This window comes from Salinisphaera sp. G21_0 (assembly GCF_017744115.1).
In the GTDB taxonomy this organism is placed as follows: Bacteria; Pseudomonadota; Gammaproteobacteria; order Pseudomonadales; family Endozoicomonadaceae; genus Endozoicomonas.
In genome coordinates, this window is the sequence record NZ_JAGHQW010000043.1 from 1 (window position 1) to 53,177 (window position 53,177).

Genomic DNA, 53,177 nt, shown 5'->3' on the forward strand with positions numbered 1-53,177 from the left:
GGCTGGAGACTATGCGCTGGAAGAATCGTTTTCGCCGCGCAGTCGGCAAGCTGGCTTCACTGAAGGCTTATGCAGAAAGCACCGGAAAATGCTGGGTTCATGGGATGTCTGTGAGCGGTGTTCTCTACCCTGCCTGATCAACGTATTTTCATTTACTTTAATGTGGCCAGAATTTTCTGAATTCTCTTTCTTATATTGCCTTGACAATGTCTTCTATCTAGCTGTTGCTGAGTGCTTTTTATACGCTTCCTGTTTGGTATGAATGAGAAATTCTTACAATGATCAATACTATCATTTAAAAAATGAATAAATGACGTACTCTCTTCACTTTTTAAAAAGTGGGTGTCCTTTTTATTCCATCCTTTTTATTCCAATTCCCGAAAGTGGGTGTCCTTTTTATTTTTTTTTTATTCCATTCCGCGTTCCACAGGTCTGAATTTTTTCCATCGCCTGGCACAGGCACTCCTTTTGATACAGCATTTTTTCGCCAAGTGTACAGAGTCACATCAGAGATACCAGTCTCAAGTACCAGCTGTGAAACAGGCACATTATTGGGTGGCATCATCTTCTGAATGATGGACTCTTTGAACTCTTCTGAATAGCGGGCCATTGATCATTCATTGGCCGCCCCCTTGTTCAGGTTTCTAAATTCGGGCGAGGCGACAACTATGCTGACACAGGGGGCTTTGGGAACTCTAAAGTCGAGTAACGGAGAAACTTTAATAAAAAAGAGTGGTCTTAAGCTATAATTCAATATTTCAATAGTTCAATAGCTCAATGAATAGACTTAACTTAGAATCAAAGTTCATTTCTGTTGATTCCTGTCTACAGGATTCTGCAGAGACACCTTTTATACCACCTTGTTGCGCTACCAGTTTACAGCCAAGGATGGTCGGCTATTCTACGCAGATACTGGGTCCATTCAATCACGGATATTTAAATGAGTTAGTAATAAGTCAGAACACACCATCTTCTCCACGTTCGATTAATGATTTTTCAATTTCTCAATTACCATCCACTGAAAACGAATTAGTGCCTCCTGAATTATCATCAGAAGACCTTGATGAAATTTTACGTTGTGATTCAGCCAGTGAATCTGTTGATAATGATTTTGCATCCACAGATTTAACCTCAACAAACTCTCAACAAATAGCTCAGCAATTACCCCAGGAAAATTCGTTAGCTGATTTTTCTCAGCGATCATCACGTCCAATGGCTGTTGTTGGTCCGTTGAATAAAGACACACAAAAGAAAGCTATAACAAAAATTATTGAGTTTAAAGCACCTGAATTGTCCGGTTCTGGTGAACCCCTACACCCCACGCCCGTAGCAGCCCACGATCAGTCCAAGAAAGGGAAGGCTTCAGAACAGTCAGAGCAACGGAAGGCTTACCAGAAGATTTACCAGAAAGCTTACCGTAAGTCCGAGAAAGGGAAAGCTTCCAGTCGAGCTTACGAACAGTCCGGGAAAGGGAAAGCTCGCAGACGAGCTTACGAACAGTCCGAGAAAGGGAAGGCTTCCCGGAAGGCTTACGGACAGTCCAAGAAGGGGAAGGCTGCCAAACGAGCTTGGGCACAGTCCGAGATAGGAAAGGCTTACCAGAATGCTTACCAAAAGGCTTTCAAAAGTTCCAGTGATGGAGAACAAGCAAAAGTCGCTGGTAAGCAAGCTGCAACCTTTATAATAGAATCAAATAAAGCAAAAAAATAAAATTTGGTTTCAACTTGAATTCAAGTCCATTTAGAAATCTCTTACTTACTTTTTTGCATTTTTATGATTTGCATAATGAGCACCTAATCGTGATAGGGCAGAGCCTCACAACTCTGCTCCTCCCACATCACGAACCATACGGATCACGTGGCATCGCTCATAGTTTTTCATCGATAACCGGGAAGATGTGTACATAGCGATTATTGGCGGCAGGAGTGTCAGCTTAAAGCTCAGGCTAACCCAGGACTCAATAATTGAACAATTCAGTACATAGACCTACTGCTACTTTGTCTGCTCAATCAAATACAGTTTCTCATAACTTTCGATTTGAAGGTGGTCGTTAAAGGTGAATGAATGCCGCCAACAAAGTAACCATTTGAAAGGCGACGGGTATAGACTGGCTCTACACCAACCGACACCAGGATGGAAGCGGAGGGCGTTTGGCGGTCACATATTTTTTATTTTTTCCCAGCAGGTTTTTCCAATATGGTACATCAGCCTTCAGCCAATTGCCTTCTTCATGGGAAGGGGCTCTTAGCTCAATGCCCACTGCGGCCATCGTATCAAGCTTCATGTGCCAGAGTTCGGGGTAGTGTCTTGCGGGTGCACAGATACCGGCCCATGGATCAATAATTACGGCTTGGTCATTCCAATCGTTAAAATTATCGGGGAACACCCCCTCTACACTGGGCTTCTGGTCCATTACCACAAAGCAATGACTATTCGGCCAGAGGGAAACACGGTAGTAAATCAGTGGCCCGGGTTGTTGTGAAAGAAAATAACAAACAAGATTGCTTTTTTCGCCACAGTTACCCGCCTTAACTTTTTTAACTTCTGAGATATATTCTTCGAAGTTGTATTTTTTTCTTTTCTGTCGTGATGCATGGATGATGTCATTGACCTCATCTGCATCAGGTAGGCTGGGTGTCCAGGGTTTTATAGCACTTAAATGACCAACCCCAATATTACCAGAGCCTAAAGATGTATGGACATTGGCAAAACGCAAAGCGGCTTGCGCAATGCTTGGTTGTTTGGGAGCTGCTCTGCTGGCCAACTCATGAACGTACCCGGATTGTACGAGGTTTTGGAGAGAAGCGGAACGCTGTAAGGGCATGGAAACGACTCCTGCTGGTTTTAGGACATCTGCAAGAAACAGGGGTGAAAAGCCATTCTCTAAACACAATCGGACTTTCAAGCAGTAAGAATACTACCTATCACTGTTAACCTTAGTTTTTTTGACTTGGTTTTCCCTCCTCACAGGACACAGTGCTAAGGGAAGCCGCATGGCAAAAGTGCCGGTTGCTTTAATCCGTTGTCATTCCGTACAGGGACTGTACGGTACCCATGTGGCAGGGTTAGGAGGCTGATCCACCTCCCTGAGAGATGGGTCCTGTATGCTGGGTACTGGCCATTCGGTTTACTCGGTGATGCCGATCATTGGCGATATCGCCCTGAAGAACAAAATCCGACCTGAACGACCAATGGCTGCTGCATCTATTGCTTCTCAGCTGGCCATTACCGCCAGCCCGCTCTCCGCTGCTGTTGTTTACTATCTGACACAACTGAGTGGGATTGATGCCTATATCACCCTGGCATCGATTCTTGGTGTTTCTATTCCGTCTGGGAACCATTATTCTCTCCCTCTACAGTTATGCGCCGGGGTGTCGAGCTGGAAGACGACCCTGAATTCAAGCGTCGTATGGCTGATCCGATTACTCGCAGGCAAATTGAAGAAACCACAGCCACCAGCCTGGACGAAATTCTACCCCCATCGGCGCGTCACTCGGTCTATCTCTATTGCCGCGATCGCCACCATTGTTCTGGTGGCCATGATGCCGGTAATCCGCACCATCGGTGAAAAAGCCATTAAAATGGATGCCATCATCCAAATGATAAAGCGGCCTCTTGGGTATTTCAGGTTCCAGAGTTCCTGTGCGACGGTATCCCTCCGTGCCGGTTTTCGTTTTTTGGGCGGCACGCCATCCAATCAAATGGCGGTCAAGATAAGAATCATTGTCATTTGTACCAACTTCAATAATTCGATGACTCAATGAATCACTTTAACAAATCAAATCATCTCAATCAGAAACTACTCTCAAGTGGTTTGATGATACATGCACAATTAGTACAATACCTTTCCGGTTAACTGTTAACCACCTTACTCAGTGATAAGTAGCCATTTTTATGCCAGAGCGAGATGACGAGCAAAGCTTTCAGGAAGCCATGAGGGATGTACGACCATTGGTTGGCAGAAAAGGCAACAAGACGCATTCTGGCATCCATCGCAAAACGAATTCAGATATTCCGGAAAGCACTCTAAGGGCTCGCCGCAAAGCTGCCGAGCTGGACAAGCCATCCTCTGGTGCTGCACTCTCTGACGCCTGGATTGAGCCTGTCGATCCTGAACAGTTTATTGAATACTCTCAGCCCGGAATCCAGACCACAAGGCTCAGGCAACTGCGTCAGGGGATGATCCCGGTTCAGTTTCAAGTGGACCTGCATGGCTATAAGATTGATGAAGCCAGAGATCTTATCCATGAGTTCATTCAGGTTTCCCGCTACCGTGGGCTCACCTGTGTGCGCATCATTCATGGTAAGTCTCACCGCAGCAAAGAACGACAATCGACGTTAAAGAGCCATACCAATCACTGGTTAAAACAGATACCGGATGTTCTGGCATTTTGTTCTGCCCCGCCTTCCGAAGGTGGCACCGGTTCTGTTCTGGTCCTGCTGAAGAGGAAATAAACCCTACCTGGCCACAGCAGAGAATCGGCAAAAATGCAGTATACCGTCCGATCACAGGCGTGATATTATGGTTGTCATCAGGTCAAAAATCTTCGTCCAAAATGCGTTGTATTTCACCTGGTCTTTACACAGCAACCTGCCACTATTCGACCGAGCGTTACTGGCGCACTGGTCTCTAGGAGGCTGACCGAGAATAGTCTGCCCTACTGCGGTGGCAGAAAATTGGTCTAAAAAGTCGGAAATTTTTAGCAAATAGAACCACTATTCACTAAAAATTTCCGACTTTTTATCCTCAATTTTCTGCCATCCTCGCTACGGGCGCTATTCTCGGACAGCCTCCTAGTCCCCCCCTGTCTTTTTTGCTGAAAAATAAACCACCATTCTGAGTGTTATTTAATTTGATCTCTTGATCGGGGGCATCCCTATGTATTACTGGTTTATGCTGTTTCTGGCCATTATTACCGAGGTGGCCAGTACCTCCTTTATGAAAATCGCTTCAGGAAGCAACCCTGTTATGGGCTATACATTGATGGCTATCCTGATTTCCATTTCCTATTTTTTCCTGTCACAGGCAGTTCGAAAAATCCCCCTGGCCATTGCCTATACCATGTGGGAAGGACTCGGTCTCCTTCTGATCAGCATGATGTCCTGGTATTTCTTTAACGAAACGTTCTCAGCCAATAAACTCATTGCCATGGCCTCTCTGCTGACCGGCATGGTGCTGATGAACCTGGGAGAGAAACTGGCGGAAAGACGGGAAAATAAAGAGCCACTGATTAACCAGAAGGAGCTGCAGCCATGTCAGACCATCTGCAACTGATTGCTATTTTCTGGGTCGTTGCCGCTTCCAGCTGCGATATTATTGGCAATGTACTGACCAAGCTCTCCAACGGCTTCACAAGGAAGCGGTTTGCCGTGATGGTGATGGTCGTTCAGATTGCGGCCTTTGTTTTCCTGTCCTTTGCACTGGAAAGCATTGACCTTAGTGTTGCCTATGCACTGTGGGGAGCCCTGGGTATCATTGCCACTTCAATTATTGGCAGAATGATGTTTGGGGAAAGTCTCCACCCGGTCAAAGTGCTGGGTATAGCGGTAACATTGGTTGCCATTGTTTTTCTTAAACTGTCAATCTGAACCCGACTATTACTGGCTCGCCAGAAAGACGAGCCAGTATACCAGCAGCCGCTAACTTTCCCGGTGCAGATAGTCACCAAAATAGATGTCCGGTTTTTTCATTCTAAGCTCATTACGTTCCCGGGTTACATTTTCAAACTCTTTTGCCAACGGCATAAAATGGTAAAGGTTGCAGTCATCTTCCGAAGTACTCATCAGGGTCAGCCCGACGGGCATACCATGAACTTTATCATGGCCTACAGGCAGAGTAATGGCGGGCACATCAAGCAAGTTAGCCAGACTGGTGAGCTGACTCAACTGCAATGAACTCCGTAAGTCAGCCATACCGTATTGTTTTTCGCCCCTGATAATATCTCTGCTCACTTCAGGAATCGTGGGCATCAGAATCACATCAACGCCCCGATCTTTGAGTGATTTAAGGTGCTGTTTGAATTGCCCACGGTTTTCTCTGGCAACGCGCTTCATCCGATCAGTAAACGATTTGGCCAAATTCATATTCAGCTTGAGTTCCGGATCGGCCTGGCTCCGTTGATCATCGGATAACGCAGATGAATTAAAGGCTTGCAGTTCTTCAGAGCCAAACAGTACCACATGGGACAGAGCCAGTGACCTGGCATTCCCTGGAGAATTCTCAAGATCCATAAGATGGACTTCCTGCACATTTCTGGCCTTGCCATATTTACTCTGCCAGCAGCCAATGGCCTGTAGACATTTTTCTGCAACGGCCGGATTGGCAATGCCCATGGCATCCAGATCAATCGCCACACCCAGCTTCTGGTAATCCAGACAGCGTTTATCCGGCCTGACACTGCTGGCCGCCAGAAACGCCTTGGCAATATCGACCACCTTGAGTCCTAAAATTCCTGACTTAACCATTGACTCCGGGTTATCTTTATAGGCTCCCCCTGTCTGATCAAGAAACGATTCAGCACGAACCTTTGCCTTGCCACACATCCCCCCGCCAATGCCCGTTGCTCCCGCGGGAATACGGACAGAACCACCACCATCACTACCGATGGCTATGGGCACCAGACCACTGCTGACCGCGACGGCACCGCCAGAAGTGGAACCACCGGGAATTTTAGGTCGGCCATTTTTTCCCAGATAGGTATTCGCCAAAGGACCATCTTTGGGATTGATACCACTGGCACCGGCACCCAGTGCATGCTGGGTGTTGGTTTGCAGCAGGCAGAATTCATCAGAAGCACCAAGGATATCGAGAAACCTTGTGGTTACCGCTTGCTTAACGCCCTCCCCTTTCATTCCATGGGTTGCTGTCACCCACTTTAAGTGAAATTCAGCCTTGACCGAAACGGGTATTTTATTATGTTGGAAATCACTGGCTTGCAACGGCTGCTCAAAAATACCCTGTTCGCTGATACACCCTCTCTGTGACTCTGATAGTTGATCTGATTGGCAGGCTTTTTTAATAGCATCTGAGATATTCTCAACATTAACGCCACACCAGTCAGACAATGGCTTATCCAGATGGCTATCAGGCTCCCGGTCAGGCTTGATTTCCGATAAAAATTGCAGATATTCAGTGTCGGTTATTGTCTCTTCATCACCAGCGGCCCGAGACGTAACAGCATTATCCGAACTCACCTGGTTTATCCCCTGATCATTGAAAGTCACTCTTTCGGGCATTGAATTCGATAATCCGGAAATAAACCGCATACCCGGTGTAGCGAATTCAAGACGAGACAGCGGTTCAAGAACATATTTCAGAAAAGGGCCTTTGTTTCTGTGGCCCGAAGGAACCAGATTCTCAGCCCGGCATTGAGGGTATTGTTTTATTGTGCGGTGGCAGAAGAACCCGGAGTCATTATCCTTTGATTGTGAACAGAACTCACATTCAAGAGCTGATAATTTTGACGCTGATAGTGCAGTTGACGCATCCATTTTGACCCTTTGCCCCTTGCTCTGTATGTTTATGTGTGTGCCAGTCGAATTTTCTCGCAAAGGCTTGAACAGTGAGTTTAGACAGTAAACAGTAACATTAGTTCATTGACAATATCCCCCTGAATTTGCCCTGTGAACTTTGAAAAAACATCATTGTCCAAGCGCGGGCTTTATCAAACTTATCGTCATACGACTATTTAAAAACAAGTACCAGCTAACTAACCACTTTTGTCTTCATATGATTTTTATATTAAGCAATTACACCTTTTAACCACTGCTGATTTTCATTCGGGTACATACAATGGATATCCCCATCGGGCAAAGTGGCTACCACCATAACAGTACAGTAACGCTTGCAGGCCAATCGGATGCAAATCTTTCGTATTCGGGTGAACAGCGGGATAATCAGAAAAAAGGTACTCCTGTCTGCCAGGCTGTACCAGTAACTCCGATGGTAGCGGCAAGCGACAATGCATTAATAAAGCAAAACAAGTCACTGAGTGAGTATATTGCGCAACATTGTCACTCATTACGAAATCTGATTGCAGTGACAACACCGCAAACAGAGGTATCCCTATTACCGGAAAATCTGCTGTACACGTCAGAACAGAGGCTGTTGTCAATAGCCGAGCTTGATGAGATGCAACGGCATATCAGCCTGCAAACGGACATCACGATTAATGGTAAACGCTATAAGCTGGAAACACTGCCCGATGATACACCGCTGTTTTACCAGTTTTATTGCCGGGATCAAAAGGCAAGCATTGATGATGAGTCCATTCGCATTTTCCAGAATAATTGCCTTATTGAACAGTCCCGTGCTGCCATCATTCTCATCAATAACGATCTGATCAATAAAACAGTGGCCGCTCAGGTCAGGCAGTTGGAACAGACAGTTAAAAATGTACGTGTCGTTGATGTGGCAAAGTTGCTTCCTGAGGGCGACGTGGCCGGTATAAAAGTCACCCAGAACATGGAAGACCAATTTTATCTGGAACTGGATGCCCGGGTTTGCACACTGAAACAACATTATTTTACCGATGGCCGCATAAGAACTTACTCGAGCTTTCATGACATCATGGACATTCTCCAATTCGTAGCAATGTACCATTGTGATAAGGTCTGTGAATTAGCAGGAATTAAAACCAACAGTCGGGGATGCATAAAAATCGACTGGGATATGGAGTTAATAGCGCCCATTGGTACTGTTAAATGCCCGGATGGTATTAGTACTTTTGTTATGGACAGGATTCAAAGGACAGATGACGCCGGAAATAATGAGTTAATACATACTCTGCGATCGGAGAACAGCCTGGTAGCAGTAACCAGACCACAGCACCCCATCATGGCTGAGTCAGTTTGCCCTTACCCTGCAAGTATATTCTGTCAATTCTCTGGTGCTATCAATCAATCATTCAGTCAGTCACTCCACTCTCCAGACTATGATGTCAAACAATTCACCATAAAGGGGGATGGTGAGATCAATTCCCTGAAGATGTTATGTCGTTTGAAAGACCGGGAAAAGATTGCCGGTAATATTGACCCTGCTCAGCAACTAAGCCTCAGCTATAACCCACGGGACAGCTGGAAGCAGAAAATTGCTTTTCCATTAACGGGCATCAAAGCAGATCAAAGTCGGGTCCGGGGTATCAGCTCATGGCAGAAAAAGACACCAGAACCATAACCTGCTAGGCCCTGCGAAGATAAAAATATTCGTCACCCGGGCCATCTCTATGACCTGATTCCAAACAGGCTGAGCAGTGGCTCTTTTCAGCAAAAAAGCCCCTGTTCGATGAAGTTAGCTACTTGCTATCCCGCCTGCTTCAATTTTCTGAATATGGGCTTTCACTTCCTCTGGAATACTGGTCTTGCGATTGGTCAAGAAGTTAAACATAACGCCCGTTGCGGTACCGGTTGTGGTCACTCTGTTCAGGCTTTTACTGAAAATCGCATACTCCATGGTAAAACGGTCTTCCTGCACATCACGAACTCTTGAGCCCACCAGCAAGGTGTCTGGATAGGTAACCGGAACCTTATAAAAGCATTGGGTATGACTGATCACCGGGCCAATGCCACTGCCTTTCGCTTTTTCCATCATCTGCATTTTGCCGAAATAATCGATCCGGGCTGATTCAAAATAACGGAAATACACGACATTATTGACATGCTGAAGGGCATCCATATCCCCCCAGGCTACGGGTATCTCAGTGATGACGGGATAGTCTTCCAGCAGGTGCTCCACAGTAATGACTCCTTTTTTTTCTATTATTGTGTGCATTTAACAGAAATGCGCGTGCAACCATAAAGGGAATTCAGGCAATTAACAACAGGTTCCATCCTAAGGTAATTTCCGCAATCAGCTTCGGTTTATCATTGACTGACTTCGAATAACCGTTCTGTTAGCATGAATATCCGGCTATCAGGCCCTCAACCTGTTTCTTTATTGGAGGACCAATGTCGGAATATTCCCAGGATTACGCTCACGCTCCCGTTTCAGCTGCAGCCCGTAAAGGCTTCTTCCCCATTTTGGTGGTCATGGTTGGTTTTACCTTCTTCTCAGCCAGCATGTGGTCCGGCGGAACCCTGGGACAAGGTCTGGACTTTTCCAGCTTTCTGATCACAGTGATGATCGGCAACCTTCTGCTCGGTGCCTACACGTCAGGTCTCGCCTGGATGGGCAGTAAAACCGGCCTTTCTACTCACCTTCTCTCTGAATACGCTTTTGGTAAAATCGGCGGTAAGCTGACCTCCCTGGTGCTGGCCGCTACCCAGGTGGGCTGGTTCGGTGTGGGCGTGGCCATGTTTGCCCTGCCGGTGAACAAGGCCACCGGAATTAACACGGAGATTCTGGTCTTAATCTCAGGATTCCTGATGACCGTAACCGCTTTTTTCGGTTTCAAGGCTCTGACCATTCTCAGTTTTATCGCAGTTCCCGCCATTGCCCTGCTGGGTGGTTTCTCGGTCAGGGAAGCCGTGGCGAGCGCCGGTGGCCTGTCGGCATTGATGGCGATTGAACCGGCCTCCACTATTACCTTTGCCAGCGCCATCAGTATCTGTATCGGATCGTTTATCAGTGGTGGTTCCCTAACCGCGGATTTTACCCGTTTTGCCCGCACACCGAAAATTGCGGTCAGTGCGACACTGATTGCCTTCTTCCTTGGCAACAGCCTGATGTTCACCTTTGGTGCCATCGGTTCCATGGTGACCGGTCAGGCGGATATCGCCGAGGTAATGTTTCTGCAGGGTTTGATTTTGCCAGCTGTGATCACACTGGGCCTGAATATCTGGACCACCAACGATAATGCCCTGTACGTTTCCGGCCTGGGCTTTGCCAGTATTACCGGCAAGAGCAAAAACCTGATCGTGATGATCAACGGTGCCCTGGGAACCTTGTTTGCCCTGTGGCTCTACAACCACTTTGTCGGATGGCTGGGCCTGTTGAGTTCTGCACTGCCACCCGTCGGTGCCATTCTGCTGGCTGATTACTTTCTGGTAAGAAAAGGCCATTACCCGGACTATCAACAAGCATCTTTTGCGACTATCAACCCGTCAGCACTGATCGCCTGGGTTGCCGGCATTGCCGCCGCAAGCCTGTTGCCGGGTATTGCCCCCATCAATGGTGTTGTGGTGGCGTCCATCAGCCATGTCCTGCTCCAGAAAGCGCCCATTTTTCAGGGCCGCATGGCTCACACTGAGACTTCGATATGAGACTTGAAAACGTCCGCCTGCACCAGCAAGAAGGCCTGTTTGATATTGACATGGATCATGGCACGTTCACTGCCATCACACCTGCTGCCACGGTCCGAAATACTGCCCGGAACGAAGGAGTCGAGGTCATCGACGGTCATGGACGGCTGGTCCTGCCGCCATTTATCGACCCACATGTACATCTGGACACCGCTCTGACCGCCGGAGAGCCGGTGTGGAACCGCAGCGGCACCTTGTTCGAAGGCATTCACAACTGGTCTGAGCGGAAAAAAACGCTGACCCGGGACGATGTTAAAAACCGGGCCGCAAAAGCCCTGGAGTGGTATATCGCCCAAGGGGTTCAGCACGTTCGCAGCCATGTGGATACCACTGACCCATCGCTCACCGCTTTGCAGGCTCTGCTGGAACTGAGAGAAGAGATGCGGGAGCTGATTGATATTCAGCTGGTCGCCTTTCCCCAGGAAGGCATCCCCTCCTTCCCCAAAGGGGCTGAATTGCTGGAAGAGGCCCTGAAGCTCGGGGCAGAAGCCGTTGGCGGCATCCCTCACTTTGAATACACCCGTGAATACGGCATTGAGTCCCTGAAAACGGTGTTTGATCTGGCTGAGAAATACGATCGCCTGATCGACATCCACTGTGATGAGATTGATGATGACCAGTCACGCTTTGTAGAAACAGTCGCCACCCTGGCCCTGGAACGTGCCATGGGGCAACGGGTCACCGCCAGCCATACCACGGCCATGCACTCGTACAATAATGCCTATGTTGTTAAATTGATGCGCCTGCTGAAGAACTCCGGCATTCACTTTGTTGCCAACCCGGTCACCAACCTGAATTTACAGGGGCGCATGGACACCTATCCAAAGCGCCGGGGGATTACGCGCATCCCTGAGTTGCTGGAAGCCGGGGTTAACGCCTGTTTTGGTCAGGACGACATTGTCGATCAGTGGTTCCCCATGCAGGGCGGCAATATGCTGCTGGTGCTGTTCACCGGTCTGGTCGGCTGCCAGCTTACCGGCTTTGACCAGATTAACCGGGGCATCGACCTGATTACCCACAACAGCGCCCGCTGCCTGAATATTCACGACCAGTACGGTATTGCGGTTGGTAAACCGGCAAACCTTATTATGCTGGACTCCGAGAGCGTATTTGATGCGGTACGCCGCCAGACTTCGGTCACCCACTCTATCCGCCGGGGTAAGTTGATTGCCAGCACCGAGCCAGCCCGAACCAGGCTCTATCACTCTGGCCAGTCCAGGGATATTGACCTGAGCTGGTCGATTTAACCGGTCCCCTGCTCACCATATTTCGGGGAGCAGTCACTTTCTCCGCGCCATTTGCAACCCTTTCCCCATTTATCTGTCTATATTGTCTGAGGCTTCATGAAACGCTGGATTCACTGAGGAAGTACAGATGGCAATAACAAGATGGCTGATTTTCACTCTCCTTTGCGGGATAACCGGACTCGCCGCCGCTTATCCTGAAGCTGACCAACAGGGCGCTGTATATAAAGGGCTGCAGGATGTCCATACCATCGCAGAGATGCAGGGAATCAACCCCCGGGATACAACAGTGCGATGGGAAATCGGCGACAATAATCTGCAGGAGTGGCTGCTCGCTCCCTGGAACAAACAGAAAGTGGACGAAGCCCTTGCCACTTACCAACAGCAGTACGGCTCCATCACCCAGACGGCTGCCAAAGTGGTCATTGGCGCTATCAGCAATAATTTTGATGCCTCTGGCCATCTGATTACCGAAGCTGAACGCCAGCAGCTGTTTGACCGGGTTCAGCAGACTCAATACCTTCAGAGGTTTCATCCCAGCGCCCGGGCCATAACCATCGCTGATGCTGATGCACAGTTTTTCCCCAGTGATGTATTTTTTACCAATAATCTGGCTCAGGCTTCCAATGTTGCCGCTAACCAGAAATCATCCAGTACGCTTATTCTGAGAAACACCCCGGTCTTTGTGCTTGGTCAGTTAACGACTATTGACTCAGTCGGCCTGGAGTCAGCCGAAGATAGCTGGGTAGCCCTGTGGCGTCCGGAGTTTGGCCTTAAATTCACCAAGGCAAGGCATATCGCCTTTGTCGATGACTCTCTGGCGGGTGAACTTCCCGTTTCATCCCGGGATCCTGATCACCAACTGAAACTGACCGTCACCAGCCGGGTCAGAAGTCAGGACCTGAACCAGCGGTTGCCTTTAGGCACCCCGGTATACAGCCTGAGTGGCAGGTACTTTTTCGCTGCGCGAAACCATCAACCTCCAGCATCCCGGCAGATAGAATCGTCAGAGTTACGGCTTTATTCTGCCCAACTGTCCCCTGTGGAATTATCGGTTGATCCTGCGGGAAAACTGGATAACCAGGTTTTAAAAGTACCACTTCCCCTGAGTTACCAGAACTATCTGAACCAGCTAAGTAATACCCTGTTAAAATACCCGTCAGAATATGTTGCGCCGGAACACAACGAGAACCGTTACTTTGCCTTTGGCGAAGGAACCATTGGCCCTGACGGCGAAAGGGGCATGGACGCTTCCACTTTCGTCCTGAAGCTCATTCAGCCCTTTGGTAAATGGCTTCCCAGGTATTCCGTTCACCAGGTTGAAGAAGGCATCAAAAACCGTCTGATCAAGACCACTCAAAATGCATCCCCGGAGGAAAACTATCAGGCCATGCTCAATCACTGTCAGGTGGGTCATTTTGTCTCGGTGGGGCGCGGCAGTAATATGGCCTGTCTGGGCAGTATTACCCTGGATCAGCTGGGACAGCTCAGTGATCAAGCCTATGCAGATGCGGTAACTACCGGAGGGATGACAGATCAGGACCGTATTCCACTGCTGGCACTCAGTACCGTCGGACTGACAACCATAGAGGATGTTATGATCAATAAACCGGCAGGCTCTATGGAATTCCAGGCAACCGGTGAAACGCTGCCGCTGTATCTGGCGGTAAAAACGTCAATGGCCGTCTGGTATATCACTGGCAAGGCGGCGGTCTATCCCGTCTTTAAATCGGGCTATCTGAGCAGCTTTATCCGCGATGGCAGATCACTGACATTTTACCGTTATTTTGAGCCTGTAGGAGCGCCCCCCGGTGATTGAGCTTCAGGGCACAAACTTTATGCAGAGAACCGATAGGAAGGCGCATTCCTGCCTTCCTGTTGTCTCATTCGGCTGATACATGACATTCCAATGAGTTTGATGAATACTATCTCCGTTCACCCTGAGCGGAGTCTGGACTTCATTGATAGAAGGAAACCATCATGGAACCTAATAATTATTTTGAGGTCAAATTCTGGAATTTCCATTCCATGCGTGAAAGGTTTCATTCTGAGAGCAACAGCACCACCTTTCTACCCTTCGGGATCAGTTGATCGACGAGCTGGTTCAAGCGGGACTCCTCACCGCTCCCGAAGTGCATTTAACGGTAAACGAGTATCAAACCATCAGTCTCAGAGAAGTACGGCACCTCTCCATGTCGATAGTAAATGCGTTGAAGATGCCTTTTGGGATAAACAACCATTACAGGGACGTCAAGTCACCACGGCTGTTGTGCTTAACGCCTATGGGAATGATGCAACGTCCCTTCGACCTGGCTTCTTCCTGCAAAAACTGTGCTTGCAGAATATTCTCCATGGCAATAGAAAAGTTACCCCGGATCAGGTTATTCAAGAATTCAACCGTAAGCCGGATCGAAATAATAAGTGCAAATTAGCCTTGGCGCGCTTTATGCAGCACTGTCTCCACAGGGGCATGCCGGTGAAGGGCCAGAACGTCACGCCGGATATGGTGGTTAAGTATTTCCCGGATAGTCCGGAAGGCAAACTGGGGTTAGCAAGGTTCAAAGAAGAATGTTGCCTGAATCGCCTGCCGTTAAATGGCCAGCAGATCACGACGGAAGCGGTGTTCAGGAATTATCAGGCCGCCGGGTCAACACTGGAGCTGGTACGCTTCAAATCGGAATGTTGCCTGAGGGAGTTGTCGTTGCATGGTCGGCGGATCACCCCGGAGGCAGTGGTTAGAGGTTGTCAGGCTGCCATGGCAACACTGGAGCTGGCGCGCTTTAAGGAACAATGTTGCCTGAGGGGTCTGCTGTTGAATGGCAAGCAAGTCACACCGGATGCCGTGGTTAAGGATTATCAGACCACCAACGCAACACTGGATCTGGCACGCTTCAAGCAAAAATGTTGCCTGAAGGGCCTGGCGCTGAATGGACAGCCGGTCACACCGGACGAGGTCGTTCAGAGTTACCCGGATAGTCCGGAAGGCAGGCTGGGGATAGCGCGCTTCATAGCGGAGTGTTGCCTGCAGAACCTGCCACTGAATGGTTGGGAAGTCACAACAGATATGGTGGCCAGGAATTATCATGCAGCCAATGCAACACTGGAGCTTGCTCACTTTAAGCAACACTGTTGCCTGATGCGGCTGCCGTTGAATGGTCAGCTGGTCATACCGGATGCGGTGGTTAAGGCTTTCCCGGACAGCCGGGAAGGCCAACTTGGCAAGGCGCGCTTTAAAGCAGAATGTTGCCTGAAGCGCCTGGTGTTGAATGGCCAGTTCGTCAACCCGGATGAGGTGTTAAGGGGGTTTCAGGCAGTCAATGCAACACTGGAGCAGGGACGCTTCAAAGCGGAATGTTGCCTGAAGGGCCTGAGGTTGAACGGCCAGCAGGTCTCACCGGATGCTGTGGTCAGGGATTATCAGGCAGCCAGGGCAACACTGGAGCTGGCACGCTTTACAGCGGAATGTTGCGTGAGGGGCCTGACATTGAATGGCCAGCCCGTCGCACCGGATGCAGTGGTTAAGAATTATCAGGCAGCCAGGGCTACACTGGAGCTGGCGCGCTTTAAGCAACAATGTTGCCTGAAGGGCCTGGCGTTAAATGGCCAGCCGGTCACCCCGGATGAGGTGGTCAGGGATTTCCCGGATAGTCCGGAAGGCAAACTGGGAATAGCGCGCTTTAAGCAATACTGTTACCTGAGGGGCATGGCATTGAATGGTCAGCAGGTTACATCGAATGAGGTGGTCAGGGGTTATCTGGCAGTCAGGGCAACACTGGAGCTGGCACGCTTTAAGGAACAATGCTGCCTGAAGGGGCTGCTATTAAATGGCCAGCAGGTTACCCCGAAAGAGGTGGTTAAGGGGTTTCAGGCAGCCAGAGCGACACTGGAGCTGGCGCGCTTTAAAGCGGAATGTTGCCTGAGAGGCCTGCCATTGGGCGGCCAACAGGTCTCAACGAAAGCGGTGGTCTCTGCTTATCAGGCAGTTTCAGCAGTACTGGAGCTGGCGCGCTTCAAAGAGGAATGTTGTCTGAGGGGCCTGACATTAAATGGCAAGCTGGTTACAACGGACGAAGTGGCCAGGGGGTTCCCGGACAGCCCCGAGGGCAAACTGAGATTAGTGCGCTTTAAGGAAGAATGTTGCCTGAGGGGCCTGACCTTGAATGGTCAGCAGGTCTCACCGGATGCGGTAGTTAAGGATTATCAGGCAACCGGGGCTGTGCTGGAGCTGGCGCGCTTCAAAGCGCAATGCTGCCTGAAGGGCGTGCTGTTGAATGGCCAGCCGGTCATACCAGATGCGGTGGTTAAGGCTTGTGAATGCGGCGGCTGGTTACTTCAAAAAGCCATTTTTTATGCTCAGCTGGCATTGAATGGCAGAGAATTGGACAGCGCCTGTCCGGATGACCAGGAAGTATTAACAGCGTTTAATGAAGTACCCGGTAATCATTCTTCAAGGCAAACCAGGTATCTGATGCTAAGGCTGCAACAATCTCAGCGGAACCATGAAACCGGTGAAGCCCGGGGTTTGCTGCAAGAGGCCTGGCAAATCCTGAACAGCGTATCGGTCAAAGGTGAAGAGGAACTACGACTGGAATGTGTATTGACATTCATGGCTATGTATTATGAGCTGCCAATCAATTACCAGAGAGTGTCAGCAGAGCAGGTATTGCAATCCATCAAAACCCTGAGAAGTTCAGTTCAGACTTTACGTCTGCATTTCTTCTTCATGGCACACTGCTGCATCACGAAACAACCTGTAGATGGACAGGAAATCCATGAGGAACAGGTTCTGGAGTGTCTGCAGAGTTTTTCTGAAGGCAGCAAGATGTCCCATGCTTTAGGCTGCTGGTTTCAGTCTGGCCCCGAAGCCAATGTCATGGATGAGTTACTGTTGCTTCGGGAAAATACCATAGCCCTCGACAGTGATTGGCAGCTGTGAGATGAGTTCTGATGCCAGGCTTTTTCAGGCTCTCAGGTAACTGGCTTGCTTTGAAGAATGATCCCCGGTTGTGATGATCAGGCGTTCTCCTTTAATACACGACGATATGCTGTGAACTGATGACCAAACGTGTCAATGCCTTCCTGGCGAAGTGCAGGAGCAAGGTGTGCCAGGTAGTGATCCAGCGCACCCTGCCCAGACACTCGATAGCGAATGGAAAAACCCGTTGAATAAGGTCTTGCTGTCAGCTGATCATCTACCGTCAGCTTCAGTATTTCCGCACTGTGAAACCCTTCGGCCTTCAGCACGGCATCAACATGTGGCGTTAGCCAGGCCCTGAATTCATCCACAATATCATTATCCACCAGACAATTGACTTCATAGATAATCATGAACGCCCCCTTTTTAAATACCCATTGGCCAGTAATGGATAATAGTGGATAAATGGCAGAAAGGCAGAAGGTCAGACTTTTCGCACAATATTTAAACCATGCCGGATGGGCAGCAGCACACTCTCAAGGTTTGGGTGCTGATAAATGTAACGATTCAGATCGGCAATCACCTGATCACGCTCCTCCTGAGGGTCAAGCACCTTCCCTTTCCAGAGGGCATCATCAATAACCACAAGCCCGTGAGGGTTCAGCATGGGCAGTACCAGTTCCAGATAATCGCGGTACTTCTTCTTGTCTGCATCAAGAAAGACCAGGTCCAGTTTTTCCGCTGTTAATTCCGGGATGGTATCCAGCGCCCTGCCAAAGAGCACTTTGACTTTATGTCCATGGGGAGAGCGGTCAAAAAACTCCTGTCCAATGGCGATGGACCGTGGGTTGGTTTCACAGGCATACACCACGCCATCATCGGGCAAACCTTCTGCCATGGATAGCGCTGCGTAGCCGGTAAACATACCAATTTCCAGCACAGTTTTACTGCGGCTGATCTTAACCAGCATTTTCAGGGTCTGCCCTACCAGCCGACCGGAGAGGTTAACGGGGTAACGGGTTCTGTCCACCGTGGCCTGAGCCAGCTCGGCCAGAAGCGGAGACTCACCGGACGTCATCGTCTGGCAATAGTTTTCAATTGCTGGATCAACCATCCAATCCATGCACTGTACCTTTCTTGATAAAAGAACCTTGATAAAAGAATCTTGATAAAAAGGGCACTCTCCATGAAGATGAGGCCACAACTTATAAAGCGTTGAAAAATCAGCGGCGAATTTTAAGCGAGGGAGCCATGACAGAAAAGCCCGTTATTGAGATAGAGTACTGCAGTCAATGCCAATGGCTGTTACGTTCTGCCTGGCTGGCACAGGAGCTGCTAAGTACCTTTAGTACTGATATAGGGGAAGTTCGGTTAAAGCCGGGAACAGGGGGCATCTTTATTATAAAGCTGAATGGCGAAGAGATCTGGGAACGGAAAAAGAATGGCGGTTTTCCTCAACCCAAGGAAATTAAACAGAAAGTCAGGGACGTGATTGCCCCTGAAAGAGATCTTGGCCACAACGACCGTTGAGGGAGGTCAGATTCATCTAACCTCACCTCTATAAACCCTAAACCCAGGCGCTCTCTTTCTTGCGGATTTTCAACATCGGCAGGAACAAACCAAGCAGAATACCCAGCAATATTGTGCCACCACCAAAGAGATACCAGCGCAGGCTGGTGTCTCTTAGCAGCTGACGATTTTCCGCCTGCAGCACCTGCAACTGGTTTTTCAGCCGTTCGTTTTCCTCAACCAGCTGCTGGTTACGACGATCTATCGCCAGGGGCTCAGCAGAAATATCCTGAAGTCGTTTCAGCTCCACCTGCTGGCGATCCAGTTTATTCTCCGCCTTGCTGAGTTCGGAGGTGACCTCTTGCAGCTGACCATCCCGTTCCATCAGGCGTATTTCCAGCGCTTTATTGTCAGCAGCCATTTTACTGGCCCGATCCAGGGCCGCGGGTAACTGGCGAAAAGCCGGTGGGTTGGTCATCAGATATTGTGTCGGTACATAACCTTCCTGATCACCGTGTTTCACTTTACTGAAGCCCTTGCCGGAATTTTCTTCCAGCAATACCAGTGAAGTACCGGTCTTCAGTCCACGGTGCAGAATCCGGTATTCATTACCGGGCCCGGTGCGCATGGGCACATAGGTAATATCAGTGATATATCGTGTCTCTGCACAGACCTGTCCGATCCATAACAACCCGAACAGAACAGCCAGCCAATGTTTTTGCATTTTCACAGGTATCAGCATCTCAAATCACGGCAGAACTTTTTTAAATGGCTTAACGATAACCTGTCGATAAACGCCAGCCTCAATATAGGGATCTGCATCTGCCCAGGCCTGGGCTTCGGTTAAACTGGCAAATTCGGCAACCACCAGACTGCCGGTAAAACCAGCCTCTCCCGGATCATTGCTGTCTATTGCAGGACAGGGACCAGCCAGCACCAGCTGCCCTTTGTCCTTTAATTGCTGAAGCCGCTCAAGGTGTGCGGGGCGCGCCTTCATTCGCAATGGCAGGCTATTATCGACATCTTCACTGAAAATAGCGTAGAGCATTTATTTCTCCTCAGTCTGAATATGTTTTGAAATCACCAGAAACTGACCAATCACAAACAGGAATGTTAAAATAAGGCTGCCGAACACTTTAAAGTCCACCCAGATATCGTGGAAGGTAAATGCCACAAAGAGGTTGGCCGCCCCCAGAAGAATAAAAAATATCACCCAGCTGATGTTCATCTTGAGCCAGATGTTGTCCGGCAGTGTCAGGGCGTGTCCCATCATCCGTTCCAGCAGGGTCTTTTCACCAATAAACTGACTGCCCAGAAAAGCAACCGCAAAGATCCAGTTGACGATTGGGGTTTTCCACTTCAAAAAAGCTTCATCGTGAAACGTCAGTGTCATGCCCCCAAACAGCATAACCGCCGCGAGAGTAACCACATGGCTTTTCTCCAGCGCACGGTTTTTCAGATACAGGCTGCCGTACACCAGAATGGAAGCAACCATCAACACCAGAGTTGCGCTGAACGGTCCACCCAGTTCAAAGTCATTTGCCCCCAGACTGACCGTTCTCGGGTCCATTTTATAGACGACAAAGAAAAGAATCAGAGGAATAAAGTCAATTATTTGCTTCATATTTGGCCAATCAGAGTAGAATAGGAGGCACCAACTTATCACCACGTTAGTGAATAACGGTCAGGGAGTTTGAGCCTGCTGGCAATAAGTAGTTAACTACATAATAAACTAATTGAATTTCAGGGTAAGAGGCAATTTTGATTTCCATTGATTTACACAGCCACACCACCGCTTCCGATGGAACTCTTGACCCAGTTGAACTCTACCTGCGGGCTCAGGAACGACAGGTCCATACTCTGGCCATTACCGATCATGACACTGTTGCTGCCCACTACTTCCTCAGAGACCACCAACCTGAAGGGGATGTTCGATTAATCACCGGCATTGAACTCTCCACTACCTGGTCCGGCGCAGAAATTCATATTGTCGGTTTGAATTTCTCCCTCGATCACCAGGATCTGGAGCTGATCATAAAAACCCAGGGCGAATCCCGCAGAAAACGCTCACATCATATAGCCGAACGGCTGGCCCGTCGTTTGCCAGAATGGAATGCCGATCAGATTTTCCGAAACGTCCTTGAGGTTGCGGTTGAACAACAGCAAAACAGCCATTATGGCTTTATGCTGAAACCGGACGACGTGCAGATTGGGCGGCCACACTTTGCCCGCTGGCTGATCAGTGAAGCACGATGCCATGATATGGATACTGCGTTTCGCAAGTACCTCGACAACAGCAAAATTGGCAACCTTAAAGCCTTCTGGCCTAAGATGAGTCAGGGCGTTGCCTGGATTCGGGCACTGGGAGGAACGGCCGTTCTTGCCCACCCCGGAAAATACCGGATGACCGCCACCAAACTCCGGGCTCTGATCAAAGACTTTACCCTGGCAGGCGGGCACGCCATGGAGGTTCAGGGCTCTAACCACCCACATAGTCAGGTAGAGCAAATGGCACGCTATTGCCGGGAGTTTAACCTGATGGCATCACAGGGCAGTGATTTTCATAACCCGGACTATCCATGGGTTGATATTGGTCGATTGCCTCCTTCTCTCCCTGAAAGTCTGACACCGGTCTGGGCCATCTGGCAATAGGGCCTGCTGCGCCAAATCATTGTTCATTGGAACCAACAGGTTGTGCTGTGGTCTACGGTATTTTAAGCACAATGAAATATGGTAATTATGGATAAAATCAACAATGCCGCTGTTGCAGAAAAAGCTGTTTACCCTCCCCCGGAACAGCCAACCGGAGAGGCTGGGGCTGCATTTGCAGGCCATGACGTCAATATTACGAATCGGTCCGCTCCACCCCCTTATTCAGTGGTCGACCCGGAACCACCGCCTGCTTATACTCCGGTTTGCGTTGACATTACTGAGCGCCTGTGCGCAACCTCAATCAACGACGCTCCTCCTGCGTCCCTGGAGGAGTGCCTCTTTGCCCTTGAGCAAGCCTACAACACTAATTTTGAATATCTGGCAAATACCCTGAGCCTTTGCAGGGACTACAGTAGTGCAAGTGTTATCAATCCATTCTGGTGTATCCTGAATGAAGTTATTAACAAAACTCTGCCGCCAAATAACAATAATAAAAACCTGAAGCTATTGGCTGAAAGGTTATGGACATTTGTCCTGGATGCCTATAATACGCTGTCAGGACACTCATATCGAAAACTCAGTCAGTTGACCGTCGTAGCCAGCATGTACTTCCTCGAAGAACATTTCAAGAGCCAGTATCCGATGCCAATCACCAGGGATGATAAGGTGAAACCGGAGAGCGTGGCAGGTGCTTCAAGCGACGATGAAAGCTTGTTGCCTGCCATGGTCAGAAGAGAGTTTTTCTGCAAGTTGTATTCAGCCATGCACAAGTGCAACAGGGCTGATGCCCTGGACTATTTAGACGAGTTTGTGGCAACAAACCCGTCAGGGTTAAAAAAGGATCTGGACCATCAGCAACCGGTTACCGTCAACCTGAAGTTTTCCGGACTACGGTACGAAGATATTCCTGGTACGACCCTATCGAAAAAATATACGCCCAAGCTTGAGGAGTTTAGTCGAGCATATAAGATCGATCTTGCCCGTTTAGTGGAGGTAATAGGTCAAACACGGCCAGCATGCTCCGCGAGCAAGGACATTTTGGGTGAATCCATGAAACAGGTTGCTCGTGAAACGCTTAACAAAAGTTTTCATCCAAAAAGCTTCTTCGCAGACCAGTCAGAACTCTTCCGGGATCGAAATTCGAGGTGTATTTTGACATTGATGGACTATTGTCAACGTCAGGTTTTCAATGCCGCCCGTAATTCAGCAAGACCTGAAGCACCTGAAATTGGCGAAAAATGTAATGTTGCACGTCGGCCCGCTCACGAATCATCCGCAAGCAGCCAGCGGGACATTCAGCAGGTGCTGGATAAACTCCTTGAACTGCTGGTAGTGGCCGAAAAAATAAAACTCTACCCCCATGAAAAGGATCCCGAAGTATTACAACATATAAAAACTTTTTTTGAAGCAGCAGCCGCAAACAATGGTTGGGGGTGAATACATAAGTTTAAGCGCCCATGAGCGGATTTCTGATGTTTCCCAGTAAATAAAAAACTATGTCATGGAGAAAAAAATCTTTTCCTCTGTGCCTGACATTATTACGGGGCAATTCCCAAGTACGACATGCTACGAGAACAGCAGTCTATTTTCGGACAACCTGTCGGGCACTTCTTTCCTATTGACCTGAGTGTTATGATGCGCCACCGCTTTTGCGCAACCACCACAGTGCTCTTTCGCTGAAGCATTACTCTTTAGGCTGAAGGCTATTTGCTTAACTAAAGGCTATTTCCTTTGCTAAAGGCTATTTCCTTAGCTAAAGGCTATTTCCTTAGCTAAAGGCTTCATTCCTTCATCACTCTGAGTTATGGCCGACAAACTTTTGTGTTTGTCACCCCAACACCCCGGGCCATAGGCAGAGTGAATAACCCTGATGCTGACGATTGCCATGAGCCAGTTCTTTCAGATTCACCCCGACAACCCGCAACTGCGCCTGGTCCGTCAGGCTGTCGATATTATTCGCGATGGTGGTGTGATCGCCTACCCTACCGACTCAGCCTATGCCCTGGGTTGTCACATTGGCGATAAAAAGGCCGTGGAGCGCATCCGGAAAATACGCAGGCTGGATGAAAAGCATAATTTTACCCTGGTCTGCAGAGACCTCTCCGAACTGGCGACCTATGCCCAGGTGAATAATACGCAATATCGAATGCTGAAAAATCACACACCGGGCCCCTATACCTTTATTCTGAAAGGGTCCAGGGAAGTACCCCGACGGTTGATGCACCCTAAGAGGAAGACCATCGGCATACGTGTGCCTGAGGGTGCCATTGTGCAGTCACTGCTCAGCGAGCTGGGATGCCCCATTATGAGTTCAACACTCCACTTGCCTGGTGACGAGTTCCCCATGATGGATCCTTACGATATCCGCATGACTCTGGAACCCCAGCTGGACCTGATTATTGATGGCGGATTCTGTGGCATGGAGCCGACGACGGTGGTCAGCCTGATGGAAGATGTCCCGGAACTTCTCAGGGTCGGCAAAGGTAATCCTGAGCCTTTTATGATTGATTAGTTTTTCTTGCGGTAAAGTAAGTATCAGCTGTTAGTTCACACAACTATCCATGACATGCCATGATATGGAATTGACAGCAAAAACTATGTTTCTACTATTCAGAAAAATCGTCTAGGATTGTTAGTCTGATTCAAAAGCCTGAATCCCATACTGCATCCAACAATCAAGAATTAATCAGTGAATAGCCGAAATCAATCAATTAACAAAGCATTTATCAAACCATGCCAATATCAGCAGTCAAAAAACCGGAAACCAAAAGATACCAAAATAAATTATTCATAATAATCTTTGGATTTCTTATACACCCTTTAGATATTCAGGCTGGTCTTGGTATAAAAAACACCTATCAAACATCACAGCAACACTTTTCTCAAGCCTACCCGGACTCTAATGAAAAAATTGAATCAAAAGAAGTTAAAGGTGAACTTCCTGATATTATTCTCACACCCGGAGAAAAAAGAAAAATCGTATTAAAATCACTCACCCAACACACCGTCGATCAGGCCAGTTCAACAAACAAAATTCTGACACATTACGCCGTTAAAGACCTGGATTTATTAAATGGATCAACGCAGTCACCCGACCACAGCATTCTGAAAAGCCTTGGAACCCCGATTACCGTATCCGGAGAAATCATGTTAGCCAATATGCTGATTACTCCAACAACCGATATCAACGTACTGAAAAAAAGACAATCCACCATACAATACCTGATCGATCATCCAATAATCATGGCCAGGCTGGAGAATCATTTACAACGGTTCTCCACCAATGAGGATGGCATCATTTCTCTGCTTGACCCCTCCGATACTGTCTATAAAGGACTTTTCCAGAGCCTGGATGCTACCACTCAGTTTGGTATGAACCCGAAAACCAGCAATGAAAAAGAAGCCTCCCGTCGTTTTATTGAAAGCCTGAATTTACTGGGTCTCGGGTTTATGCCTACCTACCTTTATTACAATTCATCACATCCATTGCATCTGGTCAGCGGCCTGACACTTTATGGCCTGACACTTTATCTGACACAACGAAGTGCCAAAAGAGAGAAAAATTATTACACCTACGTAATGGAACGTAGCAGACGCCCGGGTCTTGCCTTATTTGAAGCCAGAAAACTCTGGATGACACTTGAGAACCATCCACCGCTTCATGAAGTGTTGTTATCCTACCCGGAGCTTTCAAGGCTGGATTACTCGAAAGAATTCCGTGAAATACTCGCGCTATTGAAAGAGCCCCCTGAAAGCCCTGTCCGTTCCACCTGGCAATACTACACCTCTCATATGGGGTGCTACCACATGGCATTAGAACTTATGCAGAAGCACAAAAGTTCTATGTTATACATCCTCAAGGCAGTGGGTGAAGTGGATGCCTGGCTGACCATTGCCAAACTGGTAAGCCAGGGTCAGCAAAGAGAAAGCAACCCAATTACCTTGGCAAAATACATTCCGGAACACGCTTCACCCTACTTGAGACTCGACCGATTCTGGAATCCACATTTATCACCAGCAGTAGCCGTGCCAAACAGTATTGAAATAGGCGCGCAATTACCGTTGAACACCATCATTACAGGCCCTAATGCCGCCGGAAAATCAACCAATATGGAAGGCATTGCCATTGCCGTCCTGCTGGCACAGACCTTTGGAATTGCACCAGCGCACCATATTGAAATAACCCCGTTTTCACTGATCCATACCCATATGGATATCAGCTCAGAGGTTGCTGCCGGGCTGTCAACATTCAAGGCAGAATCGGTGAGAGCTATCGAACTGATGGAGCATATTGAAAACATGGCAGAGTATCAGTTCAGCCTGACACTGATGGATGAGATTTTCAGCAGTACCAATCCGATAGAAGGTGAGGCTGGCACTTATGGCTATCTGAAAATCATTTCCAACAACCGGAACTGCATTAATATCTGCACAACCCACTACCCCAGACCCACATTGCTGGCTGATGAATACCCCGGAATATTCCAGAACATGCATGTTCACGCAGACATCACCAGCGACGGCAGACTGGTTTATGACTACCTTTTAAAGTCCGGTTTTTCTGAACAGCATATTGCCATCAAGATTCTTGAAGATGAGGGCATTCAATCAGAATTTCTTGATATCGCCACTGACATCATCAAATATCCGGAACGATACCCTCTTCAGAACCGGAGGCACTAACCAAACGCTTTATCAATGTCTTGTTCAGGGGAGCATCCCGTCTTTTGAAACTGGCAAAAAGATCAATCATATTATTGGCCACTAAAGCCAGTAATGCGCGGCAGGTAATACTGTCTTGCCCCTCTTTCCCCTGGATTAAAACTATCGTACCCTGTCCTCTCAGGACTAATTTGGGAGAGCCCTTTGAGCGCTGTAGACCCTCAGTCGCGTGTTTTATCTGGCATGCGACCCACTGGCCGATTGCATCTTGGCCATTATCACGGTGTTTTAAAAAACTGGCTGGCACTGCAACACGAATACGACTGTTTTTTCTTTGTGGCAGACTGGCATGCATTGACCACTCACTATGAAGATACCCAGCACCTTCAGCAACACATGCTGGATATGGTCACTGACTGGCTCGCCGTTGGTGTAAACCCTGGCTCTTCCACCATTTTTATTCAGTCCCGGGTACCGGAGCATGCCGAACTTCACCTGCTGCTTTCCATGATGACACCGCTGTCATGGCTGGAACGGGTTCCAACGTACAAAGACCAGCAGGAAAAACTCAGGGAGAAAGACCTCTCTACCTATGGTTTTCTGGGATATCCCCTCCTGCAAAGTGCTGACATTCTGGCCTATCGGGCAGGCAGTGTGCCCGTGGGCGCGGATCAGGAAGCCCATGTGGAGATTACCCGGGAAATTGCCCGCCGTTTTAACCATCTCTATGGCCGTGAACCCGGTTTTGAACAAAATGCCGAAATGGCCATCCGGAAAATGGGCAGAAAGCAGGGTGAAATATACCGGAAGCTGCGCAAAACCTATCTGGAAAAAGGCGATGAACAAGCCCTGGAAACAGCCAGGGCTCTGCTGAAAGAACAGAACAATATTACCCTGGGTGACCAGGAACGCCTCTTCGGTTATCTGGAAGGCACCGGCAAGGTTATTCTGCCAGAGCCACAGGCATTGCTGACACCGCAAGCCAGAACGCCCGGGCTGGACGGACAGAAAATGTCCAAGTCCTGCAACAACACCATCAGTCTCAGAGAGAGTACTGACGAGGTGGACACCAAGATCCGGAAAATGCCCACAGATCCGGCCCGTATTCGCCGGAATGATCCGGGTGATCCCATAAAATGCCCGGTATGGCAATTTCACCGGCTCTATTCTGACCAGCAACGTCAGGACTGGGTACACAGTGGCTGTACCAGTGCCAGCATCGGTTGCCTGGACTGCAAAAAACCGGTTATAGAAGCGATCCAGGCCGAGCTGGAACCGATACGGATTGAAGCCCTGGAACTGGAAAATAATCAGGATGTGGTCAAGAGCATTATTACCGAAGGGTGTGAGAAAGCCCGCGATGAAGCCCAGGACACCCTGAAGGAAGTCCGGGATGCCATGGGACTGCATTATCGCTAGGAGGCTGACCGAGAATTGGTACAGTTCCTCTCTGGACAGACACCACCTCTGGCAGGCATGATGGAACTGATCAGCAAATAAGCCATCTAACCTCCCAGGAGGTACCGGCCCAGCAAGAGGTGAACTGCCCATGACCACGACGGAAGCCGTGGCCGAACAACCAGCACAGACGTCAGCCCCATCGGAAGCAGAATCCGTTGCACCTGAAGCTCCTCATATAAGAGCGGAAAAATCGCTGGCACTGGTAAAGGGTCAACCATTCACTAAACTGCCTGACGATCTCTACATTCCACCGGATGCTCTGGAAGTCTTTCTGGAAGCCTTTGAAGGCCCGCTGGATCTTCTGCTCTACCTGATCAAGCGCAATAACATGGATATCCTCGATATCCAGGTGGCCCAGATCACCCATCAGTACATGGAATACGTCAAGCTGATGGAAAGTTCCCAGTTTGAGCTGGCGGCAGAATATCTGGTGATGGCCGCAACGCTGGCGGAAATCAAATCCCGAATGCTGTTGCCACGAACCGCAGAGGCTGAAGAGGAAGAAGACGACCCCCGTGCTGAGCTGGTCAGGCGACTGCAGGAGTATGAGCGCTTTAAGAAAGCAGCCGAAGACCTGGATGACCTGCCCAGAATGGGCCGGGATAACTGGCCAGCCAAAGTTCAGCCTCCTGATTTTGAACGGGTTCAGATACATCCGGATGTTGATCTTCAGGATATTCTGTTAGCCCTGAGCGAAGTCATGCGCCGGGCTGATATGTTTGAGCACCACCATGTGGCGGAAGAAGCTCTGTCCGTTCGAGAACGGATGAGCGAGGTGCTTGCCATGCTCTCCCCTGAACGCTTCACCCCCTTTGTGGCACTCTATCGGGTCAGTGAAGGCCGGCTGGGCGTGGTGGTCACCTTTATGGCCATTATGGAACTGATCAAGGAATCCCTGATCGAGCTGGTACAAAGCGAACCCTTTGGACCAATTCATGTGAAGGCCCGGGTTGAATAACATGGAACATATCAATGAGCGAAAAGCCTGATCTCTCACTGATTCTGGAAGCAGCGATCATGGCCAGCAGTCGTCCACTGACGATTGAACAGCTGGCGGCCCTCTTTCCGGAAGACAGTCGCCCTGATGGCAATGAAATCCGTGAAGCCCTGGTCAAAGTATCTGACGCCTGCGAGGGCCGGGCCTTTGAACTGAAGCAGGTAGCGTCCGGCTTCCGCTTCCAGGTTCGTCAGGCCATGGCTCCCTGGATTGGCGGCCTGTGGGACGAAAAACCTCAGCGCTATACCCGTGCCCTTTTGGAAACCCTGGCCCTGATCGCCTATCGTCAGCCCATTACCCGGGGAGAAATTGAAGAGATTCGTGGCGTCAGTGTCAGCAGTAATATCATACGCACCCTGCAGGAGCGGGAGTGGGTTCGCGTTGTTGGCCACCGGGATGTTCCCGGCAGACCCGCCATGTTTGCCACCACCCGGCAATTCCTGGATTACTTCAACCTGCAGAACCTGAATGAACTGCCGCCATTGTCGGAAATCCGGGACCTGGAAGAAATCGCCAAGGCTCTGGAAATCCCGGAAGAGATTGCCGAAGCACTGGCAGCAGCAGGCGGTACATTAGAACAGCCGGAGCTGGCAGAACAGGAGGTCATCAAAGAGCGTTCGGCCCAGGAGCTGTTCGATGAACTGGATGCCATGGAAGCCGAATTGCCCACTGGCTTTAATGACTTGATCAAGAAGCAGAAAATACCGGCCCTGCAACTGGAAGAAGATACCGAACAACAGAGTTCTGAACTCACTGAAGATAATTTAACCACACCTTCAGAAAACCAGACGTCTGGTGAGCAATCCTCTGAAGAAGCCATTTCTTCTCAGTCTGAAGATTCCGATAAAACCTTTCATTAATCAACGACACTCTTGAAGTATTCCTCCAGAGTGTCTTCTGGAATAGCCCCACCAACCTCAACCAGCGCCTGAAATACCGGTTGAAAATAAGCATCCAATTCACGAGCAAGGTGGTTCCAGTCTTTATTTTTATCGCCATCAAGAAGGTAAGTGAAATCGGGTAATTCTTCGCCATCAAAAAGCAAATCCGGAGATTGTGAGTCTAATAGATTTTCCTGGTAAAATGAGAAGGAAAGTATTGGCTTATGGACTTCTTTGCTCATATCTGTGCAAAGGCGGTGGCGGTGGCGTAGCATCGTTACATCACACCCCCCCAGATAACTATCAATTTTATCAAGCCCTTCGCCAAGACCAGACATAACACCTGTATTAACCATACCGTTGATAAGATCATCGAACTTTATTGGAACCATTCCACGGGTATTGAGATCGGGTATGTAAGTGTCGAAGGGGTTAACTTTACATTTTTCAAGTAATCTGCAATTCGTTTTCTGCCACGACTCGAGTCTACAGGCAATTGTATGCAATTCTTCCAGTCTGGCTGTTGTGAAAGAGTCAGCTATCGTTTGACCAAGTTCTTTCCTGACACTTTCAACGGCCTTATCTTTACCGCCCTTCCCCGCAGAAAACAATGACGCCAGTTCATTCAAGCTTGATGTCAGAGACTCCTCCAGAATCAGCTCACCTCCACCATAAACGCAGCCCCCTACAGCACCTTCAGCGGAATCCGCCTCCTTTACCAGAAGCAGGCTCTCTAAAGTTTGCTCCAACCCCATGAGGCCGCCAGGTTCTGAACCAGGACCTGAACTGAGGGAGGATAAGGGTGAAGCATCGTCATCAGAACTCTCATCATCTGAGCCAATCGTAAATCTCACAGCCGATGGATTATCAGTTCCACTTCCACCCAATGGTGGATTCATATAATTATGGGCGGGCAAAACAGGACTTGCAGCTCGAGCACCAACGGCCAGACTGTGTTGAAGGTCTTCAGTGGCACGACTCCGAAAAATACCGCCCGCATGTTGAGCATTCGCTGGCAAGGCAGAATCATTCTGGTCATAGCTGTTGCTTTGTGGTCCGTTAACAGAGTATGCCAATCCGGTATTTGCATTTAGCGGAGTCATAAATAAACCTTCTAATGATAGATATTTACTCCCCATAGACCACTTGCTTTCTCAATAGGTTCACCAGTCACTGGAATAATCTGGAAACGGTGTACGCCTTGCCCGATCAAGGGGATTATGCCAATGCCCAGGACCAGAACGGTTCACTACTGCATTATGCGGTACGGGAAGGTCAGAGTAATATTGTCGAAGTCCAGACGAATCAGGGTGTATCATCGCAAGCAGTGATTTGACAAATTCCTTCTTCTTGATTTGGTAATCATTAACTGGCTGAAAGGCCGATAGCCAGCCATTTACTCTGCGTTCAAAACCCTTACGCCAAACATGGCTGAGCAATTTCATGTAAAGATTCTGAGTCAATGCATATAGGCGTTGCTGCTCTTCCTGCAGCTGGTAGGTCCGGTCGTCAGTTTTTTCGGGGTTTCCTTGCGAGTACAGTGCAATAAACTGCCTGGCTTTATTCAGGGTAAGCAAAGAGCGTATCAGCAAACCATAAATACGCTCACCGGTGTTTTGGGGGGTGTTAAAAAGAATGGTTCGAGGCAGGGCTAATGCCGCTCCTTTTTGCAACTGCTCAGTCAGCGAATCGAGGTTATCGGTGAAAAATTTCAGCGTATCGTTCAACAATCTGGTTTCTTCAGCAAACGACAAACACCACACCAACTTCTCTACGCCGGGAACATGAACGGCCAGTCGAGCCGCGTTTTGATGGCCTACTCTGTCGTCCACGCTGACCTGCAGCCCCATTGCCTTGGCACCCAGATCACCGTCTGTCAGATGAATATTGAAAGCTTTTGGCAGTTTAATCGCCGGACATCCCGGGACTGGCCCGATGATGACACTTTTGGGGATTTCTGAATCCCTGTCGACATTCAATGCCCGCAGCTGTCCAAACAGGGCTCTGGCAGGCTCTTCTGCCGTGCAGATAAGGTCTATGTCGTTGAATGATGAGCAGCGGTTTTGTAAGTAACGCGCATAGGAACCGGTAATCAGGATGGGGGGATAGGGATAAGCGTCATTGATTACCTGAATAATCTCCAGTGTTCTCAGCGTTAGCGCATTTAACTGCGGAACCTGATGATCCGGAAAACCCGCTCTGCCTGTAGTGAACGTATTTTCTGCTTTTTCTGTTTCACACCAGTATTCACGGGGCGGGTAAGGGAATGGATGTTCCCTGCCGGAATTGGCCACGGATGCTTCTACCGTTTTTTCTCTTCGACCAGGGTATTCTAAAATCGGGATCGCGTCGGGCAGTTGGCCTCTATAGCCATATCCGGCATTATTGACACAGTTAGCTGAATATCTGTTTTCATGACCAAAGCCAGACCGGAAGTTATCTGTGGTCTGTCTATACGACTCAGGTCTGTACGATACCGGGCACTCTCTACGAACGGCAACAGAAGCCGCATGCTGACTGGCAGAGGCTGCGTATCTGTACCGACTATCACAGGCAACAGCATTTTCCCGATTAAACAGAAACTTATCCACTGTACCTGTTTCGCGAAGGCACTGTTCAAGGCCGCGCCCTAAAGCATGGCGCAGTTTACTTCCTTCAGGAAAACCCTTAAGGCATTCCAACACCTGATGTCTTTGGATTCTTCGTCCATAAACAGGCTGTCCAGTGATATAGCAGTGTTTCAGGAAAAAGAAATAGATGCGCGAATTCTGAAATGAGGGCCTCAGTGTCTGGATGGATTGCAATACCTGTTCTGCGGACAATCTCTGATGATTAATGGTCAATCCATTCTGCATAGCCATGAATATCAATATACACCGCAATCGTTGTTGCTTATCTTTGATCAATATGCTGTCCAGAAGTTGCCAGGCCTTTTGGATGACATCCTGAGCATCATTGCTTTCATCGTATCGCTGAGGTTGTTGCAACCTGTGCATCAGGTATTCAACCTGCCTTGAGGCATGATTTCCGGGGGCTTCATTAAACGCTTCCAGTACTTTCAGGTTATCCAGATAGCGGCCATTCAATTCTCTGGCATTCAATGCCAACCGGGAATAAAAAATCGCTCTTTCGAGCAACCACCCTCCCCGTTCATAATCCTTAACCACGGCATCCGGTGTGACCTGCCGACCATTCAATCGCAGCCCCCTCAGGCAACATTCTGCTTTGAAGCGCCCTAGCTCCAGAGTTGCCCTGGCTGCCTTATAATCCCTGACCACGATGTCCGGTGTGACCTGCTGACCCTTAACTATCAGGTTCCTCAGGCAACATTCCGCTTTGAAACGTGCCAGCTCAAGCATTGCATTGGCTGACTGATAATCCTCAATCACCTCATCAGGGGTAACAAGTCGGCCATTCAACACCGTGCCCTTCAGGCAACACAGTTCCTTAAAGCGCGCTCTTCCGAGCTTGCCACCTGTATCATTATCCGGGAAACTCTTAAACACAGCATCCGGCCTGACCGGCTGGCCATTTAACGCCACCCCCCTCAGCCAACACTGCTCCATAAAGTGCGCCAGCCCCAGTGCTGATTTAGTGGCCCGGTAACCGTGAACCACCGTATCCGGTGAAACCTGCTGGCCATTCAACGGCAGCCCTATCAGGCAACATTCCTCTTTGAAGTGCGCAATTCCCCGTTTGCCTTCCGGACTACCCGGGTAATCCTCCACCACCTCTTCCGGCGTGACCCGCCGGCCATACAACAGCAGGTCCCTGAGGCAACATTCCGTTTTGAAGCGCGCCAGTTCCAATCTTGCCCCGACTGCCTGATAGCCCTTAACCACTTCCTCCGTTGTGATCTGTCGGCCATTCAATGGCAGGCGTTTCAGGCAACATTCCGCTTTGAAACGCGCGATCCCCAGCCGACCTTTCGGATTATCCGGGAAATCCTTCACCACCGCATCCGGTGAGACCGGCTGGCCATTCAACGCCAGCCCTCTCATGCAACACTCCTCTTTGAAGCGCGCTATCCCCAGTTTGCCTTCCGGGCTATCCGGGAAATCCTTCACTACCGCATCCGGTGTGACCGGCTGACCATTTAACATCAGGCCCTTCAGGCAGCATTCCGCCTTAAAGCGCGCTATCCCCAGTTTGCCTTGCTGACTATCCGGAAAATCGTTAACCACCATATCCGGTGTGACCGCCTGGCCAGCCAACGGCAGCCCCTTCAGGCAGCATTCCGACTTAAAACGTGCCAGCTCCAGTGTTGCTTTAATGTCCTGATAACCCTTAACTACCTCATCCGGTGTGACCTGCCGACCATTTAACGCCAGTCCATTCAGGCAGCATTCCGACTTAAAGCGCGCTATCGCTATTTGGCACTTGTTGTTTTGATCCGGTTTCCGGTTGAATTCCTGAATAACCTGATCCGGAGTCACTTTTTTATTGTCATACAGAATGTTCTGCAGACAAAGTTTGAGCAGGAAGAAGCCACTTCTAAGAGACGATCTATCATTTCCGTAGGCTGCAAGCACACCAGCCGGAGTGATTCGATGTCCATATAATGTTTTTCTCCCCCAGAAGTCATCCTCAGTACACTTGCCGTAATCCGGGGTGGCAGTGGCCATTCGATGAGAGTGATAGTTTGCGACCCTTTTACCGTTAAATGTATTTCCGGGGTGCTCTGGAATCCCGCTGAAACCGGCTCTCTGGTCAACCCGGACAGCAGACTGTGCATGGTAGTAGGTTGGTAATATTGTTTTCAGAATAAACCCCTGCTGGCTGAGGCTATAAACACCGCCGTTTGACCATAAAATGATCATCAGGTTCCATTCCTTTTCTTTTTTCACCTGTTTACTCTATTTCACTGCGGCTCAACCGGATTGTTTGTACCCGAACCTCCCGTTATACTGCGTGCCCTCTTGTTAAATTCCGGGCGGAGACCCCGCCGATATCCCATGACCACAGAAACTACACTCCCTCCGCAGGGCGAAAAATTGCAAAAGATCCTGGCGGGCGCAGGCCTTGGCTCACGCCGTGAGATGGAGCGCTGGATCACTGAAGGACGCATCAGTGTCAACGGTGTCAAAGCCAGCCTGGGCGACCGTGCAGGCCTGGCCGACGTTATTGCCGTGGACGGCCGGGTTATTAAGCTGGACGCTTACGCCTCTGGTATTCGCCGTGTCATCGCTTATAACAAACCTGAAGGCGAAATCTGCAGCCGTTCTGATAAAGAAGGCCGTCCAACGGTATTCGATAAACTCCCTAAACTGAAGGGCGAGCGCTGGATCTCCATCGGCCGCCTGGACCTCAATACCTCCGGTCTGCTGCTGTTTACCAACGATGGCGAACTGGCCAGCCGCCTGATGCACCCCTCTCATTCCATCGAGCGGGAGTACGCCGTGCGGGTCATGGGTGATATTACCCAGCAGAAAGTGAAAAACCTGTTTGAAGGTGTCGAGCTGGAAGATGGCATGGCTCGTTTTACCGATATTGTGGACTCTGGCGGTACTGGCATTAACCATTGGTTTCACGTCTGTATTCTTGAAGGGCGTAACCGTGAAGTCCGTCGTCTCTGGGAATCCCAGGATCTGAAAGTCAGCCGTTTGAAGCGGGTCCGTTTTGGCAGCATGATTATTCCTGATCACCTGCGTCAGGGGCAGTTCCAGGAGCTGGAAAAACAGGATATCGACGCGCTTGCCGCACTGGTGGACCTGTCACCCGCACCCGCCTTCCACAAAAAGCCGCAGGATCGGCTGAAAAAGAATGAAGTGCAGGCCAGGAAAGTCAAAGGCAGCACCAGACGTTTCAGCCCTCATCCGAAAAAGCGTTCCCGCTAGGAATTCTTCATAATGGCAACATCCACCCGGCCCTATCCCTGCGCTTGATGAGGGGGCTGGCGGCTGGCTTCTCATATCCACCTGGCACAGCCTGTCCGTATCATTTTTGCAGTAAGGGTGAATCCTACTGGTATGCCCGTGCTTCAACCAGCAAATGCCCCTGAAAGCCATACAAGTGCTTTTTCCTGGCAGCGCAGTAACACATAGTCTGCTTCTCCATTGAAGACTCTACTCTTGGGAGCCCTTGTACAAACAACTACGTCGATGGTGATAACTTCACTAACTGAGAGCCTGGAATAATATTTTGCTAAAAGGACAACGGCCGGTAGACAAAAATTTTCAAGTCCTTGGGCAGCGGCAGGCAATGAGAATCGGCGGACAGGGTTTGCGCCAGATTAGCCCGGTTCTGCACCAGCCGGGAGCGGATAGAGGCACGGGCCCAACACTGTAACGATGCCGGTTGGTAAGGTACAGGCGTATAATTCTTCAAGATGTTAACAAGTTCGATATGCCGGAACCGCTCAGCCTGACGGATAAAGCTCAAATCAGGCTCGTTGATATAATCAATTTCATGCGGGCGATAATATCGCTGGGCAAATGGATCAAAGTGGTTGGCCAGCAAAATGTTAAAGACTTCTACAAAATTTGAACAACGTATATAGCCTATCAGTTCTGAATGAAGAACTGCCAAGCCCGTACAGTTACGAGCATTTGGCTTGGCACCATTGGCCAGCAGAAGCTTGATCACCTCCGGGCAACCTGTGCGTACCGCCTCAGTCAATGGAGAGATGATGCAGTCGGGATCATTCGGTTCCACGCCATTGGCCAGAAGGGTGGCAGTCATTTGGGGACCATGACGAACCGCCCAGGACATCAGCCGCGCATGGTCAAAGTGTCCGAGATGATACAGAGTGGCACCACCATCCAGCAGCAGCTCGACAATCTTATCATGCCCATCACTTACTGCGGTAAATAGCGGACGGTGGTCTTTACCGTCCAGGCCATTGGGGTCAGCACCATGACCCAACAGAACTTCGACAATATCACTCTGGCCCGCCCGTACCGCATAATGCAGTAGTGAACTTTTCTGGTCCCTGGCATTTGCATCAGCCCCTTGATCGAGCATGGTGCACACTGTTTCCAGTTCATGATTCTGGATTGCCGATACCAGTTTATGGAGTAAGTCAGTACTCGTCTCACTGTCTTGCCCGGCATCAGAAGACAATGAGCACTCATCACCCGGTGACATTTCTATTTCCTCCGTCTTTTTGGTGGATTGACTTGGTGGATTGACGAACACAAGCATAGACGTGTAATGAACCGAAACCAGGAGCCTGTCCGTATCATTTTTGCAGTAACCACCAGAAAAAGTGAACTTCATCAATCAGTTGTGATCCTTATACATTACTCACAGCCGAAAAATGATGATATGAACGTAACATCACCGGGCAATCTCCCTTCACACAATATTGGTACGAGTGTAAGTAGAACAACGCAATGTCCGGATACTGACGCTAACGGCCCAGTGCCAGAAAATCTTATACGCCGCGATTCATTGTCCATTGATGCACTGTTCCCACATAACGTTAAACTTTTATCGGAATTCTCAGTCATTAAAGTCCGGGAGACCGACCCAACCGAAATGATCCGGTTGATGAGGGAGGGTAATGTTTCCGAAAACCTCTGCTATAAAATTAATGGTGACCTGTTTCCCACTCTCAGCCGGTCCCAGCGCAGCGAGATTCAGGCTGTTCCCAAACGCCTGTACGTGCTCTTCAGTGTTGATTTTGAGGATTTCAGCCAACTGCCAGAGTTACCGCAAAACTTCTTCGTGGGGCGGACCCTCTTCCTTAAGGCTTGCCCCCGCCTCAGGTCTTTGCCTGAAAACCTTACCGTAGGACTGAGTGCTGAGCTTAACGAATGCCATAGCCTGGAGACTTTACCGACAAATTTCTTTGTGGGGGAAAACCTTCTGCTCAACGGTTGCACCGGACTTAAATATTTGCCCGATGACCTGATTGTCAGGCGCAGCCTGTTTCTTAACGATTGTTACAATCTGCAAAAACTGCCGGAAAATCTCTCGGTACTGGCGACCCTTAGCCTTATTAACTGCACCACTCTCAGGGAACTGCCCAATGGTATGAACATACCGGAAAATCTATACCTCAAGGGTTGTACCAATCTGGAGTGGCTGCCGCAAACCCTCAAGGTGGGCCGAAACCTTACCCTTGAAGGTTGCACTGAGCTGAGAATAGCGTCAGATACTCTACTGGAAATAGGTGGCAACCTTATCCTGAAAGATTGCACCAACTTGGGAGAACTGCCTGCCAGGATCAAGCTCGGTGGCGATCTTGATCTCTCTGGCTGCGTTAGCCTGACCGCCCTGCCTTACTGGATTACAGAACTGGGCTGGACGACGGAGGGTCAGGAATTGCGTTTGCGCAAGGTATATCTGGAAAATACCGGGTTGCCAGCGGCGCTACTCGCCCAGCTTGAACATGAACAACCAGAAGGCATGCAATTTTATGTAGCTGAACCGCAGGGGGTACCAGAGCGCACATTTAACACGTTTGAAGAGGCTTTTACATTTTGGGCGAATCTTGCAAAATCTCACTCACCCATCCCAATTCTCGATCTGCGGCCTGACCAGGAGCAAAGCCTGACTTATTATCTGCAACGCCTGACCGGTACTGCAGATTACCAGAACCGCGTAACACAGCGGATACTGGCCCAGCGAGTGTTAGGGGTCATGTCGCTGCTCGGCAGTAATCAAGAGATTCAGGAAAACGCCCTGATGCGCATACACCATGCCACCAGTACTTGTGACGACCGGGTTATTCTGGCTCTGGATGACCTGGAAACACTGGAGTTGTCCAGATCAGCAGAAACCATGGCTATGCAGCAGCACAGCGACCCCGGAGAATTGCGCGCCCTGGGTCGGCAAATGATGATTCTGGATGCGGTGAAAGAGATTGCCAGACGTCATATAAACACCATGAATTTCGTCAGTCCGATTGAAGTAGAGCTGGCTTATCAGATTGGTTTGCGCAAGCGCTTTAACCTGCCGGGCGCAACCCGGGACATGCTGTTCAGAGCCTGCAGCCGGGTTTCCCAGTGGCATATAAACCAGGCCGCCATGGATATCAAACGGCACTGTAGTGAAGATGCCCTGGAGGACTTCCTGAGAACATGGGGACCCTGGCAAAAATACCTGCGCAACCTGGCCATTCCAGCTTTTGAGCAGCTCCAGCCCAGAATGGTTGCGCGGATCAGGGAATGTCCGTTCTGCCTGGACAAAACAGACCAAATGGTTGTCTTTGATGACGATCACTATGATTACCACAGCCTGCGCCGGGCTTTCCTGGAAAACAGCAAGGATCCATTTTTCAAAAAGCCGCTGGACTGGTCAATTGTCTACCGGCTGACGGAGAAACCACGAGATGGCAGTTAGAACCACGTTCCTGAATATCTGATCAGCCTTTGATAACAGGTTTCACTGAAATATCCTGAAAGAGATTATTGACGTTGCCATCAATGACCTCGTTTCCTGTCACCCGACCACCATCGTCTTCCTCATCCGCAGGGCGCTGACTTTCGAACAGCTTAACGTCGCTAATATTAATAACCATAAGTATTGAATGGTTTGTATCAGGGAGGAACTTTTATAAGAAAGAGTGATCTAAAGCTGTAATTCAACAATTCAATAATTCAATGGATTTCTTCAGTAGCTTACCTTCATCCGATCCTGCTTTTGGCGAACTCTGTTCCGACTCATTGGATTTAATAGAACCAACATATCGATTTGATGCCAGGGAACAATCCTCGATATATCAAGGAATGTCTGTACAGACGCTGGATACTTCTTTTCCTGTTTACCATAACCATTCAGATATAGCCCAAAATAACGATGATCCATTGATTAAATATGATATCAGGCCTCTAACACTTTTAGAGATAGCAGGCTGTTTTTACACAGCCATTCCTGAAATACCACAATCAGTCCTTGATCAATATGTCCCCTGGAAACCTGATGAACCCGATGAACTGTCATCAAGACCAAAAATTGCTCTTATTCAGCAAATATACTTTTCAGGGAGTGAGCCTGAGATCAGGGAGCCAACACCAGCGAGCCATTTGAAGCCAGATTATCCATTAACTGATCTTCCTGACTTACTCTCTAAACCACAATATTTACAACCCTGTACTGTAATTAACCCGCTAAACCTGAACCAAACTACAAGTGATAACCAAACGGCCCAGACAACAGAAATTGTTGATTATCACTCTTCAAAAATTGAGCGCAAAAGGAAGCGCCAAAGGGAGAGCATGAGAAAGCTTCGCAAAGATCCCGCTTACGTCCAGCGCGAAAGGGAGCGCCAAAGGGAGCGCCAAAGGGAGCGCTACCATAATGATCCTGATTTCGCCGAGCGCGAAAGGGCGCGCAAAAGGAAGCGCCTACATAAGCTTCGCAGTGATCCCGCTTACGTCGAGCGCGAAAGGGCGCGCAACAGGGAGCGCCAAAGGCAGCGCTACCGTAATGATCCTGTTTACGCCCAGCGCCAAAGAGAGCGCTACCATAATGATCCTGATTACGCCCAGCGCCAAAGGGAGCGCCAAAAGCAACGCTACCTGAATGACCCTGATTTCGCCGAGCGCGAAAGGAAACGCAGGGCTGAGTACAGAAGTAAGCATGACAAAGATCCAGCTGTTCAAAATGGCTGGGCAGTTTATGTTTAGAAGGTGGAATTGCTATTAAGTAGTTGGCCAATAAAATAGAGCCCGGACAGGCTCTGACTTTGCGAAGAGGTTCGGGGTTCATTCCCACAGGGGTACCGTGGGAACGAGGCGCAAAACAAAAACGTTCTCGGGCGAAGAACTCGCCCGGCAGGGCGGGGAGTGTCAGTTGCTCAGATCAATCTGGTATAGCGCAAAACCTGTTTCGTCCTGCCCCTGCTTTTTCAAGGGATAAGCGGCCCGTTTTGCAATGAAACGTTCCGCGCTTTTGGAGTTACCGGTTTCAAAGATAATGTTCAGTTTTTTGTCTGACTTGATGGGTGCCAGACGCCAGTTGTTGTCAGCACTTGGTATTACCTGACCGTTCTTTTTGGTCTGAGCCGTAATATACGCAGAAAGAACCGAACGGTTCTCATCAGGAGAAGCAAACGCAACAAACTTATCCCCCGTCCCGGCAAAGTTTCCACCACCATAAGCGCGATAGTTGTTGGTAGCGATAATAAATGCCTGGTCCGCTTTCACCGGCTTACCCTGATAAGTCAGGTTGATGATACGGTGAGAGTCGTTTACCTGCATACCGTTCGCATCAAAACGGGCGGGCTGGGTCACATCAATCTGATACTCAACCCCATCCATCACGTCAAAGTTATAGGTCTGGAAACCATCCCAGTTCAGCAGAGGTTGTGGTTCGGTGCTTTCAGGATTGATCTGATTGAACTGACCTGCGGAGCGTTCCAACCAGTTTTTCACCTCTTTTCCGGTCACTTTCAGGGCAACCAGTGTATTGGGATAGAGGTACAGGTCGGCAGCATTACGGAAGGTCAGAGTGCCTGCCTCCACCTCGGTGTAGCCAGCCGGATCATTTTTACGACCACCGGCTTTGAAAGGGGCAGCAGCGGAGATAACAGGAATACCTTCCAGATCAGGGTCGCCCTGGATAAAGCGTTCAACGTAATCTATCTGCGCATTGTTCACGATCTGCACGGTAGGGTCGTCCTGAACCAGTGACAGATAGCTGTACATCTGGTCAGAAGCCTTGCCAATAGGCTGGTTAACAAAGTCCAGAGTGCCCTGGTGCTCTTCTTTGATGATGTTGACTATATCCCTGTATGACTTGGCTTTGGAGGTATTGGTCCTGGTATTAAAAATAGCGCGTGTGGTTGCCCGGGCATCAACCACTTCCCATTTGCCACTGCGGTTGTCCAGTTTCAAATCAACCAGCCCCAGATGGCTGCCCCAGCGACCCGGCATAACTGCGGGTACGCCGTTGATGGTCCCTTTTTCCACATCTACGCCGGGGATATCAGCAAATGCTTCCGCCGGAAAAACGCCGTGGGAGTGGCCAAACATGAGGGCATCAATGCCTTCCACCAAAGACAGATAGTAGGTGGAGTTTTCCGCCATGGCTTTGTAAGGCTCGCTGCTCATGCCGGAGTGTGGAATGGCAATGATAATATCAGCTCCTTCGGCTTTCATTTGTGGCACGAACTTTTTTGCCGACTCAACGATGTCGAAAGCGACCACTTTTCCTTCGAGATGTTTACGGTCCCACTGCATGATCTGTGGTGGTACGAAACCGATGTAGCCAACCTTGACGGTCTGCAACTTGCCATCCGAATCCTTAAACTGCTGGCTCTTGATGAGATAAGGTTTGTAAAGGTTTTTGCCGGTTTTGGCATCCACCACGTTAGCGCTTATATATGGGAAGCGGGCATCATTAATGGCTTCATTCAGAAAGTCCAGACCGTAATTGAACTCGTGGTTGCCAATGTTACCTACGTCATAGTCGAGCAGGTTCATGGCTTTGTAGACCGGGTGCATATCCCCTTGCTCAAGACCTTTGTCGGCCATGTAATCGCCCATTGGCGAGCCCTGCAACAAATCGCCATTGTCCACCAGAACACTGTTTTCAACTTCGGCACGGGCCTGTTTGACCAGTGTTGCGACACGGGCAAGTCCAAACTGTTCGGTGGGCTTTCCCTTGTAATAATCAAAATCCATCACATTGGCGTGAAGGTCGGTTGTTTCAACAACCCGGAGGTCAATCGTAGCAGCGGAGGTCAGACCACTGACAGAAACCAGGGCTGCAAAGACAGCCATGGAAACAGGGGAACGTCGAAAGTACATGCAAAACCTTTCATTCAATGATTGCTGAGTAAGACGGTGAATTGTCGTATCACCAAATTACAAAAAACGCATAGTACAGCAGCTTTACTTTGAGTATCTATCAGGATTTGCAGGTTTTTTTCTGATCAGAGGATTTTACAGAAAGAGCCCAGGAATCCAGCCTTTTCCGGTTCAGGCTGAACTCTTACTGGTGGATTCGCAGATTGAAATTCTGTGGCTTTGGCATCCTGACAGTATACATGCCAACAATCTATCAAAAAGCCATTTCTTTGCAGGTCAGATACTATGTCATCGTAAATGTGGACACCCCTACCCCACTCAATAGATAACATTTTTGCAAGAAACACCCTGAAGATGATGTCTGACCAACATACCTCACTTCATTGCCTCCGGCATAGTGGCCGTTGCCGTGTGTATGCTGTCTGCGTTGGCAGAGGTTGAAGCGTTTGTTAGATTTGAATGGCTGGCCGAAGTGGTTGTTGAGGTGGCGCTATTTAGTGAACCAGCAGCGCTGGCAGATGATGTTGAAGCTTTTACTGGATTTGAACTGCTCGCCGAATCTGTTTTTGAGGTGGTGCTATTTATTGAACCAGATGCGCTTCCAGATGTTGAAGCTTTTTCCGGATTTGAACTGCTGGCTGAAGTGGTTGTTGAGGTTTCGCTATTTATTGAACCCGCTGTGCTTTCAAATGATGTTGAAGCTTTTCCTGTGTTTAAATTACTGGCCGAAGCGGTGATTGAAGTGGCGCTATTTATTGAACCCGCTGTACTTGCAGATGATGTTGAAGCGTTTGCTGGATTTGAACTGCTGGCCGAAGCGGTGATTGAGTTGGCGCTATCTATTGAAACAGCTGCGCTTGAATGAATTGACTTTGTCTGCCTGAGCGAGACTGAAGAACTGGCAGACTGAACCAAATGGCTGGTTTGATCCTGGCTACCCGGTGCAGGTGTCGTCTTCCCTGTCTTTTTATTATTAGCCACTTGACGTGAGTGAAACACGCTGGTTGGTTTAGCACGATCATGAGGAAGTTTTTTATCAGGATCATCAGGAAATTTTTTATCATCATCATGAGGAAGTTTTTTATCAGGATCATCAGGAAATTTTTTATCATCATGAGGAAATTTTTGATCAGGCAGAAAACCTAGATTAGTTGGTTTAACTGGAAATCGAAGATGCATCGCTTGATTAACCCGTCAGTTGACTTTTATTCATTTCAGATTGATGAAAAAATATCCAACTTTACAAAATTTGCAAATATTCGAGAGAGAAAAGTATACAGTCTAGGGGTGGCAAATAAGGGTTGTTGATTATTGTCGTTTTTAGTATTTCATAGCTTTAGTTCAAGCTGTTTGTATTTACTGTTAATCCTGAATTCGTATCATTATCAATGCAAAATAAATGCGAAAGTTGAAACCAGGCCACCTTTTTTACAAGCAGTTTCTTTTACAAGCAGTTTCAAATGGCTGAAGTTGAGGCTCTGATTAAAAAGCCGAAACCAGTGACAGTGAAGAGGACGATGCTGATCAGCAGGAGACTGGCCACAGCATTCCTGAAGACTTGCAATTTAAGCAGGAATTTTTAGACCAATTTATTGCAGCCATCGTAGGGCAGACTATTCTCGGACAGCCTCCTGGGAGGCTGGGCATGTAAAATACTGTGATCTCGCTACGAAAATGCAGCTACGGACAGTGGAGCCATACTGGAACTTTTACCAGCCAGTTACTCTCTGATGATGATAGAATCCACTCTTAATGATAGAAGTGGGTAGCTAAAGTAACTAAATAAGTCTTGCTTGAGAACTACCATGAATGTTGTCAGCGGCATGGATACCTCCGCCAACCTGCACCCTCATCCCCAACCAAAGCCTGACACCCAGCCGGTAACGGTCTCTGGCCAATGGGCAACCTGCGCACCGACCAGCAAGCTGATACCCCGGCATCCCAGGGAAGATGAGCGACAAGTGCTACTTCGGGCAGCAGAGAGCGGGTACCTGGCGTTTCGGCGAATTAAATTGACTAAAGAAAATGATTACTTTTCGGGTAAGGGTGCACCAAGGCCATTCACCCTCCTCCTGCCGGGGAGGATGATGCCCGTAGCACGCGTACCAGATGGGTTTGGTAAATGGATGGTAGGCATTGTTAATCCACAATGCCTGTATGTTTATAAACATAATGCATATACGGAGCCCGACATGGATCCGGATAAACTGTCAATAAAATTACTGCCTGATCTGCAATCATTACACGAGAAATGTCTTGAGCATGCCAATCAAGCCATTTGGAGAGTTTATCCTCGTTTCACCTCGGGACATCTGCGAGCAGATGGGACTTTCAGTTTGCCTGGATTGGTAATCCGCAATAATTCCCACGCCTATAATTATCTTGATTATCCGGAACTGGTGCTTACCAACTACAGCAAAAAAGATATCAGATGCTTTTTTGTTTACCTCGATACTCAGATGAATATTGCCGATATCCTGCAGGATAAACGTCATTGTGAAGAGGTATTGCAGCTTGGACCGTTGCCTCTGGTTATTTATTGTCACCGCACAGGTTCTGTACAGGTTTGTTTTGATGATGAGCTGGACAGTAAACACTTGGCCCTGAATGAGCATTCTCTGGATGATTTTGCATTCTCACAGGGCACAGACCAGGAAAATTTCAGAGCCATGTTGAATCTTCTGCCAGTGCCTTTGCGTACAGAGGCACTGAGTTCGGAATTAACCGCCTCACCGGATGTTTTTCACAAATTGCAACAGGCCATCAAGCTGGTGAGTGATCCCTGTTGTTACAGTTCCGGGAGGCTTCTGGAATTAAAACAGAGTGGCTTGCCAATTCACCACCGTTTTTTTCATAAAAAACAAGGGTATGTTACATCGTTGCTTGAAAAGTTGCTGATTACTGAAATGCTCAGAAATGATCAGTCTGAACAGGAGCAAATCCGGGAACAAGAGGAAGAAGCTTGCCGTTTACTTCAGTTGCTTCTGCAGAGCGGGTCAAGGATGGATCAGAAGGTTACTTCGGTTTTTTACTGTACGCTAAGCAGGCGAGAATCGGCGGTAATGCGAGCGAGCACAATGAATTATATGGTGGCCGCCTTTGCTCCATTTGAGTTCCTGAGCCGGGAAGATCTCAAGTGGTTGCCGTTGATCGGTTATACGGGAAGCGTCGTTGAATTTGACCGAATCTGTCGGGAACTCAGCCAACAGCAACGGCAGAGCTGTCTTAAAGAGATACTGTATGACGACTTTGATTACCCTTCAAACCTTGATATCTTCCAGTCCCACCTGCTAGCCCTGTTTCATTACGGAGCTTCCCTGAACAAAGATATTCTGGCCAGGGTTAAACGTAATCTGGACTGTTCGTGCCGTGGCGGTAGGAAGGTTATTGGTAATTTATCCGTGGCTGAGTTCATCCGATGGCTTGATGAACTGTGGGAGCAACGAAACAAGCATCCTTTCTACCTGAATTGGTCAGAACATGTCCGGCAGGCCAATCTGGAAATCGCGGATCTGAAACAATCGCTCGGTCTGCCGGACGATGCTTGCCCATTGGCGGCACCTGTGGAAACCGAGGTACCAGCGGCATTACAGTTTATGGTGGACGCGTTCAGCAAACCGCCCCTCCTGCCTGATAATGTCGGCGATAATGAAAGCACCATCCTGAAGGTATTGCAGCATTATTACCGCCGTCCGGGACCGGAACGGGTGATCCAGAGCCTTGGCAGACATACCTTGCCAACCGTGTGGAAACCGCTGCACAGTTGCAGTCATGTCCTGCGGGCCAGGAATAATGGGCTCTGGTATATGGAATTGCTGGAAAAATTTCAGCAGCATTACCTGCGCCCGGAAGAAAAAAAACTCCTGGCACTGGCGATTATCTACCATGCTGCTGCTGCCGAAGATGTCGACAAATCAGTGGAAGAAAGAAAGTCAGCTGACTACTTCAAACGAGACCTGATCGGGCACTATCCTGAACCGCTACTGAAAGATATGGCAAAGGCGATGGTCAGCAAGGAAAATGATGTCAATGGCGCAGATGAGCAGAACCTGTCTGACTCCGTGCGCTGGTATCTGCGCATATTACGCTTTGCAGATCGTATGGACATTATCCGTTGTTGCGGGGTTGGGGCTGATTTTCCCGGATTAGCGGTGGCTGAACCCGGGGGGTTTGACGCTACACGTCTTGACCTGCCGCCGCAGTTGCCCTGGGATTTTACCTCCGGGCCTGGCAACAGGACTGAATTTCAACGGCATCTGGAAGCCGCCATGCACGGTGCGGCTGATCTGGCGCAAGTAACCGGGCAACCCAACGATCACCGCGAAAAAAAATATACCGAGGTCTACGGTCTGATTGACAATGGCTCAGAGATTTCTGAGCACTTTGAATGGACAACTGAGCCAGTGGAAAGAATGAACCGGTTTATTGATGACAATGTTCGGCGCACAATTGCTCAGGCCGCTGGAATTATTGTCTGTTCAGACCCCTACCACCAGGCTTGCAGGGCTGATCAGAGCAAAGGCATCACTTATGGTATTCATAACAGCTGGTATGATCTCCACCAGGTAGAGATTCCGGCCGGAATGACGCTGCTGGAAAAGATGCAGTACAGGCATAACCCATCGCTGCTAAGCCCGGCAACACAACAGGCATTGGAGCAAGAGGTGCAACGGCTGAAGAGCCAGGGAATACGAATGAACCCAGGGACCTTGACGCAGGAAACACTGACTTCGTCGAAAGCGCAGGCAGTGCTGAAAGAGCGGGGTATTACCGTGGTTTGTGAGAAGCGTCCCTACTGTACCGACGATGACCGCCAGCTAGAGGCCGTAATGTTCGTGCCGAAGCAGATACCTGAATCCGCGCGTTCACAACCAGAAAATCAGCCTGAAAAGCCCACAGACCAAGGCTTTTCGTGTCAAATCCTCTGAACCCAAGGTCACAGTATACCTGGCAGGGCTGGCTTCCAGAGTTTTAGACCTGACTTGAGCTGGAAATTGACTAGCTGATTCCCGGACAGCCTTCTGGACAAAATAACTGTATTTATATACAGTACAAAGAACCCATTACAGGAGGAAGCCCATGTCCATTACCCCCATGTGGCGAGTTGACCGGGACGGAAGCATGTTTACTGATAAGAAAGCCGCGGAAGAACACGATCGTATGCTTGAGCTGGCCGATGGCATCACGGGTATGCTGGAAGCCAATTTCAAGATCGATGAACAACTGGCGGAAGAGATCGGTCTGCTGCTGTCACGGAACAAGGAGATTCTCGCCAAAGCCTTTAAAGGCAAGCCTGAAATCCTGCAGGAGATCAAACTGGAGAGCAAACCTGCTGAAAACAACACCGTGGACATTCGTGAAGCGATTGCCTGATATTGATATAAGCCACAAAGGCGTGATGCTGCTCATAGTGAAATGTACTTTGCCGTGAAAGAAAAATTGCCACGGAGACACAGAGGCACGGAGACAAGATAAAGTTTTACCTCTGTGTCTCCGTGCCTCCGTGGCAAATCTTTCATACCAGAGGGTGACGAACAATCGTCATGAGTATCTGTGGAGACCAATCACATTTTATGAATACTTAAAATAACAGCTGATTCGGTACTTTCCATGGGCCAATAATGGCCAAAAAACCCGGCTGCCGCGATGAAGGTTCTTCCTGATCCAGCCCCACGGTGTATAATCACCGGTTTATCCAAACCCGGAGCCCCCCTGCTCTTCAGGAGTTCCGGGAACAGTTGGAACCTCTACTGGAAAAGCAGTTATGGAAAAGACGTTCAACCCCCAAGCCATCGAACGCACGCTGTATCAAAACTGGGAAGAGAAAGGCTATTTTGCGCCGGCTTCTGACCAGCGCGGTGACCGCACGCCCTACTCCATCATGATCCCCCCTCCCAATGTCACCGGCAGTCTGCACATGGGCCATGCCTTCCAGGACTCCATTATGGATGCCCTGATCCGCTACCACCGGATGAAAGGCTGCAACACGCTCTGGCAGGTGGGTACTGATCATGCGGGTATCGCAACCCAGATGGTGGTTGAACGCAAGATCCTGGCCGAAGAAGGCAAAACCCGTCACGACTACGGACGTGAAGCCTTTACCGATAAAATCTGGGAGTGGAAGGAAGCGTCCGGCGGCACCATCACCCGTCAGCTTCGTCGCCTGGGGGCATCTGTTGATTGGGATACCGAGCGCTTCACCATGGACAAGGGCTTCTATGCCGCTGTCCAGGAGGTCTTTGTCCGCCTCTATGAAGACGACCTGATCTACCGGGGCAAGCGTCTGGTGAACTGGGATCCAAAACTGCACACTGCCATCTCCGATCTGGAAGTGGAAAACAAAGAAGTCAAAGGCAACATGTGGCATCTGCGCTATCCACTGGCGGATGGTGAGAAAACCGCAGAGGGCAAAGACTATATCGTGGTTGCCACCACCCGTCCGGAAACCATGCTGGGGGATACCGGTGTGGCGGTTAACCCGGAAGATGAACGTTACCAGGCCCTGATCGGAAAAGCGGTTATTCTGCCCCTGGTCAACCGTCGCATCCCGATTGTCGCTGATGAACACGCCGATATGGAAAAAGGCACCGGCTGCGTAAAAATCACCCCGGCCCACGACTTTAATGACCATGAAGTTGGCAAACGCTGCAACCTGCCAATGATCAATGTTATGACGCTCAATGGCGACATCCGTCAGCAGGGAGAAGCCTACAATATTGACGGTACGGTTAATCAATCCATTGATACCGCTATTCCTGAAGCCTACCGGGGCATGGAGCGCTTTGCTGCCCGTAAGCAGATCGTCGCAGACCTGGATGCTCTTGGCCTGCTGGAAAAAATCGATGACCATACCCTGATGGTGCCTTACGGTGACCGTTCCGGCGTGGTGATTGAGCCGCTGCTGACTGACCAGTGGTTTGTCCGCGCTGCGCCGCTGGCCAAACCGGCTATTGAAGCGGTAGAAGACGGCCGTATTCAGTTCGTGCCCAAACAGTACGAGAACATGTACTTCTCCTGGATGCGTGATATTCAGGACTGGTGTATCTCCCGTCAGCTCTGGTGGGGACACAGGATTCCTGCCTGGTATGACGATGCCGGCAATGTTTACGTTGGTCGCAATGAAGCCGAAGTACGGGAAAAGCACAACATCCCGACGCCTGTTGTCCTGACACAGGATGACGATGTTCTGGATACCTGGTTCTCTTCGGCACTCTGGACTTTTGGCACCCTGGGCTGGCCAGAGCCGACCGATCGTCTGAACACCTTCCACCCCACCGATGTGCTGGTCACCGGTTTTGACATTATCTTCTTCTGGGTCGCCAGAATGATCATGATGACCATGCACTTTATGAAAGATGAAGACGGCAAGCCACAGGTGCCGTTCAAGTACGTTTACGTGACGGGTCTGATCCGGGATGAGCATGGCGACAAAATGTCCAAGTCCAAGGGTAACGTCCTTGACCCTCTGGATATGATTGACGGTATCGACCTGGAAGCTCTGGTGGAGAAACGCTGCGGCAATATGATGCAGCCGCAGCTGGCGGAGAAGATTGAGAAGCGTACCCGCAGCACTTTCCCCGACGGTATTTCTGCCCACGGTACCGATGCCCTGAGATACACCCTGTACTCACTGGCCTCCACCGGCCGTGATATCAACTGGGATATGAACCGTCTGGAAGGCTACCGGAACTTCTGCAACAAGATCTGGAACGCTGCCAACTACGTCAAAATGCACACTGATGATCAAGACTGTGGTAATGGTGATGAACCTGTTGAACTGACCCTGGCTGATCGCTGGATTGTTTCCCGACTGCAGCGGGTTGAAGCCCAGATCGAAAAGAACCTGTCCGAGTTCCGTCTCGATCACGCGTCCCAGAACCTCTACGACTTTGTCTGGAATGAGTACTGTGCCTGGTACCTGGAGCTGTCCAAACCGGTATTGTGGGATGAGCATGCACCGGCAGAACGCAAGCGTGGCACCCGTCGTACACTGGTTCGGGTTCTGGAGGCCATTATGCGCCTGGCCCATCCGTTTATGCCTTATATCACTGAAGCGATCTGGCAGAACATCAAGCACAGTGCTGGCGTTGCCGGTGACACCCTGATGCTGCAGAGCTACCCGGTGTCTGACCCGGCCCGTATTGATGAAACGGCTGAGCGTGATATTGAGTGGCTCAAATCGTTTATCACCGGTATCCGTAATATTCGTGCCGAGTTGAATATTGGCCCAAGCAAGCCGCTGAATGTATTGCTGCGTAACACCTCTGCAGACGACGTTGCCCGCCTGAATGACAACCAGACCTTCCTGAAGTCCCTGGCCAAACTGGAAGACATCAGGGTTCTGGCCGCCGGTGAAGAAGCCCCCATGGCAACCACTCAGCTGGTAGGCTCCATGGAAGTCCTGGTACCAATGGCTGGCCTGATCGACAAGGACAAAGAGTCTGCCCGACTCAATAAGGAGATTGAGCGGTTTGCCAAAGAAGTGGCCCGCTTTGAAGGCAAGTTAAACAACGAGAAATTCATCAGCAAGGCACCCGCCGACGTGGTTGCCAAAGAGCAGGCCAAACTGGCTGAAGCTCAAGCCGCCAGAGCCAAGCTGGAAGAACAGCTGGAGGCAATCAAGGCTTTGTAAACCAGAACATTGTTAATATAAAAATGGCTGCAATCACTGCAGCCATTTTTTTATGCACCATTTTTTTATTTTCTTTTTGTTGGTACGTATTATTCATTTGGTCAGTCTTGTTTCAGCCCGATTCCTCATTGCACCCGCTGGATGATAGTAATTCTGACATTCATGTTATTGAAGTACTTGTTAATATCTTAATACCATCAAATGCAACAACTAAGGATGTGACTTTAACAATTTACATCTAATGAAACATTGCGAATCAATCTATACAAATGGAGGTGTAATATGATTCCTGACGGTTACGATCTGCCTGATACAACGGGTCAATATGCTCTGCCCTCCCAGCCCCCTTTTCCGGGACCAGATGAAGCAACTCTTTCTGGCAAACTTTCCGGAAAAACAGTAACAAGTGTGGCGCAACCCGATGAAGGCCGCCATATACCTGAAGGGGACAATGGCTATGAGGGTCGGCCACTGCAAGCCCGAAAAACCAAGCGTGTCCTGGCCACATTGTCAGCAATCGCGACGGGTGTTGCCTCAGTATTATTCATCATGCCAATTGTCGCTACCTGTGGGGCTGGCATTTTGGGTGGCATTTGTGCCACGGGTGGGCTGATAGCAGGGCCTAAGGGTATGTTTCTTGGTAGCGTGATCGGTTGCTCTATTGGGGCTTTTATAGGTTTAACCGTGACAGCCTACTTTATCCCTTGTTGGGTAGCAAAGGTTTACAATGAGGTCCTGGAGGCGACAAATGGCCATGGCTTTGAAAGGTCCAGTCTTGCTGATAGAATTGTCGCTCATTATGAGGGGGAGGTGCCAACATCAAGAAAGGCATAAGCCCAACGCAATCTGAATTGTTAATAATAAATCGCTGTAACCGCCGCAGCGTTTTTTATGCTCTGTTTTTGCAATTTTCTTTTTATTGGCACTCTTTATTAATTGAATCTGTTGCGTTCAACCTGATCCCTTATTATATCCGTTGGACGTTATCAATTCTAACCGTCATGTTATTGAAAAGTAATTTATCTCAATAGCTTATTGCTTTTAGAAACTGCTCTAAAATCACATCCATATTTCTGCAGGTGCTACCCGAAAAGCTAAAACCGTTTTTGATTTGCACGCAGTGGATGGCGACCTTTTCCAAGACTGAGTAAAATGATTTATTCTGAGACAAATCCTTAGTTCATCAATCGATTTAAATTGAGCTGTTATATGAATGCTAACGAAACCACCGAATCTTATTTCACCAAACAATACAATCCGTCAACTGTAATCAGTTTTCCGGCTGAAACTAAAGCCAGGCATTCTGGCAAAGAAGTGTCTATTGATATGTACCCTAATAAAGGGTCCCAGATATCGGAACAAAACAACAGATACGATGGGCCGTTACTGAAAACCCGAAAAACCGAGCGTGTTCTGGCCACATTGTCAGCGATCGCAATGGGTAGCGCTTCAGTGATTATCATGCAAGCTGCCGCCCACGTCGGGTGTTTCACCCTGGGTGCCGCAGGTGCGATGTTAGGAGAGATGATAGAAGGACCAGAAGGTCAGTTAACAGGAGGTCGGATAACAGAAGGTCAGTATATTGGTGTAGCGGTTGGTGGCGCTATCGGGTATTTCACAGGATTCAGCGTTGCTGCCTACCTTAGTCCCTACATGGTAGCAAAGGCTTACAATTTTGTTCTGGAGGCGTCCAATGGAGCCGGCTGTGAACGGTCAACACTTGCTGACAGGGTTGTGGCTTACTACGAGCGGTAAATATTAAACCTGATCGGTTAGAAAACGGGAACAAAACCCTGTCCCTATTGTCGGATGAACAGCACAGTGCCCAAAAATCATCGCGTACTACACGCGCTGTGCTTTTCTTCCTTTCATCCTGCCACCATTGAGTCGCAGAATATAGACAGGAGCAGTTACCACCATCACTTAGGTTTGGTTGTAGGTTTGGTGCTCCCACCCAGATAAGCATTGGATGTTGACACTATAGTTGATGAAGAAGTCCAGGAAGAATGCGTAGCACTTACTTCGAATTTAGGGGGGGTTGTTATGCTGGCGGCTATTAATTGCTGGGTGGCAGGGTGAATGGCGTTACTGACAGTTATACTTCTCTAAGGAAATAAAGGACACCCAAAAATTTGACTAATCGGCCACACTGTCTATTTTTCTTCTGGAGCCTCTTAAGGGCATTAAGGAAATCTACCCAGCAACCAAAAAAAATGACATGACGACCGCCCGAAAAAACCTCATAGATCCAGCCAGTACGCCCTACTACCACTGCATGGCACGCTGTG

Annotated in this window: 41 protein-coding genes; 27 read left to right on the forward strand and 14 right to left on the reverse strand. The window is 49.1% G+C overall.

Features of this window, described 5'->3' with window-relative positions:
* Window positions 1-331 precede the first annotated feature (331 nt).
* Window positions 332-610 (reverse strand): transposase, encoded by a 279-nt coding sequence (locus J7439_RS18240; RefSeq protein ID WP_209203387.1) that lies wholly within the window; start codon window positions 608-610, stop codon window positions 332-334.
* Window positions 611-888: 278 nt separating this feature from the next.
* Here J7439_RS18240 and J7439_RS18245 point away from each other — a divergent pair, with 278 nt between their 5' ends.
* Window positions 889-1,710 (forward strand): hypothetical protein, encoded by an 822-nt coding sequence (locus J7439_RS18245; protein WP_209203388.1) that lies wholly within the window; start codon window positions 889-891, stop codon window positions 1,708-1,710.
* A 403-nt stretch (window positions 1,711-2,113) separates the two neighbouring features.
* On the opposite strand, the gene J7439_RS18250 is transcribed toward J7439_RS18245, so the two are convergent.
* Window positions 2,114-2,824 (reverse strand): hypothetical protein, encoded by a 711-nt coding sequence (locus J7439_RS18250; RefSeq protein WP_209203389.1) that lies wholly within the window; start codon window positions 2,822-2,824, stop codon window positions 2,114-2,116.
* 280 nt (window positions 2,825-3,104) lie between these two features.
* On the opposite strand from J7439_RS18250, the gene J7439_RS18255 reads away from it, so the two are divergent.
* The 4 genes from J7439_RS18255 (at window position 3,105) to J7439_RS18270 (ending at window position 5,589) form a co-directional block, all read left to right on the forward strand.
* On the forward strand, window positions 3,105-3,764 hold the full coding sequence (locus tag J7439_RS18255; protein WP_209203390.1) for an anaerobic C4-dicarboxylate transporter family protein: 660 nt from the start codon (window positions 3,105-3,107) through the stop codon (window positions 3,762-3,764).
* A gap of 130 nt (window positions 3,765-3,894) precedes the next feature.
* Window positions 3,895-4,455 (forward strand): Smr/MutS family protein, encoded by a 561-nt coding sequence (locus J7439_RS18260; RefSeq protein WP_209203391.1) that lies wholly within the window; start codon window positions 3,895-3,897, stop codon window positions 4,453-4,455.
* 424 nt (window positions 4,456-4,879) lie between these two features.
* Window positions 4,880-5,275: a DMT family transporter gene (locus J7439_RS18265; RefSeq protein WP_209203392.1), complete on the forward strand. Its 396-nt coding sequence runs from the start codon at window positions 4,880-4,882 to the stop codon at window positions 5,273-5,275.
* Window positions 5,254-5,589 (forward strand): SMR family transporter, encoded by a 336-nt coding sequence (locus J7439_RS18270; RefSeq protein ID WP_209203393.1) that lies wholly within the window; start codon window positions 5,254-5,256, stop codon window positions 5,587-5,589. The genes J7439_RS18265 and J7439_RS18270 overlap by 22 nt, the downstream gene beginning before the upstream one ends.
* A gap of 51 nt (window positions 5,590-5,640) precedes the next feature.
* On the opposite strand, the gene J7439_RS18275 is transcribed toward J7439_RS18270, so the two are convergent.
* Window positions 5,641-7,236 (reverse strand): amidase family protein, encoded by a 1,596-nt coding sequence (locus tag J7439_RS18275; protein ID WP_209203394.1) that lies wholly within the window; start codon window positions 7,234-7,236, stop codon window positions 5,641-5,643.
* A gap of 556 nt (window positions 7,237-7,792) precedes the next feature.
* Between J7439_RS18275 and J7439_RS18280 the strand changes: the two genes are divergently transcribed.
* Window positions 7,793-9,175 (forward strand): hypothetical protein, encoded by a 1,383-nt coding sequence (locus tag J7439_RS18280; protein ID WP_209203395.1) that lies wholly within the window; start codon window positions 7,793-7,795, stop codon window positions 9,173-9,175.
* Between the two features lie 114 nt (window positions 9,176-9,289).
* Here the strand turns inward: J7439_RS18280 and J7439_RS18285 are convergent, their stop codons facing one another.
* Window positions 9,290-9,733 carry an acyl-CoA thioesterase gene (locus tag J7439_RS18285; protein ID WP_209203396.1) on the reverse strand — a complete coding sequence of 148 codons (444 nt, stop codon included), beginning with the start codon at window positions 9,731-9,733 and terminating at the stop codon, window positions 9,290-9,292.
* A gap of 212 nt (window positions 9,734-9,945) precedes the next feature.
* On the opposite strand from J7439_RS18285, the gene codB reads away from it, so the two are divergent.
* The 4 genes from codB to J7439_RS18305 all read left to right on the forward strand — a co-directional run bounded on the left by codB (window position 9,946) and on the right by J7439_RS18305 (window position 17,418).
* Window positions 9,946-11,199, forward strand: coding sequence for a cytosine permease (gene codB, locus J7439_RS18290; RefSeq protein WP_209203397.1), 1,254 nt, complete (start codon window positions 9,946-9,948; stop codon window positions 11,197-11,199).
* Window positions 11,196-12,485: a cytosine deaminase gene (gene codA, locus J7439_RS18295; RefSeq protein WP_209203398.1), complete on the forward strand. Its 1,290-nt coding sequence runs from the start codon at window positions 11,196-11,198 to the stop codon at window positions 12,483-12,485. The genes codB and codA overlap by 4 nt, the downstream gene beginning before the upstream one ends.
* Window positions 12,486-12,612: 127 nt before the next feature.
* Complete coding sequence (locus J7439_RS18300) at window positions 12,613-14,301, forward strand: hypothetical protein (RefSeq protein WP_209203399.1); 1,689 nt, start codon at window positions 12,613-12,615, stop codon at window positions 14,299-14,301.
* A 213-nt stretch (window positions 14,302-14,514) separates the two neighbouring features.
* Window positions 14,515-17,418: a hypothetical protein gene (locus J7439_RS18305; protein ID WP_209203400.1), complete on the forward strand. Its 2,904-nt coding sequence runs from the start codon at window positions 14,515-14,517 to the stop codon at window positions 17,416-17,418.
* Between the two features lie 77 nt (window positions 17,419-17,495).
* Here J7439_RS18305 and J7439_RS18310 read toward each other — a convergent pair whose 3' ends face one another.
* Both J7439_RS18310 and J7439_RS18315 read right to left on the reverse strand, forming a co-directional pair.
* Window positions 17,496-17,810, reverse strand: a complete 315-nt coding sequence (locus J7439_RS18310; RefSeq protein ID WP_209203401.1) for a DUF4286 family protein — start codon at window positions 17,808-17,810, stop codon at window positions 17,496-17,498.
* A gap of 71 nt (window positions 17,811-17,881) precedes the next feature.
* Window positions 17,882-18,520 (reverse strand): O-methyltransferase, encoded by a 639-nt coding sequence (locus J7439_RS18315; RefSeq protein WP_209203402.1) that lies wholly within the window; start codon window positions 18,518-18,520, stop codon window positions 17,882-17,884.
* Window positions 18,521-18,648: 128 nt separating this feature from the next.
* On the opposite strand from J7439_RS18315, the gene J7439_RS18320 reads away from it, so the two are divergent.
* Entirely contained in the window at window positions 18,649-18,927 is a 279-nt protein-coding gene (locus J7439_RS18320) for an Rdx family protein (RefSeq protein WP_209203403.1), read from the forward strand.
* Between the two features lie 37 nt (window positions 18,928-18,964).
* Here J7439_RS18320 and J7439_RS18325 read toward each other — a convergent pair whose 3' ends face one another.
* The 3 genes from J7439_RS18325 to J7439_RS18335 are packed head-to-tail and all read right to left on the reverse strand — an operon-like array spanning window position 18,965 to window position 20,530.
* A complete protein-coding gene (locus J7439_RS18325; RefSeq protein ID WP_209203404.1) occupies window positions 18,965-19,630 on the reverse strand; it encodes a TIGR04211 family SH3 domain-containing protein in 666 nt (221 codons plus the stop codon).
* Window positions 19,631-19,654: 24 nt separating this feature from the next.
* On the reverse strand, window positions 19,655-19,954 hold the full coding sequence (locus J7439_RS18330) for a YciI family protein (RefSeq protein WP_209203405.1): 300 nt from the start codon (window positions 19,952-19,954) through the stop codon (window positions 19,655-19,657).
* Window positions 19,955-20,530 (reverse strand): septation protein A, encoded by a 576-nt coding sequence (locus J7439_RS18335; RefSeq protein WP_101747779.1) that lies wholly within the window; start codon window positions 20,528-20,530, stop codon window positions 19,955-19,957.
* 137 nt (window positions 20,531-20,667) lie between these two features.
* Here J7439_RS18335 and J7439_RS18340 point away from each other — a divergent pair, with 137 nt between their 5' ends.
* From J7439_RS18340 to scpB, 7 genes are all read left to right on the forward strand, one after another.
* Window positions 20,668-21,558, forward strand: a complete 891-nt coding sequence (locus tag J7439_RS18340) for a PHP domain-containing protein (protein WP_209203406.1) — start codon at window positions 20,668-20,670, stop codon at window positions 21,556-21,558.
* Window positions 21,559-21,645: 87 nt separating this feature from the next.
* Window positions 21,646-22,995, forward strand: a complete 1,350-nt coding sequence (locus J7439_RS18345) for a hypothetical protein (RefSeq protein ID WP_209203407.1) — start codon at window positions 21,646-21,648, stop codon at window positions 22,993-22,995.
* 448 nt (window positions 22,996-23,443) lie between these two features.
* Window positions 23,444-24,070 carry an L-threonylcarbamoyladenylate synthase gene (locus J7439_RS18350; RefSeq protein ID WP_209203408.1) on the forward strand — a complete coding sequence of 209 codons (627 nt, stop codon included), beginning with the start codon at window positions 23,444-23,446 and terminating at the stop codon, window positions 24,068-24,070.
* 221 nt (window positions 24,071-24,291) lie between these two features.
* A complete protein-coding gene (locus tag J7439_RS18355; protein ID WP_209203409.1) occupies window positions 24,292-26,241 on the forward strand; it encodes a MutS-related protein in 1,950 nt (649 codons plus the stop codon).
* A 183-nt stretch (window positions 26,242-26,424) separates the two neighbouring features.
* Window positions 26,425-27,639, forward strand: coding sequence for a tryptophan--tRNA ligase (locus J7439_RS18360; RefSeq protein WP_209203410.1), 1,215 nt, complete (start codon window positions 26,425-26,427; stop codon window positions 27,637-27,639).
* A gap of 130 nt (window positions 27,640-27,769) precedes the next feature.
* On the forward strand, window positions 27,770-28,639 hold the full coding sequence (locus tag J7439_RS18365) for a segregation and condensation protein A (RefSeq protein ID WP_209203411.1): 870 nt from the start codon (window positions 27,770-27,772) through the stop codon (window positions 28,637-28,639).
* An 8-nt stretch (window positions 28,640-28,647) separates the two neighbouring features.
* Window positions 28,648-29,538, forward strand: coding sequence for an SMC-Scp complex subunit ScpB (gene scpB / locus J7439_RS18370; RefSeq protein WP_353623083.1), 891 nt, complete (start codon window positions 28,648-28,650; stop codon window positions 29,536-29,538).
* Here the strand turns inward: scpB and J7439_RS18375 are convergent.
* Both J7439_RS18375 and J7439_RS18380 read right to left on the reverse strand, forming a co-directional pair.
* On the reverse strand, window positions 29,535-30,698 hold the full coding sequence (locus J7439_RS18375) for a hypothetical protein (RefSeq protein ID WP_209203413.1): 1,164 nt from the start codon (window positions 30,696-30,698) through the stop codon (window positions 29,535-29,537). The genes scpB and J7439_RS18375 overlap by 4 nt on opposite strands.
* A 24-nt stretch (window positions 30,699-30,722) precedes the next feature.
* Window positions 30,723-34,379, reverse strand: coding sequence for a hypothetical protein (locus J7439_RS18380; protein ID WP_209203414.1), 3,657 nt, complete (start codon window positions 34,377-34,379; stop codon window positions 30,723-30,725).
* Between the two features lie 135 nt (window positions 34,380-34,514).
* On the opposite strand from J7439_RS18380, the gene rluB reads away from it, so the two are divergent.
* The gene (gene rluB, locus J7439_RS18385) at window positions 34,515-35,396 is read left to right on the forward strand and encodes a 23S rRNA pseudouridine(2605) synthase RluB (protein ID WP_209203415.1); all 882 of its coding nucleotides are present in this window, start codon (window positions 34,515-34,517) and stop codon (window positions 35,394-35,396) included.
* 307 nt (window positions 35,397-35,703) lie between these two features.
* Here rluB and J7439_RS18390 read toward each other — a convergent pair whose 3' ends face one another.
* Window positions 35,704-36,777, reverse strand: coding sequence for an ankyrin repeat domain-containing protein (locus J7439_RS18390; protein ID WP_209203416.1), 1,074 nt, complete (start codon window positions 36,775-36,777; stop codon window positions 35,704-35,706).
* 144 nt (window positions 36,778-36,921) lie between these two features.
* On the opposite strand from J7439_RS18390, the gene J7439_RS27230 reads away from it, so the two are divergent.
* Complete coding sequence (locus tag J7439_RS27230) at window positions 36,922-38,847, forward strand: NEL-type E3 ubiquitin ligase domain-containing protein (RefSeq protein ID WP_209203417.1); 1,926 nt, start codon at window positions 36,922-36,924, stop codon at window positions 38,845-38,847.
* 22 nt (window positions 38,848-38,869) lie between these two features.
* Here J7439_RS27230 and J7439_RS18400 read toward each other — a convergent pair whose 3' ends face one another.
* Window positions 38,870-39,025, reverse strand: coding sequence for a hypothetical protein (locus tag J7439_RS18400; protein WP_209203418.1), 156 nt, complete (start codon window positions 39,023-39,025; stop codon window positions 38,870-38,872).
* Between the two features lie 208 nt (window positions 39,026-39,233).
* On the opposite strand from J7439_RS18400, the gene J7439_RS18405 reads away from it, so the two are divergent.
* The gene (locus tag J7439_RS18405; protein ID WP_209203419.1) at window positions 39,234-40,133 is read left to right on the forward strand and encodes a hypothetical protein; all 900 of its coding nucleotides are present in this window, start codon (window positions 39,234-39,236) and stop codon (window positions 40,131-40,133) included.
* 162 nt (window positions 40,134-40,295) lie between these two features.
* On the opposite strand, the gene J7439_RS18410 is transcribed toward J7439_RS18405, so the two are convergent.
* Window positions 40,296-42,257 carry a bifunctional 2',3'-cyclic-nucleotide 2'-phosphodiesterase/3'-nucleotidase gene (locus tag J7439_RS18410; protein ID WP_209203420.1) on the reverse strand — a complete coding sequence of 654 codons (1,962 nt, stop codon included), beginning with the start codon at window positions 42,255-42,257 and terminating at the stop codon, window positions 40,296-40,298.
* 415 nt (window positions 42,258-42,672) lie between these two features.
* Between J7439_RS18410 and J7439_RS18415 the strand changes: the two genes are divergently transcribed.
* The 6 genes from J7439_RS18415 (at window position 42,673) to J7439_RS18440 (ending at window position 52,644) form a co-directional block, all read left to right on the forward strand.
* A complete protein-coding gene (locus tag J7439_RS18415) occupies window positions 42,673-43,122 on the forward strand; it encodes a hypothetical protein (RefSeq protein ID WP_209203421.1) in 450 nt (149 codons plus the stop codon).
* Window positions 43,123-44,062: 940 nt separating this feature from the next.
* The gene (locus J7439_RS18420) at window positions 44,063-47,185 is read left to right on the forward strand and encodes a hypothetical protein (protein WP_209203422.1); all 3,123 of its coding nucleotides are present in this window, start codon (window positions 44,063-44,065) and stop codon (window positions 47,183-47,185) included.
* A gap of 151 nt (window positions 47,186-47,336) precedes the next feature.
* Window positions 47,337-47,630: a YebG family protein gene (locus J7439_RS18425; protein ID WP_209203423.1), complete on the forward strand. Its 294-nt coding sequence runs from the start codon at window positions 47,337-47,339 to the stop codon at window positions 47,628-47,630.
* Between the two features lie 391 nt (window positions 47,631-48,021).
* Entirely contained in the window at window positions 48,022-50,889 is a 2,868-nt protein-coding gene (locus tag J7439_RS18430) for a valine--tRNA ligase (protein WP_209203424.1), read from the forward strand.
* Window positions 50,890-51,171: 282 nt separating this feature from the next.
* Window positions 51,172-51,723, forward strand: a complete 552-nt coding sequence (locus J7439_RS18435) for a hypothetical protein (RefSeq protein WP_209203425.1) — start codon at window positions 51,172-51,174, stop codon at window positions 51,721-51,723.
* Window positions 51,724-52,098: 375 nt separating this feature from the next.
* Window positions 52,099-52,644: a hypothetical protein gene (locus J7439_RS18440; RefSeq protein WP_209203426.1), complete on the forward strand. Its 546-nt coding sequence runs from the start codon at window positions 52,099-52,101 to the stop codon at window positions 52,642-52,644.
* Window positions 52,645-53,177: the final 533 nt, after the last annotated feature.

Excerpts from the sequence above, each read along its gene's own strand:
- J7439_RS18240 (WP_209203387.1), bottom strand. The coding sequence starts at position 610 with ATGGCCCGCTATTCAGAAGAGTTCAAAGAGTCCATCATTCAGAAGATG.
- J7439_RS18245 (WP_209203388.1), top strand. The coding sequence starts at position 889 with ATGGTCGGCTATTCTACGCAGATACTGGGTCCATTCAATCACGGATAT.
- J7439_RS18250 (WP_209203389.1), bottom strand. The coding sequence starts at position 2,824 with ATGCCCTTACAGCGTTCCGCTTCTCTCCAAAACCTCGTACAATCCGGG.
- J7439_RS18255 (WP_209203390.1), top strand. The coding sequence starts at position 3,105 with ATGCTGGGTACTGGCCATTCGGTTTACTCGGTGATGCCGATCATTGGC.
- J7439_RS18260 (WP_209203391.1), top strand. The coding sequence starts at position 3,895 with ATGCCAGAGCGAGATGACGAGCAAAGCTTTCAGGAAGCCATGAGGGAT.
- J7439_RS18265 (WP_209203392.1), top strand. The coding sequence starts at position 4,880 with ATGTATTACTGGTTTATGCTGTTTCTGGCCATTATTACCGAGGTGGCC.
- J7439_RS18270 (WP_209203393.1), top strand. The coding sequence starts at position 5,254 with ATGTCAGACCATCTGCAACTGATTGCTATTTTCTGGGTCGTTGCCGCT.
- J7439_RS18275 (WP_209203394.1), bottom strand. The coding sequence starts at position 7,236 with ATGCCCGAAAGAGTGACTTTCAATGATCAGGGGATAAACCAGGTGAGT.
- J7439_RS18280 (WP_209203395.1), top strand. The coding sequence starts at position 7,793 with ATGGATATCCCCATCGGGCAAAGTGGCTACCACCATAACAGTACAGTA.
- codB (WP_209203397.1), top strand. The coding sequence starts at position 9,946 with ATGTCGGAATATTCCCAGGATTACGCTCACGCTCCCGTTTCAGCTGCA.
- codA (WP_209203398.1), top strand. The coding sequence starts at position 11,196 with ATGAGACTTGAAAACGTCCGCCTGCACCAGCAAGAAGGCCTGTTTGAT.
- J7439_RS18300 (WP_209203399.1), top strand. The coding sequence starts at position 12,613 with ATGGCAATAACAAGATGGCTGATTTTCACTCTCCTTTGCGGGATAACC.
- J7439_RS18310 (WP_209203401.1), bottom strand. The coding sequence starts at position 17,810 with ATGATTATCTATGAAGTCAATTGTCTGGTGGATAATGATATTGTGGAT.
- J7439_RS18315 (WP_209203402.1), bottom strand. The coding sequence starts at position 18,520 with ATGGATTGGATGGTTGATCCAGCAATTGAAAACTATTGCCAGACGATG.
- J7439_RS18320 (WP_209203403.1), top strand. The coding sequence starts at position 18,649 with ATGACAGAAAAGCCCGTTATTGAGATAGAGTACTGCAGTCAATGCCAA.
- J7439_RS18325 (WP_209203404.1), bottom strand. The coding sequence starts at position 19,630 with ATGCAAAAACATTGGCTGGCTGTTCTGTTCGGGTTGTTATGGATCGGA.
- J7439_RS18330 (WP_209203405.1), bottom strand. The coding sequence starts at position 19,954 with ATGCTCTACGCTATTTTCAGTGAAGATGTCGATAATAGCCTGCCATTG.
- J7439_RS18335 (WP_101747779.1), bottom strand. The coding sequence starts at position 20,530 with ATGAAGCAAATAATTGACTTTATTCCTCTGATTCTTTTCTTTGTCGTC.
- J7439_RS18345 (WP_209203407.1), top strand. The coding sequence starts at position 21,646 with ATGGATAAAATCAACAATGCCGCTGTTGCAGAAAAAGCTGTTTACCCT.
- J7439_RS18350 (WP_209203408.1), top strand. The coding sequence starts at position 23,444 with ATGAGCCAGTTCTTTCAGATTCACCCCGACAACCCGCAACTGCGCCTG.
- J7439_RS18355 (WP_209203409.1), top strand. The coding sequence starts at position 24,292 with ATGCCAATATCAGCAGTCAAAAAACCGGAAACCAAAAGATACCAAAAT.
- J7439_RS18365 (WP_209203411.1), top strand. The coding sequence starts at position 27,770 with ATGACCACGACGGAAGCCGTGGCCGAACAACCAGCACAGACGTCAGCC.
- J7439_RS18375 (WP_209203413.1), bottom strand. The coding sequence starts at position 30,698 with ATGGGGAGTAAATATCTATCATTAGAAGGTTTATTTATGACTCCGCTA.
- J7439_RS18380 (WP_209203414.1), bottom strand. The coding sequence starts at position 34,379 with ATGATCATTTTATGGTCAAACGGCGGTGTTTATAGCCTCAGCCAGCAG.
- rluB (WP_209203415.1), top strand. The coding sequence starts at position 34,515 with ATGACCACAGAAACTACACTCCCTCCGCAGGGCGAAAAATTGCAAAAG.
- J7439_RS18390 (WP_209203416.1), bottom strand. The coding sequence starts at position 36,777 with ATGAAGTTCACTTTTTCTGGTGGTTACTGCAAAAATGATACGGACAGG.
- J7439_RS18400 (WP_209203418.1), bottom strand. The coding sequence starts at position 39,025 with ATGGTTATTAATATTAGCGACGTTAAGCTGTTCGAAAGTCAGCGCCCT.
- J7439_RS18405 (WP_209203419.1), top strand. The coding sequence starts at position 39,234 with ATGTCTGTACAGACGCTGGATACTTCTTTTCCTGTTTACCATAACCAT.
- J7439_RS18410 (WP_209203420.1), bottom strand. The coding sequence starts at position 42,257 with ATGTACTTTCGACGTTCCCCTGTTTCCATGGCTGTCTTTGCAGCCCTG.
- J7439_RS18415 (WP_209203421.1), top strand. The coding sequence starts at position 42,673 with ATGCTGTCTGCGTTGGCAGAGGTTGAAGCGTTTGTTAGATTTGAATGG.
- J7439_RS18420 (WP_209203422.1), top strand. The coding sequence starts at position 44,063 with ATGAATGTTGTCAGCGGCATGGATACCTCCGCCAACCTGCACCCTCAT.
- J7439_RS18425 (WP_209203423.1), top strand. The coding sequence starts at position 47,337 with ATGTCCATTACCCCCATGTGGCGAGTTGACCGGGACGGAAGCATGTTT.
- J7439_RS18430 (WP_209203424.1), top strand. The coding sequence starts at position 48,022 with ATGGAAAAGACGTTCAACCCCCAAGCCATCGAACGCACGCTGTATCAA.
- J7439_RS18435 (WP_209203425.1), top strand. The coding sequence starts at position 51,172 with ATGATTCCTGACGGTTACGATCTGCCTGATACAACGGGTCAATATGCT.
- J7439_RS18440 (WP_209203426.1), top strand. The coding sequence starts at position 52,099 with ATGAATGCTAACGAAACCACCGAATCTTATTTCACCAAACAATACAAT.